Annotated in this window: 50 protein-coding genes, 3 tRNA genes and 1 pseudogene (1 of these 54 cut by a window edge); 19 read left to right on the top strand and 35 right to left on the bottom strand. The window is 71.7% G+C overall.

The annotated features are described in order from the left end of the window. Positions 1-359 precede the first annotated feature (359 nt). On the bottom strand, positions 360-956 hold the full coding sequence (locus IG86_RS0132710; protein WP_030818908.1) for a histidine phosphatase family protein: 597 nt from the start codon (positions 954-956) through the stop codon (positions 360-362). A 148-nt stretch (positions 957-1,104) separates the two neighbouring features. On the opposite strand from IG86_RS0132710, the gene IG86_RS0132715 reads away from it, so the two are divergent. From IG86_RS0132715 to IG86_RS0132725, 3 genes are read left to right on the top strand one after another with little or no spacing between them, the layout of a single operon-like run. Continuing rightward, entirely contained in the window at positions 1,105-2,274 is a 1,170-nt protein-coding gene (locus IG86_RS0132715) for a hypothetical protein (protein ID WP_107056310.1), read from the top strand. Beyond that, complete coding sequence (locus IG86_RS0132720; RefSeq protein WP_030901817.1) at positions 2,262-3,845, top strand: hypothetical protein; 1,584 nt, start codon at positions 2,262-2,264, stop codon at positions 3,843-3,845. Before IG86_RS0132715 ends, IG86_RS0132720 begins: the two co-directional genes overlap by 13 nt. Beyond that, entirely contained in the window at positions 3,842-5,191 is a 1,350-nt protein-coding gene (locus tag IG86_RS0132725; RefSeq protein WP_234316327.1) for an AAA domain-containing protein, read from the top strand. The genes IG86_RS0132720 and IG86_RS0132725 overlap by 4 nt, the downstream gene beginning before the upstream one ends. 14 nt (positions 5,192-5,205) lie before the next feature. On the opposite strand, the gene IG86_RS0132730 is transcribed toward IG86_RS0132725, so the two are convergent. After that, positions 5,206-5,688, bottom strand: a complete 483-nt coding sequence (locus IG86_RS0132730; protein ID WP_030901820.1) for a MarR family winged helix-turn-helix transcriptional regulator — start codon at positions 5,686-5,688, stop codon at positions 5,206-5,208. Positions 5,689-5,803: 115 nt separating this feature from the next. Here IG86_RS0132730 and IG86_RS0132735 point away from each other — a divergent pair, with 115 nt between their 5' ends. The 4 genes and pseudogenes from IG86_RS0132735 to IG86_RS0132750 all read left to right on the top strand — a co-directional run bounded on the left by IG86_RS0132735 (position 5,804) and on the right by IG86_RS0132750 (position 7,734). After that, on the top strand, positions 5,804-6,388 hold the full coding sequence (locus IG86_RS0132735; RefSeq protein ID WP_030818894.1) for an NADPH-dependent FMN reductase: 585 nt from the start codon (positions 5,804-5,806) through the stop codon (positions 6,386-6,388). 205 nt (positions 6,389-6,593) lie between these two features. After that, positions 6,594-6,938, top strand: coding sequence for a hypothetical protein (locus tag IG86_RS0132740; protein ID WP_030818893.1), 345 nt, complete (start codon positions 6,594-6,596; stop codon positions 6,936-6,938). 107 nt (positions 6,939-7,045) lie between these two features. After that, positions 7,046-7,670, top strand: a pseudogene (locus IG86_RS39330) (bifunctional DNA primase/polymerase). After that, positions 7,661-7,734 (top strand) — tRNA-Lys (locus IG86_RS0132750). Before IG86_RS39330 ends, IG86_RS0132750 begins: the two are co-directional and overlap by 10 nt. A gap of 67 nt (positions 7,735-7,801) precedes the next feature. Here the strand turns inward: IG86_RS0132750 and IG86_RS0132755 are convergent. Beyond that, entirely contained in the window at positions 7,802-9,037 is a 1,236-nt protein-coding gene (locus IG86_RS0132755; protein ID WP_030901823.1) for a M6 family metalloprotease domain-containing protein, read from the bottom strand. 345 nt (positions 9,038-9,382) lie between these two features. On the opposite strand from IG86_RS0132755, the gene IG86_RS0132760 reads away from it, so the two are divergent. Further along, positions 9,383-11,260 (top strand): putative bifunctional diguanylate cyclase/phosphodiesterase, encoded by a 1,878-nt coding sequence (locus IG86_RS0132760; RefSeq protein ID WP_045937353.1) that lies wholly within the window; start codon positions 9,383-9,385, stop codon positions 11,258-11,260. A 6-nt stretch (positions 11,261-11,266) separates the two neighbouring features. On the opposite strand, the gene IG86_RS0132765 is transcribed toward IG86_RS0132760, so the two are convergent. The 4 genes from IG86_RS0132765 to IG86_RS0132780 form a co-directional block, all read right to left on the bottom strand. Continuing rightward, positions 11,267-11,527, bottom strand: a complete 261-nt coding sequence (locus IG86_RS0132765) for a DUF397 domain-containing protein (RefSeq protein ID WP_030901827.1) — start codon at positions 11,525-11,527, stop codon at positions 11,267-11,269. Beyond that, entirely contained in the window at positions 11,487-12,335 is an 849-nt protein-coding gene (locus IG86_RS0132770) for a helix-turn-helix domain-containing protein (protein WP_030901829.1), read from the bottom strand. The genes IG86_RS0132765 and IG86_RS0132770 overlap by 41 nt, the downstream gene beginning before the upstream one ends. Before the next feature lie 155 nt (positions 12,336-12,490). Continuing rightward, on the bottom strand, positions 12,491-14,176 hold the full coding sequence (locus IG86_RS0132775) for a glycosyl hydrolase family 18 protein (RefSeq protein ID WP_030901832.1): 1,686 nt from the start codon (positions 14,174-14,176) through the stop codon (positions 12,491-12,493). A 256-nt stretch (positions 14,177-14,432) separates the two neighbouring features. Next, the gene (locus IG86_RS0132780; protein ID WP_078848613.1) at positions 14,433-15,608 is read right to left on the bottom strand and encodes an LLM class flavin-dependent oxidoreductase; all 1,176 of its coding nucleotides are present in this window, start codon (positions 15,606-15,608) and stop codon (positions 14,433-14,435) included. Between the two features lie 251 nt (positions 15,609-15,859). On the opposite strand from IG86_RS0132780, the gene IG86_RS0132785 reads away from it, so the two are divergent. After that, positions 15,860-16,618 carry an IclR family transcriptional regulator gene (locus IG86_RS0132785; protein ID WP_030665996.1) on the top strand — a complete coding sequence of 253 codons (759 nt, stop codon included), beginning with the start codon at positions 15,860-15,862 and terminating at the stop codon, positions 16,616-16,618. 82 nt (positions 16,619-16,700) lie between these two features. On the opposite strand, the gene IG86_RS0132790 is transcribed toward IG86_RS0132785, so the two are convergent. From IG86_RS0132790 to IG86_RS0132810, 5 genes are all read right to left on the bottom strand, one after another. Further along, a tRNA-Lys gene (locus IG86_RS0132790) sits at positions 16,701-16,774 on the bottom strand. 153 nt (positions 16,775-16,927) lie between these two features. Next, positions 16,928-18,610 carry an AMP-binding protein gene (locus IG86_RS0132795; protein WP_030901835.1) on the bottom strand — a complete coding sequence of 561 codons (1,683 nt, stop codon included), beginning with the start codon at positions 18,608-18,610 and terminating at the stop codon, positions 16,928-16,930. Positions 18,611-18,636: 26 nt separating this feature from the next. Further along, positions 18,637-19,230 (bottom strand): lytic polysaccharide monooxygenase auxiliary activity family 9 protein, encoded by a 594-nt coding sequence (locus IG86_RS0132800; protein WP_030818877.1) that lies wholly within the window; start codon positions 19,228-19,230, stop codon positions 18,637-18,639. Positions 19,231-19,413: 183 nt separating this feature from the next. After that, positions 19,414-21,072 carry an SPFH domain-containing protein gene (locus IG86_RS39335; protein WP_244306208.1) on the bottom strand — a complete coding sequence of 553 codons (1,659 nt, stop codon included), beginning with the start codon at positions 21,070-21,072 and terminating at the stop codon, positions 19,414-19,416. Between the two features lie 968 nt (positions 21,073-22,040). After that, entirely contained in the window at positions 22,041-23,408 is a 1,368-nt protein-coding gene (locus IG86_RS0132810; protein WP_030901839.1) for a peptidoglycan-binding protein, read from the bottom strand. A 215-nt stretch (positions 23,409-23,623) separates the two neighbouring features. On the opposite strand from IG86_RS0132810, the gene IG86_RS0132815 reads away from it, so the two are divergent. Beyond that, positions 23,624-23,697 (top strand) — tRNA-Lys (locus IG86_RS0132815). A gap of 64 nt (positions 23,698-23,761) precedes the next feature. On the opposite strand, the gene IG86_RS0132820 is transcribed toward IG86_RS0132815, so the two are convergent. The 13 genes from IG86_RS0132820 to IG86_RS0132885 form a co-directional block, all read right to left on the bottom strand. Continuing rightward, positions 23,762-24,436, bottom strand: coding sequence for a class F sortase (locus IG86_RS0132820; RefSeq protein ID WP_030901841.1), 675 nt, complete (start codon positions 24,434-24,436; stop codon positions 23,762-23,764). A gap of 15 nt (positions 24,437-24,451) precedes the next feature. After that, complete coding sequence (locus IG86_RS0132825) at positions 24,452-25,078, bottom strand: hypothetical protein (protein WP_051785545.1); 627 nt, start codon at positions 25,076-25,078, stop codon at positions 24,452-24,454. 130 nt (positions 25,079-25,208) lie between these two features. Then, entirely contained in the window at positions 25,209-25,988 is a 780-nt protein-coding gene (locus IG86_RS0132830; RefSeq protein WP_030818858.1) for an HAD-IIA family hydrolase, read from the bottom strand. Positions 25,989-26,113: 125 nt separating this feature from the next. Continuing rightward, positions 26,114-27,625 (bottom strand): alkaline phosphatase family protein, encoded by a 1,512-nt coding sequence (locus IG86_RS0132835; RefSeq protein WP_276329204.1) that lies wholly within the window; start codon positions 27,623-27,625, stop codon positions 26,114-26,116. Positions 27,626-27,770: 145 nt separating this feature from the next. Then, positions 27,771-28,853: a 2-aminoethylphosphonate ABC transporter substrate-binding protein gene (locus IG86_RS0132840; RefSeq protein ID WP_030901848.1), complete on the bottom strand. Its 1,083-nt coding sequence runs from the start codon at positions 28,851-28,853 to the stop codon at positions 27,771-27,773. A 62-nt stretch (positions 28,854-28,915) separates the two neighbouring features. Continuing rightward, a complete protein-coding gene (locus tag IG86_RS0132845) occupies positions 28,916-29,713 on the bottom strand; it encodes an ABC transporter permease (protein ID WP_030901851.1) in 798 nt (265 codons plus the stop codon). Further along, the gene (locus IG86_RS0132850) at positions 29,700-30,551 is read right to left on the bottom strand and encodes a 2-aminoethylphosphonate ABC transporter permease subunit (RefSeq protein ID WP_051785549.1); all 852 of its coding nucleotides are present in this window, start codon (positions 30,549-30,551) and stop codon (positions 29,700-29,702) included. Before IG86_RS0132850 ends, IG86_RS0132845 begins: the two co-directional genes overlap by 14 nt. Before the next feature lie 256 nt (positions 30,552-30,807). Then, positions 30,808-31,857: an ABC transporter ATP-binding protein gene (locus IG86_RS0132855; RefSeq protein ID WP_030818848.1), complete on the bottom strand. Its 1,050-nt coding sequence runs from the start codon at positions 31,855-31,857 to the stop codon at positions 30,808-30,810. Beyond that, positions 31,854-32,603 (bottom strand): phosphonatase-like hydrolase, encoded by a 750-nt coding sequence (locus tag IG86_RS0132860; RefSeq protein ID WP_030901854.1) that lies wholly within the window; start codon positions 32,601-32,603, stop codon positions 31,854-31,856. Before IG86_RS0132860 ends, IG86_RS0132855 begins: the two co-directional genes overlap by 4 nt. 5 nt (positions 32,604-32,608) lie before the next feature. Then, entirely contained in the window at positions 32,609-33,736 is a 1,128-nt protein-coding gene (locus IG86_RS0132865) for a TIGR03364 family FAD-dependent oxidoreductase (RefSeq protein ID WP_030901857.1), read from the bottom strand. A 149-nt stretch (positions 33,737-33,885) separates the two neighbouring features. Continuing rightward, positions 33,886-34,650 carry a GntR family transcriptional regulator gene (locus IG86_RS0132870; protein ID WP_030818842.1) on the bottom strand — a complete coding sequence of 255 codons (765 nt, stop codon included), beginning with the start codon at positions 34,648-34,650 and terminating at the stop codon, positions 33,886-33,888. A gap of 99 nt (positions 34,651-34,749) precedes the next feature. Then, the gene (locus tag IG86_RS39345; RefSeq protein ID WP_051785546.1) at positions 34,750-35,508 is read right to left on the bottom strand and encodes a hypothetical protein; all 759 of its coding nucleotides are present in this window, start codon (positions 35,506-35,508) and stop codon (positions 34,750-34,752) included. 426 nt (positions 35,509-35,934) lie between these two features. After that, positions 35,935-37,218 carry an ROK family transcriptional regulator gene (locus IG86_RS0132885; protein ID WP_385873566.1) on the bottom strand — a complete coding sequence of 428 codons (1,284 nt, stop codon included), beginning with the start codon at positions 37,216-37,218 and terminating at the stop codon, positions 35,935-35,937. 53 nt (positions 37,219-37,271) lie between these two features. Here IG86_RS0132885 and IG86_RS0132890 point away from each other — a divergent pair, with 53 nt between their 5' ends. Then, entirely contained in the window at positions 37,272-38,396 is a 1,125-nt protein-coding gene (locus IG86_RS0132890; protein ID WP_037943449.1) for a Gfo/Idh/MocA family protein, read from the top strand. Positions 38,397-38,549: 153 nt separating this feature from the next. Here IG86_RS0132890 and IG86_RS0132895 read toward each other — a convergent pair whose 3' ends face one another. The 4 genes from IG86_RS0132895 to IG86_RS0132910 all read right to left on the bottom strand — a co-directional run bounded on the left by IG86_RS0132895 (position 38,550) and on the right by IG86_RS0132910 (position 41,581). Further along, positions 38,550-39,407 (bottom strand): fumarylacetoacetate hydrolase family protein, encoded by an 858-nt coding sequence (locus tag IG86_RS0132895; RefSeq protein WP_030818834.1) that lies wholly within the window; start codon positions 39,405-39,407, stop codon positions 38,550-38,552. 122 nt (positions 39,408-39,529) lie between these two features. After that, complete coding sequence (locus IG86_RS0132900) at positions 39,530-40,225, bottom strand: YidC/Oxa1 family membrane protein insertase (protein ID WP_030818833.1); 696 nt, start codon at positions 40,223-40,225, stop codon at positions 39,530-39,532. 114 nt (positions 40,226-40,339) lie between these two features. Next, the gene (locus IG86_RS0132905; RefSeq protein WP_030901867.1) at positions 40,340-40,687 is read right to left on the bottom strand and encodes a DUF6412 domain-containing protein; all 348 of its coding nucleotides are present in this window, start codon (positions 40,685-40,687) and stop codon (positions 40,340-40,342) included. Between the two features lie 84 nt (positions 40,688-40,771). Next, a complete protein-coding gene (locus IG86_RS0132910) occupies positions 40,772-41,581 on the bottom strand; it encodes a class E sortase (RefSeq protein WP_385873563.1) in 810 nt (269 codons plus the stop codon). A 56-nt stretch (positions 41,582-41,637) separates the two neighbouring features. Between IG86_RS0132910 and IG86_RS0132915 the strand changes: the two genes are divergently transcribed. The 6 genes from IG86_RS0132915 (at position 41,638) to IG86_RS0132940 (ending at position 50,623) form a co-directional block, all read left to right on the top strand. Then, a complete protein-coding gene (locus tag IG86_RS0132915) occupies positions 41,638-42,633 on the top strand; it encodes an SEC-C domain-containing protein (protein ID WP_030901871.1) in 996 nt (331 codons plus the stop codon). Positions 42,634-42,743: 110 nt separating this feature from the next. Further along, complete coding sequence (locus IG86_RS0132920) at positions 42,744-44,276, top strand: ATP-binding protein (protein ID WP_030901872.1); 1,533 nt, start codon at positions 42,744-42,746, stop codon at positions 44,274-44,276. Continuing rightward, on the top strand, positions 44,269-45,249 hold the full coding sequence (locus IG86_RS39350) for a PD-(D/E)XK motif protein (RefSeq protein ID WP_037943452.1): 981 nt from the start codon (positions 44,269-44,271) through the stop codon (positions 45,247-45,249). The genes IG86_RS0132920 and IG86_RS39350 overlap by 8 nt, the downstream gene beginning before the upstream one ends. A gap of 16 nt (positions 45,250-45,265) precedes the next feature. Then, positions 45,266-48,223 carry a Z1 domain-containing protein gene (locus IG86_RS0132930; RefSeq protein ID WP_037943455.1) on the top strand — a complete coding sequence of 986 codons (2,958 nt, stop codon included), beginning with the start codon at positions 45,266-45,268 and terminating at the stop codon, positions 48,221-48,223. 82 nt (positions 48,224-48,305) lie between these two features. Then, positions 48,306-49,292 carry a DNA cytosine methyltransferase gene (locus IG86_RS0132935; RefSeq protein ID WP_030901878.1) on the top strand — a complete coding sequence of 329 codons (987 nt, stop codon included), beginning with the start codon at positions 48,306-48,308 and terminating at the stop codon, positions 49,290-49,292. A 53-nt stretch (positions 49,293-49,345) separates the two neighbouring features. Beyond that, on the top strand, positions 49,346-50,623 hold the full coding sequence (locus IG86_RS0132940; protein WP_234351328.1) for a DNA cytosine methyltransferase: 1,278 nt from the start codon (positions 49,346-49,348) through the stop codon (positions 50,621-50,623). 22 nt (positions 50,624-50,645) lie between these two features. Here IG86_RS0132940 and IG86_RS0132945 read toward each other — a convergent pair whose 3' ends face one another. From IG86_RS0132945 to IG86_RS43305, 6 genes are all read right to left on the bottom strand, one after another. Then, entirely contained in the window at positions 50,646-51,596 is a 951-nt protein-coding gene (locus IG86_RS0132945; RefSeq protein ID WP_030901882.1) for a DUF6339 family protein, read from the bottom strand. Beyond that, the gene (locus IG86_RS0132950) at positions 51,593-52,576 is read right to left on the bottom strand and encodes a hypothetical protein (RefSeq protein ID WP_030901885.1); all 984 of its coding nucleotides are present in this window, start codon (positions 52,574-52,576) and stop codon (positions 51,593-51,595) included. The genes IG86_RS0132945 and IG86_RS0132950 overlap by 4 nt, the downstream gene beginning before the upstream one ends. Further along, positions 52,573-54,666 (bottom strand): helix-turn-helix domain-containing protein, encoded by a 2,094-nt coding sequence (locus tag IG86_RS0132955; RefSeq protein ID WP_030901888.1) that lies wholly within the window; start codon positions 54,664-54,666, stop codon positions 52,573-52,575. Before IG86_RS0132955 ends, IG86_RS0132950 begins: the two co-directional genes overlap by 4 nt. Positions 54,667-54,746: 80 nt before the next feature. Beyond that, positions 54,747-55,169 carry a very short patch repair endonuclease gene (locus IG86_RS0132960; RefSeq protein WP_051785547.1) on the bottom strand — a complete coding sequence of 141 codons (423 nt, stop codon included), beginning with the start codon at positions 55,167-55,169 and terminating at the stop codon, positions 54,747-54,749. A gap of 103 nt (positions 55,170-55,272) precedes the next feature. After that, positions 55,273-55,569: a hypothetical protein gene (locus tag IG86_RS0132965; protein WP_030818823.1), complete on the bottom strand. Its 297-nt coding sequence runs from the start codon at positions 55,567-55,569 to the stop codon at positions 55,273-55,275. 39 nt (positions 55,570-55,608) lie between these two features. Beyond that, positions 55,609-55,800, bottom strand: a complete 192-nt coding sequence (locus IG86_RS43305; RefSeq protein ID WP_157854952.1) for a hypothetical protein — start codon at positions 55,798-55,800, stop codon at positions 55,609-55,611. Positions 55,801-55,985: 185 nt separating this feature from the next. Between IG86_RS43305 and IG86_RS0132975 the strand changes: the two genes are divergently transcribed. Both IG86_RS0132975 and IG86_RS0132980 read left to right on the top strand, forming a co-directional pair. Beyond that, positions 55,986-56,522 (top strand): GNAT family N-acetyltransferase, encoded by a 537-nt coding sequence (locus IG86_RS0132975; protein ID WP_234316334.1) that lies wholly within the window; start codon positions 55,986-55,988, stop codon positions 56,520-56,522. A gap of 34 nt (positions 56,523-56,556) precedes the next feature. Further along, a protein-coding gene (locus IG86_RS0132980; protein WP_051785548.1) for a hypothetical protein crosses the window boundary here: on the top strand, positions 56,557-56,668 show its beginning. 905 nt of this gene lie beyond the right edge of the window; only the first 112 of its 1,017 coding nucleotides appear in the window; it begins with the start codon at positions 56,557-56,559; the stop codon falls past the right edge of the window.

The raw sequence follows: 56,668 nt of genomic DNA on the forward strand, positions 1-56,668 counted from the left end.
CCCCCACCCCACGGCAGCGCTCCGACAGTGCCCCGAAGCCCGCCCGACGCGTGGGAGCGGGGACGGGGAGGGGTGTCCCCGCAGGACGAGCGCGCGACCGCTGGGTACTGCCGCGATGGCCCGCGCGCGCCGAGCCGAGGAGACACCCCTCCCCGGCCCCGCGACCGGCCCGCACCATCAAGCCCCGCCGGCGATTGAGGCGCGGGGTCTGGGGCAGAGCCCCAGCACACCGGCCGGGGGCCGCCCCGGACCGCTACCCCCGCGGGAGCGGACCGGGCAGGCGCAGCCGAACCCAGCCCCGCCGGCGATTGAGGCGCGGGGTCTGGGGCAGAGCCCCAGGACACCGGCCGGGCCGGCGCTTACGCGTCCAGGTGGCCCGTGTCGTTCCAGCGCTCCAGCGCCGGCGCACCGTAGGCCCACCCCAGGACCGACAGCGACGTCGGTTCCAGGCGGATGCGGGCGCCGAAGGACGCGTCGAAGCCCAGCCAGCGCGCGGCCAGCGTGCGCAGGATGTGCCCGTGGGCGAAGACCAGCACGTCCCGCTCCGCCGAGCGCGCCCACGCCACCACCTCGTCGGCGCGCGCCGAGACGTCGGCGACCGACTCGCCGCCCGGGACGCCGTCGCGCCAGATCAGCCAGCCCGGCCGGACCGCCTGGATCTCGGCCGGGGTCATGCCCTCGTAGTCGCCGTAGTCCCACTCCATCAGCGAGTCCCACGGCTCCGCCCGTACCCCGAAGCCCGCCAGCTCGCAGCTCTCGCTGGCGCGGACCAGCGGGCTGGTGCGCACCTCAAGGCCCGGCAGGCCCTTCCAGGGGTCGCGGGCGAGGCGTTCGCCGAGCAGTTTCGCGCCCTGTTTGCCCTCCTCCAGCAGCGGCACGTCCGTGCGTCCGGTGTGCTTGCCGAGCTGGGACCACGCCGTCTGGCCGTGGCGGGCCAGCAGGATGCGGGGGGCCATGCGAATCTCCCGATCGGTGCGAGATTGTGCGTTTTTACGATGGTTTCCTCGTCCGACCATCATCCATCACGCCCCCCGCCTGCTCTCCCACCGGCCCGTTTCCGCGCTCCGCACACGATTGTCAGTGGCGGATGGGACACTTCCGCGGGTGAGCTCTTACCCGCCCAGCAGCCCCACGCAGCCCACCACGCTGCGTCAGCGGCTCGCCGGCCTGCGAGGCCCCGCCGTGCAGCCCCGCCCGCTCGACGCCCGGGCGCTGGCGGCCCTCGCCGCCAACCCCGGCTGCGGCAGACGCGCACTGCTCGACGGCGCCGGTGTGGACAAGAACGCCCTCGCCACGGCCCTCGGCTCGCCCGCCGCCTTCGGGCAGTCGCAGTTCGCCATCGTCCGCGGGAACTCCTTCGAGGCGAAGGTCAAGGGCGACGGCGGGGCCGAGCTGCTGCGGCTGGTCCACGGGCACCTCGATCCGGCCGCCGAGCCGCCGGGGGCGGGCGCCCGCGTCCCCGACCTCACGGCCGCCGGGCCCGAGGGCCGCGCCGCCCGGACCGCGCTCGCCCTGCGCGAGGCCACCGCGACGAGGGACTGGACCCTGCTGGACCACCCGATGCTGGCCCTGGAGGTGGCCGGTTCGCCGGCCTATCTGGAGCCGGACGCCGTCGTCGTGCACCCCGACGGCCGCTGGACCGTGGTGGAGATCAAGTCGTTCCCCATGATCGACGCGGCCGCGGACGCCGCGAAGGTGGGCGCGGCGGCCCGCCAGGCCGCCGTCTACGTCCTGGCCCTGGAGCGGACCGCCGAGAAGCTGGCCGGCGCCGAGGTCGGGCACACCGTGCTGCTGGTCTGCCCCAAGGACTTCTCCAACCTGCCCACCGCCGCCCCCGTCGACGTCCGCCGCGAGCGCGCGGTGACCCGGCGCCAGCTGGAGCGGCTGACCCGGGTCGAGGAGCTGGCCGCCGCGCTGCCCGAGGGGCTGACCTTCGACCCGGAGCGGACCGCCGAGGAGCTGGCCGAAGCCGTGTCGGCGGTGGACGCCGCCTACGCCCCCGAGTGCCTGGCCGCCTGCGAGCTGGCCTTCCACTGCCGGGAGCGGGCCCGCGCCGCCGACGAGGTGACGGCGCTGGGCCGTTCCGTACGGGGCGAGCTGGGCGCGCTGACCACCGTCGAGGCGGCCCTCGCGGCTGCCTCCGGGGCCGGCTGCGCCGAGGACCCCACGGCCGCCGCCCTGCACCGCGCGGCCCGGCTGCGCGCCGAGGCGCTGGAGCTGGCCGCCGCCCGTCCCCGTCGCCACGTCCCGGAGTCCCCCGAATGCCCCTGCTGAGCACCCTGGCCCGGCTGGAGGCCGTCCGTGCGGGCCGCGCCCAGCCGCTCGCGACGGTGCGCCACCGCCACCTGAGCGAGAACCCGCTGGTCTTCGTACCGCTGACCACGGCCGGTGAGGCCGGGGCTCCGCTGGGAGCGATGGTCGGCACCGACCCGAACGAGCCCCGGGTCTTCGTGATACCCCAGCCCCGCGACCGGGACCTGCGCTGGGCGTTCCTCGCGGACCTCGCGGTCCACGTGCTGGCCCACATCGACGCGTACGCCGATGCCGTGGAGCCGGCCGAGCGCAGCGAGACCGACCCGGAGACGGGCAAGCGGGTCAAGGTCGAGACCGAGCTGTGCGTGGACGCCCCGCAGTTGATCGTGCCGAGCCGGGCGGGCATCGAGTACGTGCGGCTGCTCGGGCGGTCGATGAGGTTCCGGCGCACCGCGGAGGAGGATCCGGACAATCCCTATCCGGCGCCTTCGCGGGTGCCGCTGCTGGGCCGCTGGTTCACGCACCTCGGCGAACGGGCGCGGGTGCCCGGGTCTTCGATGCTGCTGTCGGCGACGGACCTGCTGGCGCGGCACTGGGCGACCGGGCAGAGCAATCTGGAGGACCAGCACCTGGGCGCGCTCCTGGCCTGGATCGCGCCGTCCGGCGGCGGGTCGGGGGCCGAGGCGGCCCTGCGTGCGGAGCTGGGCCGCGACGAGCACGGCCAGTTGCTGTGCCCGCCGGCCGGTCCGGCCACCGACCCGGCCTTCGACAACAAGCTGCTGGCTCCCGCGATCGCCCGCTACGACGCGGCGCGCGCGGCCCTGGCGGCCGGGCCCGGGGACGACGACCGCGAGGTCCGCACGGCGGAACGGGCCGTGCGCCGGCTGGTGGTGGACCAGATGTCGAGCACCTGGTGGGCGACGTGGGAGGCGATCGACCTGGTCCGCGCGCTGCCGCCGGGCGAGCGGGCGGAGGAGCGCTGGACACGCGACCGCTGGTCGTACACCGGGCACCGGGACCGCGTACGGGCGGGCGAGCCGCCGCAGCCGCGCCGTGACGACGCGGTGACGGCGGCGCAGAAGCTGGCCACGCGGGAGACCGAGCAGGTGCGCCTCGACGCCCAGGAGGCGCTGGACGACCCCCTGGTCATGGCGGGCCGGCGGCTGGCGGGCGAGGCCTTCGCAGGCGAGGTCACCGAGGTGGTGATGGAGTGGACGGAGTCGAAGCGGCCCAGTCCGCGGCCGCTGGTGACGGTGTCCACGGAGGACCGGCCGCAGCTCGCGGACGGCAGTGGCGCGAAGGTGTACCGCTCGCTGGACGGGCGGCCGCAGAGCGCGCAGTTCGTCCGGTTCGAGGAGGATGGGCAGGTGGTGCTGCGACTCCTCGACAAGATGGGGCGCGGCCGGGACCCGGAGCCGGGTTCCGTGCCGGAGAAGGGCGACCGCGTGTGCTGGACGCTCTTCGAGCACGACGCGCGCGGCGGTCCGAAGCTCCCGGACCCGGAGCAGACGCCGTGGACCCATGGCGGGCCGCCGGGGTCCGGGGCCGCAGTCCACCTTCCCGACGCCGTCACCGACGAGGACATCCTGTGACTCCTGTGACCGCACCGGCCGCCTTCGACCCGGGCGCCGCGGCCGCCCGGGCGACCGCGGCGATCCTGCACGACACCCTGCACGGGACGGAGCGGGGTGTCGTCGTCGACTCCCCGCCGGGGGCCGGCAAGTCCACGCTCGTCGTCCGCGCGTCGCGGGAGCTGGCCGCCGCGGGGCGCCGGCTGATGGTGGTGGCGCAGACGAACGCGCAGGTCGACGATCTGGTGCTGCGTCTGGCCGACAAGGATCCGGAGCTGAGGGTCGGCCGGCTGCACAGCAGCGACGGGGACGCCTACGACCCGGCGCTGCGGGAGTTGCCGTCGGTGACCCTGTCGGCCAGGCCGGGGGACCTCGCGGAGCTGCCGATCACGATCTCCACGGCGGCGAAGTGGGCGTTCGTCAAGGACGTCGAGCCGTGGCAGCACGCGATCGTCGACGAGGCGTACCAGATGCGCTCCGACGCACTGCTGGCCGTGGCCGGGCTGTTCGAGCGGGCGCTGTTCGTGGGCGACCCGGGGCAGCTGGACCCGTTCAGCGTGGTCGGGGCGGAGCAGTGGGCGGGTCTGTCCTACGACCCTTCGGCGTCGGCGGTGAGCACGCTGCTGGCGCACAATCCGCAGCTGCCGCAGCACCGGTTGCCGGTGTCGTGGCGGCTCCCGGCGACGGCGGCGCCGCTGGTGTCCCGCGCGTTCTACCCGTACACGCAGTTCCGCAGCGGTACGGGCCCGGGCGACCGGAAGCTGTCGTACGGGGTGCCCTCGGACGGGTCGGGCCCGGACCGGGTGCTGGACGAGGCCGCCGAGGCGGGCTGGGGCCTGCTGGAGCTGCCGGCGCGGCACACGCCGCGCACCGACCCGGAGGCGGTCGGCGCGGTGGCCCTGGTGGTGCGCCGGGCCCTGGACCGGGGGGCGGTGACGTCCGACGAGCAGTCCCCGGGGCCGGCCCCGCTGACGCCGGACCGGATCGCGGTCGGCACGGCCCACCGCGATCAGGCCGCCGCGGTCCGCGCGGCGCTGGCCTCGCTGGGGGTGGGCGGGGTCACGGTGGACACGGCGAACCGGCTGCAGGGCCGCGAGTACGACCTGACGGTGGTCCTGCACCCGCTGTCGGGGCGTCCGGACGCGACGGCCTTCCACCTGGAGACGGGCCGGCTGTGCGTGCTGGCTTCGCGGCACCGGCACGCGTGCGTGGTGGTGGCCCGGGCGGGCATAGCGGAGCTGCTGGACGATCATCCGTCGACGGAGCCGGTGCAGCTGGGCGTGACGGTGAAGTTCCCGGACGGCTGGGAGGCGAACCACTCGGTGCTGGCGCACCTGGCGGAGCACCGGGTGTCCTGGCGGCCCTGACGTGTTCGGGGCGTTCAGTCCCTGCCCTTGCGTGCGGCGCCGAAGCGGTGCCGGAGCACTTCGCCCACCTCGGCCAGGGCCTGGAGCTGCTCCGGGGTCAGGATGTCGATCAGGTGGCGGCGCACCGATTTCACGTGGAGCGGGGCGGCGTCCGTGATCGCGGCCACTCCGGTGTCGGTGAGGACCACCTCGGCGCCCCGGCCGTCGGTGGCGACTTCCTCGCGGCGGACGATGCCGCGCTGTTCCATGCGCGTGAGCTGGTGGGACAGCCGGCTGCGCGACCAGCGCATCAGCTCGGCCAGTGCGCTGATGCGCATGCGGTGGCCGTCCGTCTGGCCGAGCACGGACAGGACGTCGTAGTCGGCTTCGGAGAGCCCGCTGTCCTGACCCAGGTCGCGCGCGATCTCCGCGTTGACCAGCGGGAACATCCGCCGCCACGCGTACCAGGCGTCCTGCTCGGCCTCGGTGAGCCAGCGGGGCTCGGATGCGGGGGTCATGCCTTCCACTTTAGCCAGATCGGTGACACATCATCTACCTGGTTGACACGTCACTCACATAACGCTTTCATTAGGTGACACATCAACAACCACACCGACCGGGAGAGCCCACTCCATGACCCGCCTGCACGTCATCTCCGCCGCCACCCGTCCCACCTCCTCCGGCCGCCCGCTCGCCCAGTGGGTCGCGGGCGAGGCCCGCGCGCACGGCGGCTTCGACGTCACCCCCGTCGACCTCGCCGAGATCGCACTGCCCTTCCTGGACGAGCCCGAATACGCCTCCACCGGGAACTACGCCCACCAGCACACCCGCGACTGGAGCGCGCTGGTCGACTCCGCCGACGCCTTCCTCTTCGTCCTGCCGATGTACAACGGCGGCTTCACGGCGCCCTTCAAGAACGCCATCGACTTCCTCTACAACGAGTGGAAGGGCAAGCCGGTCGGCATCGTCAGCTACAGCGCCGGCCCCACCGGCGGCGCCCCGGCCGCCGACATGCTGCTGCCCGTCCTGACCCGCCTCGGCATGCTGCCCGCCGAGCACTCCGTCGCGATCCCGGGCATCCCGAAGCTGATCGGCGCCGAGGGCTTCGAGGCCCCCGAGGCCCTGTCCGGCGAGCTGGCCGCCGTACTGGCCGACGTGGCCGAGCTCGCGGCGAAGCGCGCGGCGGAGCTCGGGGCGGAGGCCGTCGTCACCGTCTGAGCCGGCCCCGGCCGGGTGGTCTTTTCCGCGGCGCGCGGCTGACGGCCGATCACCTGAGCGACTCCCCCGCCACTCGGTCCGCCCGTCTGCCCGTGCGCCCCGTCCGTCGTACGGGTGTTCCAACCCGTCGGGGCGCGCTCTTGCGGGGCGTTGGACAATGGACGGTGGCCCGGAAGGTTTTCGCACGCGCAGCAGGAGGACAGGGATGGCAGAGCCCGAGCGGACCGAGCGGCGGCTGCGGCCGGCGCCGCTGCTCTTCGAGCCCTCGGAGGCCGTGGCGGATCCGGAGCACTTCTTCGACCTGGAGTCGATCGAGGACCCGCAAGAACTGCTGGCCCGCGCGACCGAACTGACCCTGGCCTTCCGGGCGGCGCAGGAGCGGGCGGTGGAGTTCCAGGCCCTGGCGGCGGCCCAGCTGGCGGACCCGCGGCGCTTCGACCGGCTCACCCCGGCGGCCATCGCCGAGCAGGCGGAGTGGACCGAGGACTACGCCCGCAAGATGATCGAATTCGGCGAGACCCTCCAGCACGGCCGCGCCGACCTGGCGTAGCGGCCGACCGTCATATGCGGGGGCAATGTACTCCCGACCTACTCGCCCTGTCCTGATTTTCGGTAACTCCGGGAGTTCGGATCGCTACGGCGGGTAGACCTTGGCATATGACGACGCTGACGACGGCCCACGGATGCACCGCCCTCCACGCCCGCGGCGAGCGCACGCGCACCGCGCCCGCCACACACGTCACCCCGCAGGGCGCCGCCTGGCTCACCTCGGCCTCCGCGCACCCCCGCCGCACCCTCGCGCTGTGGGAGGCCCGCCCCGGCCTCCCGGCGACACTGCCCTGCGGGAACGCCTTCGACGTCGTCAACGTCCCGCTCGTCCTCGGGCGCCGGGTCCTGGACCTGTTGTGGGCGGAGGGCCCCGGCTCCGGCCCGGTGGCCGTGCACCGCGGCCGGATGCTGCTCTTCGCCGCCCCCGGCACCGCGCACCGGCTGCCGGCGCTGCTGGCGTGGGAGGAGTGGGGCGCCTCCCGGCCCGCCCCGGCGCCCCTGTGCCACGGCCGCGGGGACGCCGTCACCGTGCCGCCGCTCGCCGCCGGCCCGGGCCCGTCGCGGTGGCTGGTGGCCCCCGACACCCGGGAGCCCTGGCTCCCGGGGCCCGAGGCCCTGCTCTGGGCCTTCGTACGGGCGGCCCGCACCGCCGCACCGACCGGACCTGGGGATATCGATTTTTCGTTCCGCGGATCCTCCTGCTAATGTCTTCCTCGTCAGCAAGCGCCGCTAGCTCAGTTGGTTAGAGCAGCTGACTCTTAATCAGCGGGTCCGGGGTTCGAGTCCCTGGCGGCGCACAGACGGAGGAAGGCCCCCCACGCGAGTGGGGGGCCTTGTTCGTGTCCCCGTCACGGCATCACACCGTCATGTCGTGATCTTCACCGTGTATGCGCCGGACCTGGTGCGGTCGGCCACCTCGACGGTGATCCGCTCCCCCGGCACCGTGTACGTCTCGCCCACCTCCAGCGGGGCGTCCGCCAGCGGCGGGTACACCGAGCGGTCCCAGCAGGCCTCCGTCGCCGGATGGGCGTCCAGCACCTCGATGGGGCCGCCGCCGGAGGCCGCCTCGTTGCGCACCCGGTAGACGAGGACCCCTTCGGTGCAGGTGTCGCCGTCGTTGCCGGACGAGCCCCGCGCCTCGACGGCGATCGCGCTGCCGGGCCCCGTACGGACGACCGCGAGCCGGGTGCCGCCCGTGCCGCCGCTCGGCGGGGCCTGCCCCAGCGGCTGCAGGGTGTGCAGCGACGAGCCCGACTGCACGCAGTCCACCTGGGAGGGGTCCAGCCAGCCCAGCTTCCACTTGTGCCAGGCGAAGAGGTCGGGGGACATGCCGAACTGGCTGCCCATGACGTCCCAGTCGCCGACGTAGGTGTCCCAGTCGCCCTTGCCGTCGGTGGGCCGGTGGTAGAGGTCCGGCAGGTCGAAGACGTGTCCGGTCTCGTGGGCCAGCACGTTGCGGTCCGGCGGGTGGCGCTCGAAGACGGTGACGATCCGCCGCAGTTCCGTGCCGTCCGCGACGATCGGGTGGTCGAAGTTCACGACCTTCGTGGCGTCCGAGTCCACCCCGGGCGCGTCCGGGTCGGCGACGAAGTAGACGATGTCGTACTTGCCGAAGTCCACGCGCGCGTCGGCGGCGGCGACCGCGTCGCGCAGGTAGGCGGCCCGGTCGCCGGGGGCCCAGTCACGCTTTATCCCGTACGCGGTGGACGGCTTGGGCATCGGGATCCACTGCTTCTGCGGGTGCGGGACCAGGCGGAACCGCCCGTACGAGGCCTGCTCGAAGAAGTCGCTGGTGGCGGGGAAGTAGTCGCGGGTGAGCAGCTCGGGCGTCACGGCGCTGCGGTGGTCGGGGAAGGAGAGGAAGACCATGACCGCGTTGAGCGTGCGTTCGGGCTTGGGGTAGGCGCCGTTCCAGGTGTCCAGCCCCAGGGAGTGGTGCGCCCCCGTACGGGTCAGCGCGCAGGGCCCGGCGCCGGAATCGGCCACCGCGGGACCCGCGACGAGCGACATGGCGGCGAGCGCCGTCAGGGAAGTGAGTGCCGCGGCGGTACTTCGGACGCGAGAGCGGTCCACTCCCCCGGGTGTCTGCTGTCGCGTCACATCGACCTCCGGTGGTGGATTCGTACCTGTTTAGCCACCTTGAGGCGATTGTCTTACTAATGCCCTGTTCCGCTGCCCCACACGAGTGAGCAATGAGGCAAGACGGTGACCCCCGGACTTCACGCGGCTGCCTACAGAACGTCACGACCGATCACCCGAGATCAGCAGGGACCTTCTCCCGCTCATAGCCGCGCAGAAACGATCACGCGATCTTGGGCCGACGATCCGTCATCACGCCGAACTCCCGCGTCTCAACCGGTGACGCCGCTGGATAGGGCCTCCCGGCAGCCTCTATGATCGGCACACTTTCCTGCACGGACACTCACGAACACTGCGGGGCCAACGGTGAGCGGAACCTCAGAAGGAACCGGTTCGGCGGCCGACAGCATCCGATCGGCCATTACGGAGCGTCACCCGTCAGTGCCGGCAGTGCCGTCGGCATCCCATCGCGCCGATTCCGATCTGCGCGACTACCGGGCCGCGTTCAACGCGGCCCACCTCGCCATGGCGGTCGTGGACCGCGAGGGCTACGTCGTCACCGCCAACCAGGCCTTCGCCGGCCTGCTCGGCAGCGAGCCGCACGCGCTCGTCCACCGCTGCGCCGCCGAGCTGGTGGACCTGGCCGCGGAGGCCCGCACCTGGGCCGCGTACCAGGAGGTCCTGCGCGGCCGTCAGGCCAGGCTGCGCTGCACCCGCCGGCTCAAGCACCCCGACGGGCACTCGCTGTGGACCGAGGTCACGCTGGGGCCGGTGCCGGGCACCGGGAACGTCCTGCTGTCCGTCTCCGACATCAGCGACCGGCGCGACCTCCAGGCCCGGCTGCGCCACCTCCAGATGCACGACCCGGTCACACGACTGCCCAACCGGGCACTGTTCTTCGAGCGGCTCTCCGCCGCCCTGGAGGCGTCCTCCTACGACCACGGCGGCGGCACCGGCCGGATCGGCCTGTGCTATCTGGACCTGGACGGCTTCAAGGCCGTCAACGACACCCTCGGCCACCGCGTCGGGGACCGGCTGCTGACGGCCGTCGCCGCCCGGCTCACCCAGTGCGCCGACCAGTCCGGCTACGGGCGCACGGGCGGGCACCTGGTGGCACGGCTCGGCGGCGACGAGTTCGCCCTGCTCGTGGAGGACTCGACCGGGACCGAGCAGCTCGCGGACCTGGCGCGCAGCGTACTGACCGCCGTACAGGAGCCGTTCGACCTGGCCGGGCAGCGGCTGTCGGTCTCCGCGTCCATCGGCGTGGTGGAGCGGGCCACGGACGGCACTTCGGCGACCGGCCTGATGCAGGCCGCCGACACGACCCTGTACTGGGCCAAGGCGGACGGCAAGGCCCGCTGGACCCTCTTCGACCCGGAACGCAACGCGCACCGCATGACCCGGCAGGCGCTCTCCTCGACGCTGCGGCCGGCCGTGGAGCGGGGCGAGTTCGCGCTGGAGTACCAGCCGCTGGTGGACCTGGAGAGCGGCGCGCTGCGCGGGGTCGAGGCCCTGGTGCGCTGGCGGCACCCGCAGTTCGGCACGCTGACGCCGAATCGGTTCATCGGTATCGCCGAGGAGGACGGGTCGATCGTCCAGCTGGGTCAGTGGGTGCTGCGCACCGCGTGCCGGCAGGCACGGCGCTGGCAGATCGAACAGCCCAGCGACACCCCGGTCTTCGTGTCCGTCAACGTCGCCGTGCGGCAGGTGTGGGACTCGGACCTGGTGGGAGACGTCGCGGAGATCCTCGCGGAGACGGGCCTGGCACCGCAGCTGCTCCAGCTGGAGCTGACCGAGTCGGCGGTGATGGGCTCGGCCGGAAGGCCGCTCCAGGCCCTCCAGGCGCTGAGCGACATGGGCGTCCGCATCGCCATCGACGACTTCGGCACCGGCTACTCGAATCTGGCGTACCTGAGCCGGCTGCCGGTCTCGGTGCTGAAGCTGGACGGCTCCTTCGTGCGGGGCTTCCGCTACGACGAGGGCGCGCACCCGAACCCGGCCGACGAGACCATCGTCGAAGCCCTGGTCCAGCTCGCGCACCGGCTGGGCCTCACGGTGACCGCGGAATGCGTGGAGACCGCGGGCCAGGCGGCCCGGCTGCGGCGCGTCGGCTGCGACACGGGCCAGGGCTGGCTGTACTCCCGCGCGGTGGCCCCGGACGTCATCGCCCGCATGATCGGCCGCCGGGTGGAGGCCGCGGCCCCCACCCAGCCCGACGAACCGGCCGCGCGCCCCCGGGTCTGAGCGGCCTCAGAGACTCCGGACGAAGGCGGCGAACGCCGCCGCCCCGACGGTGAAGGCGGGCCCGTCGGGATCCTTGGAGTCCCGCACCGCGACCCGGCAGGGCTGCGCGGCCACCTCGACGCAGTCCCCGCCGTTGGTGCTGCTGTACGAGGCCTTGCGCCAGGCGGCGCCGCCGAGGGGGGCGCACTCGACGCACTCGCCGCCGGTCCCACCGCTGTAGCTGGACTTACGCCAGAGCGCGCCCGTCAGATTGGTTTGGATCCCCATATCGTTCCTCCCGTACGCGAGCGATCAGCGCCGCCGATTCCTCAACGGAGAGTGCCGCGGCCTGCAGGTGATCGTAGCGATGTGCGCAGTCCCTGGCCGTCTCGGGATTTGCCTTCACGTGCGCCGAACCGTAGCTCTCGGCATAAACGACATCCGGATCACCATCGAACCTCAAGACAGTGAACGCGCCTACTGTGGCCGGGTGTTGCCCAGCGCTGAACGGAAGGACCTGAATCCGCACTTCGCGCCTGTCCTGGAACTCCAGCAATCGGTCGAGTTGCCCGCGCATGATCTCGCGGCTCCCGAAAGGGCGGTGCAGAACCGCCTCGTCCAGCACCACCCACACAAGCGGTGGGCGCTCCCTGCTCAGGATGCGCTGACGCTCCAGCCTTGCGGCCACGGCCTCATCGAGGTTCTCGCCCCACCCTGCGTGGAGCACCGCCCTGGCGTACTCCTCCGTCTGCAGGAGCCCGTACACCAGCTGGGGCTGGAACGAGGAGATGTTGGTGGCCCGGACTTCCAGTTCGGCGAACGCCTGGAACCACGTCGGCAGCTGGCTCCGCAGGACGAGGCCCACCAGGCGGGAGAACACCCCGCCCGTCCCGAGGGCGGCGTCCAGGCGTTCGGAGAAGTCGCGGGTCGGGACCCGGCGGCCGTTTTCGACCATGCCGATCAGGGAGCCGGTGCAGAAGATGATCGCGCCCAGCTCGGCCTGTTTCAGGCCCGCCTCTTCTCTCAGCCGGCGCAGCTCGAAGCTGTAGTAGTCCAGCGGCGAGGCGCTGGGATCGATGTCGCGGGCCAGGACCATGAGACGGCACCCCCAAGCGGGAAACGGGCTTGTGGCCGAGAGTAGCGAGGCCACTACGGCCCGGTGTCCGGAATCCGGCAACCATGTCACACACCTCCGCCCCACCCCGGGGAGGGGCAGGGCGGAGGCGTCGCTCGGCGCGGGGTGGGGGGAGATCAGCAGGCGCCGAGGTCCTTCCAGACACCCCATTCACCGGTGGTGCCCGGCGTCTCGTTCTGCGTCCACCACTGGGCCTTGTACTTGCGGCCGTTGTGGGAGACCTCGTTGCCGGCGGTGTAGACCGTGCCCGCGACGTAGGCCGGGGTCGAGCCGCAGCCCGTGGTCGGCGGAGTCGTGGGAGGCGTCGTCGGCGGGGTGGTCGGCGGCGTCGTGGGAGGCGTGGTCGGCGGGACCGTGGTGCCGCCCAGCGCGTTGGAGATCTGGTTCAGCAGCGTGATGTTGTTGTCCAGGCCGAGCAGGGAGTACATCATCGCGCCGGCCAGGCCGCGCTGCTTGCCGTAGTCCACCCGGGCCTGGATGGACTTCTGGTTCAGGCCGGTGAAGAACTCGCCGTCCTTGTAGAAGTACGAGGACTTCGACTGGTCGTCCCAGAAGGTGGTCGCCGGGTTGTCGACGATGCCGCCGAGCTCCTTGTAGTGCGCGATGCCCGCCTGCTGACTGAGCGGTCGGGCGCCGGAGCCGCCGGTCGCGGTCTGGGCGAGGCCGTTGGTGGTGCCGGCCGGCACGCCCTTCCAGCCGCGGTAGTAGAACTCGTAGCCCAGCGTCAGCTTGTTGGCGGGGAAGCCGCCGGTGATGCCGTAGGCCGGGTTGCCGTCGATCCAGGAGTCGATGGCGTTGTCGATGCTGTACTTCTCGGTGCCCGGCGCGATCGGGTCGGTCGGGTCGGCCGCGGACGGGTACAGCGGGGACTGGTGGTAGGTGGGCCCGTCGCCGTCCCAGGCGCCGTGCATGTCGTACGTCATGATGTTGGCGTAGTCCAAGTACTGGCCGATCTTGTCGGTCTCGATGTACTTGATCTTGTCCTGGCCGGCCGGCAGGGCCGCCGTCAGCATGTACTTCTTGCCGCCGTTGGCCGCGCCCTCGGCGTCGAGCTGCTTGCGGAACTCCTGGAGCAGCAGGGTGAAGTTCTGCTTGTCCTCGGGGCCGTAGTGGTTGCCGAGGTGGCCGCCGGCGGAGCCGGGGTACTCCCAGTCGATGTCGATGCCGTCGAAGATGCCCGCCGCGGTGCCGGGGCCGCCGAAGCCGCCCTCCACCGGGAGGTCGCCCTTGATGTACTGCTTGATGCAGGAGGCGACGAGCTTCTTGCGGGAGGCGTCGGTCTTGGCCGCGTCGTGGAAGTACTTGGAGTAGGTCCAGCCGCCCAGCGAAATGTTGATCTTCAGGTGGGGGTACTTGGCCTTCAGTTCCTTGAACTGGTTGAAGACGCCCACGATCGGCTGGTTCCACGTGTCGGCGACGCCGTCCACGCTGTCGGCCGCACTGAAGGACTTCTGGTAGTCGGCGTAGGAGTCGCCCGCGCCGTCACCGGCGTTGGGGTTGTTGTCGTCGCCGGCCGCCTTGTTCGCCTCGAAACAGGTGAGGTCGGTGGGGTGGATGTTGCCGAACGAGTAGTTGATGACGTCCAGCTTGCCCGCTATGCCCCGCGTGTCGAGGTGCTTGGGGTAGAAGGCGTTCCCGTACACGCTCCACTGGTCGTAGTAGGCGATACGAACGCCGCCCGCCGCCGCTCCGGCCGCGGCGTCGGCGGCCTGGGCCGTGCCGAGTCCCGCGAAGGAGGCAAGCGCTCCGGCTGCCAGCGCGGCCGTGGCGGCGGCTGCGATGAGGGGTTTACGGATGGGCATGAACTGCCTCCGGGGGGGGTGGGAGGAGAGAGCAGGAAGTTCAGGTGAGAGCAGTGATAGCGATCACCGCAGCGCCCCGTCAATGGTTCGGACCAAAGAAGGACTAGACCACTCCCGGCACATTTCCCCAAGTCAGAGACCTGAGAGCACATCAGAAACCGCTCGCCACCCCGGGTGACGAGCGGTTTAAGGTTCCCTTGAGACACGCTCCCGCAAGGTTTTGGCAATGAACCAGCCAAACCCCGTTATTACAAGGTCAGTCGACGGCGGGCGCCTGCGCCGGCATGCCGTACGCATCCGCGACGAGCTCGTAGGAACGCAGTCGGGCCGCCCCGCTGTGGGCGTTGGCGGTCAGCATCAACTCGTCCGCGCCGGTGCGCTTCGCGAGGCCGTCGAGGCCGTCGGCGACCGCGTCGGGGGTGCCGTGGACGATGTTGGCGAGCCAGCCGTCCACGAACTCCCGCTCCAGCGGGGTGTAGGGGTAGGCCGCCGCCTCCTCGGGCGTGGGCACCAGCCCCGGGCGGCCGGTGCGCAGCCGCAGCATCGACAGCGCGCCCGTACGCACCTGGGCGCGGGCCTCCTCGTCGGTGTCGGCGGCGAGCGCCGAGACCCCGATGACGGCGTAGGGGGCGTCCAGGACCGCCGAGGGCCGGAAGCTGTGGCGGTAGAGGTCGAGCGCGGGCAGCGTGCCGGCCGCGGAGAAGTGGTGGGCGTAGGCGAAGGGCAGGCCGAGCTCGCCGGCGAGCTGCGCGCTGAAGCCGGAGGAGCCGAGCAGCCACAGCGGCGGCCGCCCGGTGGGGCCCTGCACCGGGCCGGGTACGGCGTGCACGCGGGCGTACGGGTGCCCGTCGGGGAAGTCGTCGTCGAGGAAGCGGGTGAGTTCCGCGAGCCGGCGCGGGAACTCGTCCGCGCCTTCCTCGACGCGTCCGGGCCCGCGCAGCGCGGCGGCCGTGCGGCCGTCGGTGCCGGGGGCGCGGCCGAGCCCGAGGTCTATCCGGCCCGGGGCGAGCGCCTCCAGGGTGCCGAACTGCTCGGCGACGGCGAGGGGGGCGTGGTTGGGCAGCATCACGCCGCCGGAGCCGAGCCGGATGCGGGAGGTGTGCGCGGCCAGGTGGGCCAGGATCACAGCCGGTGAGGAGCTGGCGACGCCGGGCATGGAGTGGTGCTCGGCGACCCAGTGGCGGTGGTAGCCGCGGGACTCGGCGAGGCGGGCGATGGCCACGCTGGTGCGCAGGGAGTCGTGCGCGGTGCTGCCGGCGCCGACGGTGACGAGGTCCAGGACGGAGAGCGGTACGGGCGCCCGGCCGAGGGCGGCGCCCCGGATGCCGCTGCGGTTCTCCCGCGCACCGCCGGCCCGGCCGTCCACCGGCTCCCCCGCCTGGCCGCTCGGTACGCCGCTCGGCACGCCGTTCACGTCCCCGGTGTCACTCATCGTCGCTCCCGTCCCGTTCTCCACGTCCGCACGACGTCCGTGCGACACCGTACGAAGAACTCGAACCGTGAGCGGCCGCCGGGCATTCCCGGCAGCGCGGGGTAGTGCGCGTGACAGTGGCATATGCCAGAGGCGTAGATCCAGGCAGACAGACGTGATCGAGCCATCAATCTCCCCAACAGGCGCTCCACATGGGCCTCTTGATGGCTATCGTGGTAGGGCAAGCGGTAACAACCTGCTAGGGGGAAACCGTGGCGCTGAAGCCCGAGCCGACCGCGCCGTTCCACTCGGTGCAGTACGCACTACGCGTACTCGAAACGATCGCACGTCACACCGGTGGCGTGACCGACGTGCAGATCGCGCGTGAGACCGGCCTGCCCGCAGTCCATCTCGCCCCGATGCTGCTCATGCTGCGCCGGGAGGGATATGTCCTGCAGGTGGCGGACGGCGCGTACGCCATAGGGGATTCCCTCGTCCTGCTCGGGTCCGGCACCGACCGCCAGCAGGCCCTGACCGACAAGCTCCAGGAGACCCTCGACAGGCTGCGCGACTCGGTCGGCGCGGCCGTCTACATCAGCCGGTACGTGGACGGCGAGGTCAGGATCACGCAGTTCGCGGACAGCCCGCGCACCCCGAAGGTCCACGAGTGGGTCGACTTCCGGTCGGCCGCGCACGCGAGCGCGGTCGGCAAGTGTCTGCTGACGCAGCTCGACCTGAACGGGCGGCGCGACCACCTGTCCCGGCACAAGATCGCCCGGCTCACGTCGAAGACGATCGTGAACGAGCGGATCCTCTTCTCCAAGCTGGACTCCCAGCCGGCCACCGTCCCCATGCTCGACCTGCAGGAATACGCCGTGGGCACGGTCTGCGCGGCGGTTCCGATCACGGCGGGCGCGTCGGTCGGCTGCCTGGCGCTGTCGATGCCGGTCGAGCACGCGCACCGGCTGCGGGCCGCGGCCGACACCCTGAACCGGAAGGCGGCCCCGCTACTGCTGTCGCTCACCCTCTAGCGGGGCGGCGGGGCGGCGGCGCCCGTGGCCGGAAAACACTTCGGGCGGTTCCCGGTGAACCGGAAACCGCCCGAAGGACAGGTGCGCCGCCAGGGACTCGAACCCCGGACCCGCTGATTAAGAGTCAGCTGCTCTAACCAACTGAGCTAGCGGCGCCTGCTGACAGAGAAAATACTACCTGGTCCGCGGGGGTGCTCCAAACCATTACCGGCGGGGGTGCGGGGGCCGCTGCGCGGAGCGCAGTTCCAGCCCCGCCGGCGTTTGAGGCGCGGGGGTTCGGGGGCGGGGCCCCGCAGCGGCGGCGCAGGCTCAGCGCTGCAGCAGGTCGAGGCGACCTTGGGTCTCGTACCGGGCCAGGAGGGCAGTGAGGGCGGGCCCGGACAGTCGCGTGTAGCCCCCCGCAGGGGACCGGTGCCAGACGGGGTCCGCGCAGCGGAAGCCGGTGCGGCGGAGCGCCACGCGGTGGATCTTGTTCGTCGCGGTGACCGGCATCTCCGGGACGATCCGGACGTAGCGCGGGGCCATCTTCGTACCCAGGTCCGGCTGACGGGAGAGGAAGGCCTCGAAGGCCTCCGGGGAGAACACCGCGCCGTCGCGGAGCGAGAGGGCCGCCATCACCTGGTCGCCGGCCACCTCGTCCGGGACGCCGTAGACGGCGACCGCCGCCGCGTCGGGCCAGCGGGCGAGGATGTTCTCGATCACCGCCGCGGCGAGGTTCTCGCTGTCGACGCGCAGCCGGTCGTCGGTGCGGCCCGCGAAGTAGAGGAAGCCCGCCGCGTCCCGGAAGAACAGGTCGCCCGTCCAGTACCAGCCGTCGCGTGTGCGGTCGGCTTCCGCGTCCGGGTTGCGCCAGTAGCCCTCGAACAGGCTGCGGCCCCGGTTGACGAGTTCGCCGATGGCGGCCGAGCCGTTGAGGAGGCGGCCGTCCCCGTCCAGGACGGCCGCCGGGCATTCCGCGCCCGTCTGCGGGTCGACGACCGCCAGGTCGTCCCCCGCGCCCGCCCGGCCCAGGGCGCCCGGCGGGGTGTCCGGGGTGCGCTGGACGGAGGCGCCGCCCTCGGTGGCGCCGTAGCCCTCCACCAGGCGGACGCCGAAGCGTTCGGCGAAGCGGGCGGCGTCCACGGCTCCGGCCTCGGTGCCGAAGCCGAGCCGCAGTCTGTGGGAGCGGTCGTCGGGGCGGGGCTCGGTGGCCAGGAGGTACTGGATCGCCCGGCCGACGTAGGTGAAGTAGGTGGCACCGTAGGCCTGCACGTCGTCCAGGAACGCCGAGGCGGAGAAGCGCCGGCGCAGCGCGACCGCGGCGCCGCCGACGAGGGCGGGGAGCCAGTCGGCGATGACGGCGTTGCCGTGGAAGAGCGGCATGCAGACGTAGTGGACGTCGTCCGGGCCGACGGAGAACTGGCGCGCCAGTGAGGCGCCGGCGGCCGCGAGCCGGCCCTGGCTGCAGACGGCGGCTTTGGGAGCGCCGGTGGAGCCGGAGGTGAAGTAGAGGAGGAGGCGGGAGCCGGGGGCGGGCGCGCGCAGGGCGGCCTCGCCGGGCTTGGCGGCGGCGTAGGGCGCGAGGAGGGCCTCGTACTCCTCGGTGCCGGTGACCAGGACGCGTACGCCGGGCAGGTCGAGACCCCGCAGCAGCGGCAGGTGGGCGGGCTCGGTGATCAGGAGCCGGCAGTCGGTGTGCAGGATGTCGCGGGCCAGCTCGGGGCCGCGCCGGGTGGGGTTGATCCCGGCGACGGCGGCCCCGGCGAGGGCCGCCGCGCCGAGCCAGCACGGGAACTCGGGGGTGTTGTCGAGCAGGACCCCGAGGTGCGGTTCGGCCCCGGCGGGCATGAGGTCGACGAGGAGCGCGGCGCGTGCGGCGGCTTCCCGGGCGTTCCGGTGACGGGTGAGGACGTGCCGTTCGCCGTCCTCGTACATCAGACCGGGCCGGTGGTCGCCCCATTGGCGCGCTATGAGCTCCGCGACGGTTTCGGGTGCTGTCGTCGTCGTCCGCATGCCGCCGGAGGATAGCTGACAGATCGTCAGAACTGAACGTCCGAGCAGGCGTAGAAGGCCATCGGGGTGTCGTTGACGGTCCAGACCGCCAGGATCAGGTGCCGGCCGGTCTTGCCGCTCGGCATGGCGCCCTGGTGGACGGTGGTCATGGCGGGGCGGGCGCCGTTGTAGGCGACGGTGAGGAAGGGCTGGGGTTCGAGGTCGGCGCGGGTGAGGGCCTTGGTGCCGGTCCAGCCGTTCTTGGTGACGTAGTACTTGAAGTCGGTGGTGGAGTGGTTGGCGGTGAATTGCCACCGGAAGGCGTAGCTCTGCCCGCTGGTCACCTTGGTCGTGGGCCAGGCGCCGCCGCGCGGGTTGTCGAGCTCGGCGAACTGCGAGAGTCCGCCGGAACATATCTTGCCGTCGGCGGGGCCGGCGGCCGGGAAGCCCTTGAAGCCCTCGACGCTCTGGGGCTCCCACTGGATCGCGCCGCAGTCGGAGACGGTCTTGTTGGCGCAGAGCTTCTGGCGGCTGATGGGGGTGTCGGTGTAGCCGTGGCTGCTGGCGGTGGGGGCGCCGATGAGGGTGATTCCGGCGACGAGGCCGAGGCCGAGCGCGGCGATGCCGGCCCTTCTGGGCATGCGGATGGGACGCATGATGCTCCTTGAACGTGGGGGGAGTTCGGCGAGAGCGCGCGCGTGTGGGGATTCAGGTCTAGACCAAGTTCCAGATTATTGACGAGAGTTGGCCATGTCCATACCAATGAGGAAACGGGTGGTCCGGTCACTTCCGGCCACCCGTTTCCTGTCGCCCCACGTGTTCCGCTATTCGGTGCGCCCCGTGTAGAAGGCGACCGTGAGGTCCTTCACCAGGGCCTTGCGCTCGTAGTCGTCGAGCTCGACGAGTCCGCGCGAGGTCAGCCGGTGGACGGTGTCGTCGACGGCGTCCACCACCGAGGTCAGCACGGTGTCCCGGTGCTTGGCGTCGATCGCGGCGACCCGGCGGCGGCGCATGGCCTCGGCGACCTCGGGCGCGTACTCGATCCGGGTCGGCTGGGCCGAGTACACCTCGATCCCGACCGCCTCGGTCTCGGCCGCCAGCATCCGGGTCAGCGCGTCCCCGACGGCTTCGGCGTCGCGCAGGGTCGGGGCGTCCTCGTGGAAGGCGTCCGCCGGGAGCTGGGACAGCACGCGGGCCATGGCCGACTCGACCTGCTCGGCGAGGTACTCGGTGTGGTCCGCGACGGCGAGCGTGGCCCGGGCGGTGTCCTTGACCTGCCAGACGACCTGGACGACGACCTGGAGGGCGAGCCCGCCGGAGTCGACGGCGGGCATCGGGTCGCTGCGCCAGTGGCGCAGGCGTACGTCGACGCGGCGGCGCAGCAGGAGGGGGCTGACCCAGGTCAGGCCGGTACGGCGGACCGTGCCGCGGTAGCGGCCGAAGAGGGTGAGCACCCAGGCGTGGCCGGTACGGGCCCGGCCGAGGCCGCCGAGCGCGACGAGCGCGACGATGCCGAGGAAGGCGAGCGGGGGCCAGTGGGTGGCGCGCAGGCCGTGGTAGGCGCGGGGGGCCGCACCGAAGGCGGCGACGAGGGGGGCGGGGACGACCCCGGCCCGCCAGAGCACGGCCGTGCAGCCGGCGAGGGCGAGGCCGCCGACGGCGACCCCGACCCAGCCGGGCAGCACGGGGCCGCGGTGCTCCCGGAGGCGGTCGTCACCACGGGGGACCCGGCGGCCGGGGGCGGGGCGCGCCGGGCGCGCCGGGCCCGGCGCGGGCCGGGGCGCGGGCTCCGGGAGGGGGGCCGATGTGGTGGCGCGGAACGGGAGGTGCACCGGCACCTCGGTGACGGCGGAACCGCGGTGCGGGGCGACGGCCATCGGCAGGTCCTGCGTGTCGTCGTCCTCCTCCATGCCGCGGGTCACCGCCTGGGCGACGATCTCGGCCACGCCGGGCCCCGGCACGGGGTTCCGGGGGCGCGGGGTCGCGGGCGCGTCGTGGCCGGCCCCGGCCCCGGCCACCTCGTGCACCGGCTCGGGCTCGGCCTGCCCCCGCGCGGCAGGCACGGCCACGTCCGCCTCGCCCTCCGCCCGGGGCGAAGCCTGCCCGGCCACGCCGTCGCCTTCCGCCTCCACCGAAGCGGACCCGCCCGCCGGAACGGACCCCGCGCCGAACGGCGCGGGGGCTGCACGCAGCGCGAAGCGGGACACCGGGCCGGACACGCCTTCACCTTCCGGCTCCGCCGAGACGGGCCCGCCCGCCGGACGGGAGCCCGTCCCGGCCTGCGGCTCCACCACCTGGGAGGGTGCCTGCGCGCCGAACGGCACGGGGGCGGCGCCCAGCGCGGAGTCGGGCACCGGCCCGGAGGCCCTATCGCCTTCCGGCTCCGCCGAGGCGGGCCCGCCCGCCGGACGGAGGCCCGTCCCGGCCTGCGGCTCCACCACCTGGGACGGCGCCTGCGTACCGAACGGCACGGGCGCGGACACGCCTGTGCCTTCCGGCTCCGCCGAGGCGGGCACGGCTGCCGGACGGAAGCCAGTCCCGGCCTGCGGCTCGGCCGCCCGGTGTGACGCCTGCGCGCCGAGCGGCGCGGGCGCGGCCGCCGGAAGCGACACCTCCCCGGCACGCGGCCCGGAGCCGGACACCGGCCCGGAAGCGGACGCCGTCGCCCGGGAGCCCGGCCAGGCTTGAGGCTCCGCCGAGGCGGGCCCGACCGCCGGACGGGAGCCCGTCCCGGCCTGCGGCTCCGCCGCACGGTGTGACGCCTGCGCGCCGGGCGGTGCGGGGGCAGCCGCCGGAAGCGGCGCATCCGCGGCACGCGGCGCAAAGCCGGACACCGGCCCGGAGGCCCGGCCGCCCTCCGCCGACGCCACCAGGCCCGACACGCCACCCGAACGGGAGCCCGGTCCGGCCTGTGGCTCCACCGCGCGGGACGGTGCCTGCGCACCGGGCGGCGCGGGCGCGCCCGCCGGAACGGTTCGCGGCTCCACCGCCCGGAGCGGCGCATCCGCGGTGCGGACAGCCGACGCCGGCTCCGGGTCGGCCTCTCGTTCCGCCGGTACGGGGTGGGGTACGGACACCACCGTCGGGTCGGGGGCCGGGTCGGAGGCCGGGGTGTCCTGCCCCGTCGGCAGGGTGCCCGGGGCCGCCGCCCGGGGGGCAGGGGGCGACGCGTCCCCGGCCGGGGCCGGTGACGGGACGGCGTACCCGGCGGGTGAAGCCGGCCCGGCCGACGCCGGTACCGACGCCGCGCTGGGCGTGCAGTGCCGTACCGGCCCGGCCGGCGGCTCCCCGGCCTGCGCCGGAACCGGGGCCGGCACCGGCGCCGGGGCAGGGGTCGGGGCGTGGGCGGTCGTCGCCCAGCCGAAGGTGGTGGGGGCTGTTGCGGCGGCGGGGGGAACGTGGAGGGTGCCCGTCGTCGAGGTGGTGCGCGTGGGGAACATCGTTACCTCCGTCATGCGAACAGCCGGCGCCAGGTTTCCGGGCCCGGGTAGCCGTTGGCCGCGGCCCCGCGCCAGCCCTGCGCGCGCTGGAAGGCCTCGACGTTGCGGCGGTCCGCCTCGCTCCAGCGGGCGCCCGGACCGGACGTGTAGTGCTTGCCGAAGCCCTTCTTCATCAGCTGCCGGCCGAGGGCCTCGACGGCCGGGTGGGACCGGCCCGGGCGGAACACCGCGGCCCCGGGGTAGGCCCGTACGCCGCCCGGTCCGGGCGCCGCGCCCACCGTCGGCGGGATGTTCTTGCCCTGCTTGTCGACGAGCAGGCGCCAGGTGTGCGCGCCCGGAACGCCGTCGGCGTCGGCGCCCGTCCAGCCCTGCGCGCGCTGGAAGGCCTGGGTGGCGAGCTTGTCGTGGTCGCTCCACGTCCGGTCGGCCACCCCTTTGGGGTAGAACCGGTACGCGCCGCGCTCGATCAGCATCCGGCCCAGCTGCGCCACGTGGTCGTTGGTGGCGCCCGGGGCGAACTTGTCCGCGCCGGGGAAGGTCTTGGCGGCGTCGCCCGGCTTCGGCCCCGCCGCCGGCGCTTCGGGGACGGGCGCGGGCACGGGGACGGCTCCCGGGACCTGCGGGACGATGCCGCCCGTCACCCCGTTGAACCGGTACGGGACGTACTTCGCCGAGTTGGTCCAGTACCCGTAGGGCGTGGCCAGCCTCCGCGTCGTGGGGCGCGTCTGCTCGTAGGCGACGTAGTGCGTGCGCGTCTGGTCGACCCAGCCGCCGAAGAGGACCACGTGCGAGCCGTTGTTGGGGTCCGCCGGGTTGTGGAAGAGCAGCATGTCCCCCGGCAGCAGCTCATCCTTCGTGATCTTGGTGGCGAATTTGTCGAGGCTGCCGGTCCACTCGTTCGAGCCGAGGTTCCAGGCCATGGAGACGTAGCCGGAGCAGTCCTGCCGGTACCCGTCCGTCCAGTACTCGGACATGCTGTACGGGACCTGCGCGTCCAGCCACAGCTTCGCCCGGTTGATGATCGTCGTGCGGTCGATCCGCTTCACGGCGCCGGGCCGGCCCGGGGCGCCGGGGTTGCCCGGCTTGCCCTTCGGGCCGTGCAGGGGGGTGCGGCCGCCCTGCGGGCTGCCGGGGTCGTCGAGGGACACCGGCCCGGTGGCCGGTGCGCTCAGGGCGACCGCCGTGGCGCCGCCACCGCCGAAGACCACTCCGGCGGCGGTGGCGAGGACCAGCGCCCGCCGCGCCCCGCGCGCGGCGGGGTGCCCCCCGTCCCGGAGCGGTATGGCGCGGTCCCGGGCGAGGGCACGGCGGCGCTGGGCGCATCCCCGGCACACGCAGTCGCCCGCGGGCTCGTACTCCTCGAAAGCGGGCATCGGCATCTGCACATGCGTCGGGGGCTGCATCGTCATGCGGTTCCGTCCACTCCCCTGCTGTTCCAGTGGTCGACCGGGGCCGCAGCTGATAAAGCATCAGATGCGGTCGGCGCAGACATATCGTGCACGATAAACCCCTCAAACATGGGTTAATCGGACAAGGCGGGCGTGGCTGGTCACGAGCACCCGCGGAGGTGGGGTAGAGTTTTCTCTGTCAGCAAGCGCCGCTAGCTCAGTTGGTTAGAGCAGCTGACTCTTAATCAGCGGGTCCGGGGTTCGAGTCCCTGGCGGCGCACAGACGGAGGAAGCCCCTCACAGCGAAAGCTGTGAGGGGCTTCTTCGTTCCTGGTCACCGATGGTCACGCCGACGTGCCCGGGCGGGCTCCCACGCCCGTCAGGTAGGCGGAGACCACCACGTTCGCCGTGTACTCCTTGGCCGCCTTGTCGTAGGTGCCACCGCAGGTCACCAGCCGCAGCTCCGCGCGGCCCGCGACCCGCGGACCGTACGCCTTGTGCGCGTCGAAGGCCGCGCGCTCGTAGACCCGTACGTCCTCGATCGTGAACTCGGCGACGGAACCGTCCGCCCGCACCACGCGCACCTTGTCACCCGCCTGCGCCGAACTCAGGCCGTAGAAGACCGCCGGCTTGGACCGCGTGTCCACGTGTCCCACCATCAGCGCCGTCCCCGCCGCCCCCGGCTGCACGCCCTGGCCCCACCAGCCCACCGTGCCCGGGCTGTCGTACGACGGCGGCTCGATCGCGCCGTCCTTGTCCAGGCCCCGGGACACCACCGGGGCCTGGATGCCTATGGACGGCACGTCGACGCGCTGCGGCAGGGACCCGGCGACGGGGGCGTGCGCGGCCGGCAGCCCCGCGCCCACCGCCCCGCCGGCCTGCCCGGGAAGCGGGGCCGGCGCCACGGTGAGCTCACGGCCCCACAGCCACAGGCCCAGCACCAGAACCGACCAGGCCGCGAAGGTCAGCAGCCGGCCCCCGGCGGAGGCCTTTGCCTCGTCCGTCCGCCACTCGCTCACGCGACGCCCGTCCCCTCACTCGCCGCTGCGGCGGCGGCGCAGGGTCAGCGCCCGGCCGGCGACGGCCAGCGTGGCCACCGCGGCGAGCACGGCACCGATCACGGTGTGCGGCGTCCCCGGACCGTCGCCCCCGTGCTCCTTCTTCGCCGCGGTGACCAGGCCGGGGGCCTGCGCCGGGCGGTCCGCCATGCCGCCGCCGCCCGCGTGGACGGGCCAGATCGGCGAGGCGTGGTGCGAGGGGTGCCGGTACTCGGAGATCTGGACCGAGCCGGTGAACTTCTCGTCGCCGTCGCAGTACACCCGGACGGCGTGCCATCCGGGCGAGGCGTGCGAGCTGATCATCGCGTCGCCGTAGAGCGGGCTGCGACGCCCGCCGTCCCGCCCGTAGAGGTCCGCGTCCGCCACGAAGACGGCGGACTTGGCCACTCCACGGTTGCCGTCACATCCCTGGACACGCAGCTTGACCTGCGCTCCGGGAGGGGCCGGGCTCGGGTCGACGGCGATGCTGCCGCGGTCTCCGCGGTCTCCGCGGTCTCCGCGGTCCTCCTCGCCCGCAAGGGCGGCGGGCGCGGCCACCGCGGAGCACGCCGCCAGTACGGCGGCCACGGCGGCGGTGCGGACAGCGATCGGAACACTGCGCATGGTGAACCTCCTCGACAAGGAGATTCACGCGCGGTACGCCGCTCCGCATCCGGAGCGGCGCCGTACGTGTCAGCCGTACGCCCCAAACGCGCTACGCCCGTACGGCCCTACGACGCGGGTGCGCACCCCGTCAGACCAGGTCGACCAGATCCGCGATCGAGGCGACCGTCTTGGTCGGGCGGTACGGGAACTTCTCGGTGTCCTGCTCGGTGGTCAGACCGGTCAGGACGAGGAAGGTCTGCATGCCCGCCTCCAGACCGGCCAGCACGTCGGTGTCCATCCGGTCGCCGATCATGGCGCTGGTCTCGGAGTGCGCGCCGATGGCGTTGAGGCCGGTCCGCATCATCAGCGGGTTCGGCTTGCCCGCGAAGTACGGCTGCTTGCCGGTCGCCTTGGTGATCAGGGCGGCGACGGCGCCGGTGGCCGGGAGCGGGCCCTCGGTGGAGGGGCCGGTCTCGTCGGGGTTGGTGCAGATGAAGCGGGCGCCGGCGTTGATCAGGCGGACCGCCTTGGTCATGGCCTCGAAGCTGTACGTCCGGGTCTCACCGAGCACCACGTAGTCGGGCTCGTGGTCGGTGAGGATGTAGCCGATGTCGTGCAGGGCGGTGGTCAGACCGGCCTCGCCGATGACGTACGCCGTGCCGCCCGGGCGCTGGTCGTCGAGGAACTTCGCCGTGGCCAGGGCGGAGGTCCAGATGTTCTCGACGGGGACGTCCAGGCCCATGCGCGACAGGCGGGCCTGGAGGTCGCGGGGGGTGTAGATGGAGTTGTTGGTCAGCACCAGGAAGGGCTTGCCGGACTCGCGCAGCCTCTTGATGAAGGCATCGGCGCCGGGGATCGGGGTGCCCTCGTGGATGAGGACCCCGTCCATGTCGGTGAGCCACGATTCGATCGGCTTGCGCTCTGCCACTGGACTGCTCTCCGCTCTCGCTGACCTGCGACCTCGACTGCTGGTCTGTACCACCTGTTCCCCACCCTATCCGGGCCGGGCTGTGGGCGTCCCTGCCGTCCACAGCCCGGACTCCGGGGGCCGGATCAGCCCAGTCGGACGTTGTCGACGGTCCAGAACCAGTTGTTGTCGCCGCTGTAGCGGAAGCGGACCTGGACGTCGGTGGCGCCGGCCGGGACCTGGAGCGCGAGGGACTCGGCCTTGGCGACGGCGTCGGCGGTGTAGGTCTTCACCACCGTCGGGGCGGCGCCGTCGTAGGAGACCAGGACCTGGGCGGTCTGGCCGGCCTCGTGGCGGTAGTGCGTCTGGAAGGTGAGGGTGCGCGTGCTGCCGCCCGCGACGGCCCACTTGGGGGTGACGAGGGTGGAGTCGAAGGTGCCGGTGTGGGCTTTGTCGTCCCACTCGTCGGAGTCGGCGACGGCGAAGACGTCACGGGAGCGGACGTTCAGCTCGCGCCACTGGTCGCGCTGCGACTGGGTCCAGAACTCGTCGGTCGCGAAGGCCCAGCCGGCCCATTCGGTGACACCGCCGGTACCCATCTTGGAGTTGTCGAGGGACCAGCCGGCGGGCGGGGTGTGCGTGAAGCCCTTCACCCCGGCGGGGATGCCCGTCTCGTCCACGCGGGCCTGCAGGCCCGGGCGTACGGTGTCGAAGGGGTCGGTGCCCGGTGCGCCGAGCGGGGCGCCGTCGAGGCCGGAGGTGCTGACGCCGACCTGGGCGAGGGCGGTCGCGGCCACGTCGGACAGCTTGACGTCGTCACGGACCGAACCGGCCGGGATCCCGGCGCCCTTGGCGATGACGAAGGTGCCGCGCTCGGCGGTGGTCGAGCCGCCGTGGCCGCCGGAGGGGGTGTGGCCGTGGTCGGTGGTGACCAGGACCTTCCAGTTCTCCTGGCCGTAGGTGGGGCGGTTCTGGACGGCGGTGAGGAGCTGGCCGACCAGGGCGTCGACGCGGGCGACGGCGTCGAGGTACTGCTGGCTGGCGGCGCCGTAGGAGTGTCCGGCGGCGTCGATCTCGCCGAGGTAGACGAAGGCGGCGTCCGGGTTCTGGCCGCGCAGTTCGGCGGCGGCCGCGGCGGCCACCTTCGGGTCCTCGCCCCGGTAGCCGTCACGGTCGCCCTTGAGGGAGAGGCGCTTGTCGACCTTGGCGGAGAAGATCGGACCGTTGTGGTCGGTGGAGGTGATGGGCTCCCAGTCGGCGGCCGCGTAGGTGTTGAGCGCCGGCTTGGCGTTCTCGATGCGGGTGAGGAAGTCCGGGTGGGCGGCGTAGTTCTTCCCGGTGAAGGAGTTGTCCTTCACCCCGTGCTTGTCGGGCCAGACCCCGGTGGCGATGGTGGACCAGCCGGGGCCCGAGGAGGTGGCGGCCATCGGGTTCGCGTAGAGGGGGCTGCGGGCGGTCAGCCCCTGGGCCATCAGGCCCTGCAGGTAGGGGGCGTTGGCGGCCTTGACGCGGTCCAGGACCGCACCGTCGACGCCGATGACGAGGACCTTGTCGGTGGTGGCGGCCGCGGCGGCGGGGTGGGCGGAGAGGGCGGCGAGCAGGGCGGTGGCGGTGGCGGCCGCGGCGAGGATGCGTCCGGCGGGGACGGCAGGGGACACGAACTCCTCCGGGAGTGATCGTGGGAAAGGCGCTGGGGACGTGCGCCGGGCCCGGACCGGAGGTGCGGTCTTCGGTCCAGACCCGTTATGTACGGGACACTCTGCCCGGCGTGGGTGACCGGGAGGGTGACCTGGAAGCAACCAGTCAGCTTCCGGTTGCCGACTTCCACGCGTCCACGTAGGCGGTGAAGTTCTTGTCGATGTCCGCCCAGTCCGGCTCGAAGATCTCGACACCCGTCATGAGCCTGGTGAGTTCGACGGCGTTGGCGTCGGTGGGCTTGACGTCGGTGCGGGCCGGGAAGCCGCCGCCGACCTCGCTGACCAGCTTCTGCGCCTCCTCGCCGAGCAGGTGGTCGAGGAGCTTCCTGCCGTTGTCGGAGTGCGGGGCCTTGGCGACCAGGCCCGCCGCGTAGGGCAGGGCGAAGGTGGTGGGCCTGCCGCCCTCCTTCGCGGGGAACCAGATGCCCAGGTTCGGCATGGACTTGGACTGTGCGAAGTTCATCTGGACGTCGCCGTTGGCCACGAGCAGCTCGCCCTTGTCGGTCTTGGGCGCGAGCTTGCTGGTGGAGGAGGACGGGCCGACGTTGTTGGCCTGGAGCTTCTTCAGGTACTCCATCGCCGGCTCCTTGCCGCCGAAGTCGTGCATCGACTTGATGAGGACGGCGGTGCCGTCGCCCGCGACGCCCGGGGTGGAGTACTGCAGCTTGCCCTTGTAGCGGCCGTCCAGCAGCTCTTCCCAGGTCCTGGGGGCCTCGGGGAGTTCCTTCTTGTTGTAGACGAAGCCGAAGTAGTTGTTGACGACCGAGGTCCACTTGCCGTCGGTGGACTTGTCCGCGCCGTTGACCTTGTCGGCGCCCTGGGGCACGTAGGGCTGGAGCAGGCCCTTGCCGTCGGCCTGCTGGATGAAGGGCGGCAGGGTGATCAGTACGTCGGCCTGGGTGTTGGTCTTCTCGCGGACGGCGCGCTGCACCATCTCGCCCGAGCCGCCCTCGACGTACTTGACCTCGATGCCGGTCTTCTTGGTGAAGTCGGCGAAGACCCGGTCGTACCAGCCGTCGCCCTTCTCGCTCTTGAGGCCGTCGGCGCTGTAGACGGTGACGACCTTCCCGGCGCCCTCGGAGTCGGCCGGGCCGGCCGGGGAGGATCCGCCGCAGGCGGTGAGGGACAGGGTGAGGGCGAGGCTGCCGGTGACGGCGGCGGCGCTGCGGAGCGCGAGCGTTCTGGGCATGGAACTTCCTTACGGGGAAGGGGAGTCGGCGGAGGTCGGTGCGCGGTGGGGTGCTGCGGGGGTCAGCGGTACGAGGCCCTGGTGCGGATGCGGGAGACGGCCAGCAGGACCAGCAGGGTGGTGGCCATCAGGACCACCGCGACGGCGGAGCCGCTGAAGAGCGAACCGCGGTCGGTGGCGGTGAAGATCCGGACCGGGAGGGGCGTCCAGTCCGGGGGGTAGAGCATCATCGTGGCGCTCAGCTCGCCCATGGACAGGGCGAAGCAGAGGCCGGCCGCGGCCGTGAGGGACGGCAGCAGGAGGGGGAGCCGGACCCGCCACAGCACGTACGCGGGGCGGGCGCCCAGGGAGGCGGCCGCCTGCTCGTAGGCGGGGTCGAGGCGGACGATCGCGGCCGACACCGACCGGTGGGCGAACGCGGTGACGAGGACGGTGTGCGCCAGGACGACGATCGAGCCGGTGCCGTTGAGCAGGACGGGCGGGCGGCTGAAGGCGACGAGCACGGCGAGGCCGACGACCACGGACGGCACGGCGACGGGCAGCATGAACAGCGCGTCCAGCAGTCGCTTGCCCCGCCGGCGCAGCGCGGCCCCGGCCAGCGCGGCCCAGGTGCCGACGGTGAGCGCGAGGAGGCTGGCGGCGACGGCGGTGATCAGGCTGGTGGTGAGGGCCTGGAGGGATTCGCCGCGTACGGCGGCCGCGTAGTTCGCGGTGGTCGGGCCGGAGGGGAGGGCGCCGGACCAGTAGGTGGCGAAGGACGCCGCGACCACGACGAGCAGGGGCAGGGCGAAGAGGGGCAGGAAGAGGAGGCCGAAGAGGCCCCAGGCGGCCCAGCGGCCGGCCCTGCTATGCACCAGCACGCTTGCTCACCACCCGGTAGAGGCCGAACAGGCCGACGGAGATCGCGATGTTGACGACGGCGACCACGCAGGCGGCCGGGTAGTCGGATTCGAGGATGGCCTTGCCGTAGATGAGCATCGGCAGGGTCGTGACGTCCTTGGCCCCGGTGAACAGGACGATCCCGAACTCGTTGAGGCACATGACGAGGACGAGGCTGCCGCCGGCGCCGAGGGCGGGGAGGGCCTCGGGAAGGATCACCCGGCGGACGATGCGGGCGGGGCGCGCGCCGAGTCCCGCGGCGACCTCCAGCTGGGCGGTTTCCAGCTGGGAGAAGGCGGCGAGGAGGGGACGGATCACGAAGGGCGTGAAGTACGTGATCTCCGCGAGCAGGACGCCCCAGGGGGTGGTCAGGAAGTGGAAGGGCCCCTCGGCGGCCCCGGTGAACTCGGTGACGAGGCCGTTGGCCATGCCGACGGTGCCGTAGACGAAGAGGAGGGCGAGGGTAATGAGGAAGGAGGGGAAGGAGAGGAACACGTCGATGAACTTCGCGACGGCGCGGGCGCCGGGGAAGGGTACGAAGGCGATGACCAGCGCGAGCGTGAACCCCAGGACCAGGCAGCCGAGGGTGGCTCCGACGGCCAGCCAGACGGTGGTCCCCAGGGCGTCGAGGAAGGCCCGCGACCCGAAGACCCGGGCATAGGCGTCGAAGGCGCCGCCGCCGTTGTCGGGGGTGAGGGACTGCTGCACGACCAGCGCGAGGGGATAGAGGAACAGCACCGCGAGCACGACGACGGGCGGCAGCGCCCACACGCTGCGCGGCACCGCCCACCCCTCCCCGTCCCCTTCCGGGGCCCCCAGCCCCGCCGGCGTTCGAGGCGCGGGGTTAGGGGCGGAGCCCCGCACTCCCAGCCCCGCCGACGTTTGAGGCGCGGGGTTAGGGGCGGAGCCCCGCACTCCCAGCCCCGCCGGCGCTTGAGGCGCGGGGTTAGGGGCGGAGCCCCGCACTCCCAGCCCCGCCGGCGTTTGAGGCGCGGGGTCCGGGGCGGAGCCCCGGGGGCGCGCGGCCGCAGGGGGCTGGTCCGACGGGTGGGGCGGCAGGGCTCGCCGCGAGGCGTCAGGCACGGGACACCCCCGCAGCCAGCAGGACGGCGTCCCGCGGCTCGAAGTGCAGCGTGACCCGGTCCCCCAGCGCGGGCGTCTCCCGCAGTTCGGGCAGGTCCGCCTTCAGCCGGTGCCCGTCGACGTCGACGTACAGCCGGTGCGTCGAGCCCCGCCACTGCACCTCGGCGATGGTGCCGCTCAGCGCGTTCGGTCCGGCGCCGAGGCCGAGCAGGTGCGGACGTACGCACAGGGTGGCCGCGGCGCCCGGCGCCGCGCGCCCCCGGTCGAGGGTCAGCGCCCGGCCCTCGAAGACCGCACCGCCGTCCGCCACCGTGACCGGCAGCAGGTTCGCGTTGCCGACGAACGACGCGGTGAACTCGGTGCGCGGGGCCCGGTACAGCTCCTGCGGTGTTCCGCAGTCCTGCAGCCGGGCCCGGTCCATGACGGCGATCCGGTCGGCCAGCGTGAGCGCCTCCACCTGGTCGTGGGTGACGTACAGGATGGACACGTCAGGCAGTTCGCGGTGCAGCCGGGCCAGTTCGGCGAGCATCCCTGAGCGCAGTTGCGCGTCGAGGGCGGAGAGCGGTTCGTCCAGCAGGAGGACGCCGGGGCGGATGGCGAGGGCGCGGGCGATGGCGACCCGCTGCTGCTGGCCGCCCGACAGCTCGCGCGGGTAGCGCCGGGCGTAGGCGGCCATGCCCGTCATCTCCAGGGCCTCGGCGACTCGTCCCGGGATCTCGGACTTCGGCGCCTTCTGGGCCTTGAGGCCGAAGGCGACGTTGTCCTCGACCCGCATGTGCGGGAAGAGCGCGTACTGCTGGACGACCATGCCGATGCCGCGCTTGTGCGGCGGGAGCGCGGTGACGTCCCGGCCGCCGATGAGGACCCGGCCCGCGACGGGCCGTACGAAGCCGGCGACTGCGCGCAGGGCGGTGGTCTTGCCCGACCCGGAGGGTCCGAGCAGTGCCATGACCTCGCCCGGTTCGACGGTGAGGTCCAGGCGGTCCAGGACGGTGTTGCCGTCGTAGGCGACGCAGACCCCGTCGAAGCGGATGCCGCTCACGCCGACTCCAGGAGGAGGGCGGGGAGTTCGGCGACGGAGTCGAGGACGTGGGTGGCGCCGCCCCGCGTCAGCGTCGGACGGTCGTGGGCGCCGGTGAGGACCCCGGCCACGGTCCCGGAGCCGGCGCGCCGCCCGCTGAGCATGTCGTAGGCGGTGTCGCCGACGACCACGACGTCGGTCACGTCGGCCACGGCGCCGGTGCGCAGGAACGCGGTCAGCACCATGTCGGGGTAGGGCCGGCCGCGGCCGCCCGCGTCGGCGGGGCAGAGGGTCAGGTCGGCGAGGTCCTGCCAGCCGAGTGCGTCGAGGATGGCGTCCTGGGTGACCCGGGCGAAGCCGGTGGTCAGGGCGACGGTCCGGCCGTCGGCACGGAGCTCCTCGATCGCGGCGCGGGCGCCGGGGAGGGCGGTGACGAGACCGCCGTCGACGAGCTCCCCGTACGCCTCCTCGAAGGCGGAGTTGGCCCGCCGGGCGAGTTCCTCCGTGCCGAAGAGGTGGCGGAAGACGGAGATCTTGGACTCGCCCATGGTGGCGAGGACGTACCGGAGCTTCTCGGTGTGGTCGGGGGTGCCGGGTTCGACGCCGAGGCGCTCGGCGGCCCGTTCGAAGGCGCGCTCGACGAGGCCGCCGTCGGCGACGGTGGTGCCGGCCATGTCGAGGACGACCAGCCGGCGCGCGTCGGTGGTGGTGGCGATGGCGGTGGTGTTGGTGGTGGTGGTGGTGGTGGTGTTGGTGGTGTCGGTCATCAGACTTACCAGCCCAGTTCGTTCGCGGTGGTCTCGGCCATGGCCGGCGAGCAGGTCATGCCGCGTCCGCCGGGTCCGGTCACCAGCCAGACGCCGTCGGCGACCTGCTGGCGGTGGACGACGCGGGTGGTGTCGGTGCACTGCGCGTACACGCCGGCCCAGCGGTGCCTGATCTTCGGCAGGGGGCGGCCGAGGAAGGACTCGACCACCTCGGTGAGGTGCTCGTAGGGGTCTTCGAGGGTGTCGAAGGCGAAGGGGTGCTCGTACTCGTGGGTGTCGCCGATGGTCAGGCCACCGTCCCGGCGCTGGACCATCAGCAGTTGCATCTTGTGCGCGGCGGCGATCGGCGACTGGGCCTGTGCGGCGTTCAGTTCGTCGAGGGCGGCGGAGCGGTAGGCGGGGTAGTAGCGGAAGCTGTCGGCGTCCGCGACGGAGGTGGTGAGCTCCTCGCCGAGCGGGGCGGTCTGCATCATCTGGAGCCGTACGCGGCGCACGGGCAGGTCGGGGGCGAGTTCGCGGACCAGGCCGGAGAGCCAGGCGCCGGTGGCGAGGACCACGGCGTCGCCGCGGTGGACGTCGCCGTGGTCGTCGCGGACCGCGCCGGGGCCGGTGACCTCGCGGACCTCGCGGCCGGGGAGGAAGGTGTAGCGGTCGCCCGCCCGGGCCTTCAGGGCCTCGCGCAGGTGCAGTTGGGCGGTGCGCGGTTCGACGGCCGCGTCCCGCTCGCACCACAGGGCGGCTTCGAACTCACCGCGCAGGGCCGGGTTGATCCTGCGCGCCTCCTCGGCGCCGACCAGCTCGTAGCCGCGGGCGGCGGCGTCCGGTCGGGCCAGGGCCGCCTCGGCGACGGCGTACTCGCGGGCGTTGCGGACGGGAGTGAGGGAGCCGATGGCGCGGAAGCCCAGTCCGGGCACCTCCGCGCCGATGCGCTCCCACAGCTCGCGGGCCCGCAGGGCGGTGTCGAGCTCCTCTCCCCCGGCCCGTCCACTGATCCAGATCTGGCCGAAATTGCGCAGTGACGCGCCGCGCGCCTCCGCCTCCCGCTCGATCTGGACGACCTCGTGGCCGCGTTCGACTGCTTGCCAGGCGTGCATGGTGCCGACCACGCCGCCTCCGACGACTATGACTCTCACGCCGCCAACGGTGGGCGCGGCCCGTGGCCCCGAAGGATCGGTCCGGCGACGCGCCGGTGAACAGCCCTCGACGCTTGGACTAGACCCGTTATCTGTTCGTGACCTCACTACGCCCCTTTTCAATGGATCAGGGGCGGTTTGTTGTGGGGCTATTCGGCGCGCAGCCGGGTCGTGAAGCTGAACCGGTCGCCACGGTAGAGCGAACGCACCCGTTCCAGGGGCCGGCCGTCCTGGTCCCGCGAGAAGCGGTGGATGAGCAGCATGGGCAGGGCCGGCGGGGTGCCGATCAGCAGCGCCTCGCGGGGAGTGGCGAGCACGGTCTCCAGCTTCTCGTCGGCCTCGCCGAAGGAGATGCCGAGGCTGTCGCGGAGGTATCCGTAGAAGGAGGAGTCCGGCTGGAAATCGGCGTCCAGGCGCGGGGCCCGCGCCACCCGGATGTAGGTGCTCTCCAGGCCGACGCGCTCGTCGTCGGCGAGCAGGACCCGCTCCAGGTGCCAGACGGGCTCGCCGGGTTCGGCGCCGATGCCGGGCGCCAGGTCGGGCGGGCAGGGGAACTGCTCCAGGCCGATCAGCTGCCGGCCCGGTCGGCGGCCCTGGCGGCGTACGCCCTCGGTGTAGCTGGCGAGGGAGAGCGGCTGTTCCAGCTTGGGTCCGGCGACGACGGTCCCGCGGCCGGAGCGCCGCAGGCGGCCCTCCAGCAGCAGTTCGCGCAGGGCCTGCCGGACGGTCTCGCGGGACACCTCGTACCGCTCGGCCAGATCCCGCTCGGTGGGCAGCGTCCCGCCCTCGCCCAGCTCGTCGAGGAGCGCGGCGATCCGGGCCTTGACGGCGTAGTACTTGGGGATGCGGCCGTGCTCGGGGATACCGGACCGCACGGGAGAGCCGGGGCGGTGACCCTGGAGGTTCTTTTCCACAACGGGACTCTATGCGGGGTGGCCGGGAGGGCCGTACGGGGTTCCGGCGCTCCGGGGCGGGAGGCGGGGTCGGACTCTGGGCGCGGGGGGCGGTCGAGGTCAGTGGCCGCGGGAGGAGGCACGGGTGCGGAGCCGGCGGGCACCGAGCAGGAGGCCGCCACCGGCGGCGAGGGCGGCCACGGCCCCCGCCCCGGACACCCACTCACGCAGACCGGTGTGGGCGAGGGAGCCCGCCTCGACCGGGTCCTCGGACTGCTCGACGGAGAAGCGGTAGCCGCCGGCCTCGCCGATCCAGTCCCCGTCGTCGCCCTTGCGCTGGACGAGCGCGGCGTCGGCGACGACCTCGCCGGTGGGGGCGTCGGGGGCGAAGGCGAGGTTGACCTTGACGGTCCGGGTGCCGCCCGGGCCGACGGTGAAGCCGGGGAAGGCGTCGCCGCCGTCGAAGACGGCGATGATCTCGTCCCGGTCGCTGCGTTCCAGGCCGGCGGGCAGGGTGCCGCCCGGGGCCTCGAACTCCATCCGCAGGTGGGCGGGGCGCAGGGCGCGGGCCTTGTCGGTGAGGACGACGACGGGGTGGATGGCCTTGCACTCGGAGTTCGTGGTGTTGGTCAGGTCCAGGAACCAGGTCTGCGGCTCGCCGCCGGTGCGGTACACGGCCGGACCGCCGCGGATGCGCGCCCCGATGGGGAACGCGGAACTCTTGCCGTCCCCGCAGGTGGCCTGGACGCGGGATGGAGCGGCGGGAGCGGGGCGGGCACCGCCACCGGTGCCGATGTCCGCACCGGCGGGGGACGCGGTGGTGGCGGCCAGGGCGGCGGAGACGAAGGCGGTGAGGGCAAGGGCTTTGCGCAGTCGCATGGAAGACCTTCGCTGCTCGCCGGACAGGACGATGGTCGGACGAGGTGACCATCACCCCGGCCTGCCCGCACCCTGCCACGCCCGCGCGAGCCCTCACCGCGCACCACGCCTGAGTCATCCCGGTTTACGCCCGAACAGCCCACGCGTCAACCCCCACCAGCCCGACCACCCACCCCCACCCCGGCCGCACCATCCAGCCCCGCCGGCGTTTGAGCCGCGGGGCCGGGGGCGGAGCCCCGCTCTCTCAGCCCCGCCGCACACTCCAGCCCCGCCGGCGTTTGAGGCGCGGGGGCGGGGGCGGAGCCCCGCTCTTTCAGCCCCGCCGCACACTCCAGCCCCGCCGGCGTTTGAGGCGCGGGGGCCCGGGGGCAGCGCCCCCGCAACGGCGCCGCACCCGGACACCGACCCCGCGGCGGAGCCGCATCCCTACCCGCGCCCGAACAGCGGCGCCAGCGCCATCTCCGCCGCCCCCTCCGCCACACCCGCCCCCGCCAGGGCGACCACCGGCCGAGCCGGATCCAGCGCGCGGGCCGCGAGTACGGCTCCGACACCGGCCACGAAGACGTCCGGCGCCGCCGCCACCACCCGCCCGCCGAGCAGCACACGGTCCACGTCCAGCAGCGCGACCAGGTTGGCCGCGGCCTCGCCCACGATCCGTGCCGCCGCGGGAAGATCACCTCGGGCCACCGCCTCCAGGCACAGCACCTCCACGCAGCCGCGCGCCCCGCACCGGCACGGCGGCCCGTCCAGCAGGAGCACCTGATGGCCGAACTCCCCCGCCGCCGAACGGGCACCCCGGTAGACCCCGCCGCCCAGCCACAGTCCCGCGCCGAGCCCGGTCCCGACGTGCAGGTACACGCACGTACGGGGTCCACCGCCGAGCAGGACGTCGCCACCCGCGCCCACACCCGGCCCGACATCCGCACCCGCACCCGGACCCACGCCCACGCCTGCACCCGCACCCGCACCCGCGCCACGCCCGGCATCGGCATAGGCATCGGCTCCCGCCCCCGCCTCCGGCCAGGTCGACCGGAGCCACGCCCCGGCGGCCGCGGCCGCACCGGCGTTGGTGTCCTTGTCCAGCAGCACCGGCAGGCCCAGCCGCCCCTCCAGCACCCCCTTCAGCGGGAAGCCCTTCCAGCTCGGGAATCCCGTCACCCGTCCCATCACCCCGGCCCGGTGGTCGAGCGGCCCCGGCGCGGCCACGCCGACGCCCACGAGCGGCGGTCCGGCATGGGCGCCGACCCGCCCGACCGCTCGTACGACCGCCTCCACCGCCGCCTCCGGTCCGGCCGCGAAGTCGAGCGGGCCGCCGCTCTCGGCGACGACGCGGCCCGCCAGATCCACCCGTACCGCCCTGAGCGCGTCGCGGTCCAGGTGCACTCCGACCGCGTGCCGCACGTCGGGCACCAGCCGGAGCAGCGTGCGCGGCTTGCCGCCGGTGGACGCGGCGCGGCCCGCCTCCGCGACCAGGCCGTCCGCGCCGAGCCGCGCCGTGATCTTGCTGACGGCCTGCGGGGTGAGTCCCGTACGGGCGGCGAGTTCCGTACGGCCCAGGCCCGCCGGGCCGGCGCCGCGCAGCAGCTCCAGCACCAGCGCCTCGTTGTGGCCGCGCAGCGCGGGCAGGTTCACCCCGCCACGCCGACCGTGCGCATCCTTGTGGCCGCCGTGACCACCGTGACCGCTGTTCCCGCTACCACTGTCCACCAGCCCATTGTCCACCCTCCTTGCACTTCGGCAACACTGTTGCCAAAGTGGTCTCCATGAGCACCCCCGCCCCCACCGCACCATCCTCACCGCTCCGCGTCGGTGTCATCGGCTACGGACTCGCCGGTTCCGTCTTCCACGCCCCCCTCGTGGCCGCCACGGACGGACTCGTCCTCGACACGGTCGTCACCTCCGACCCGGCCCGGCAGGCCCAGGCCCGCGCGGAGTTCCCCGACGTCCACACCGCCACCACCGCCGACGAACTGTGGCAGCGCGACCTCGACCTCGTCGTCATCGCCTCGCCCAACAAGACGCACGTCCCGCTCGCCACCACCGCCCTCGAAGCCGGCATCCCGGTGGTCGTGGACAAGCCGCTCGCCGCCACCGCCGCCGAGGCCCGGGCGCTCGCCGCCCTGGCGGACCGGCGCGGAACCTTCCTCTCCGTCTTCCAGAACCGCCGCTGGGACAACGACTTCCTCACCCTGCGCCGACTCCTCGCCGACGACGAACTCGGCGAGATCCAGCGCTTCGAGTCCCGCTTCGAGCGCTGGCGCCCGCAACTGAAGGGCGGCTGGCGCGAGTCGGGCGCGCCGGAGGAGATCGGCGGTCTGCTGTACGACCTCGGCAGCCACGTCGTCGACCAGGCCCTCGTGCTGTTCGGGCCCGCCGTACGGGTGTACGCGGAGACCGACGCGCGCCGCCCCGGTGCCGAGACCGACGACGACACCTTCATCGCCCTCACCCACGCGAACGGGGTCCGCTCCCACCTCTACGTCAGCGCGACCACCGCCCAGCTCGGGCCGCGGTTCCGCGTGCTCGGCTCGCGGGCCGGCTACGTCAAGTACGGCCTGGACCCGCAGGAGGGCGCCCTGCGCGAGGGGCTGCGGCCGGACGGGCGGCTGCCCTGGGGCGAGGAGCCCCCGCACCTGTGGGGGCGGGTGGGCTCGGGCGAGTCACCGCTGACCGGCGGCGGCGCCCCCGTGCCGACCGAGCTGGGGGACTACCCGGCGTACTACGCGGCGGTGGCGGCCGCCCTGCGCACGGGCGGGCCGGCCCCGGTCACGGCGCTCGACGCCGCGCACTGCCTCGACGTACTGGAGGCGGCCCGCATGTCGTCCCAGGAGGGCGTGGCGGTCGAGCTTCCCGTCACGACGGTCACCACGGAGCACGGGCCCGCGTGACGTCACGGGCACGTGTCTGCACCCGTTCCGCATGCGCCCGTTCAGCACGCGCCCGTTCAGCACGCGCCCGTTCAGCACGCGCCCGGGCATGCGGAACGGGCGGGGCCGCCATCGCGGCGGCCCCGCCCGCCCCCTGCTTCTCCCGTGGCGCGGCTACGCGCCCTTGAACTCCTGGCGCTGACGGCCGAGCCCCGCGATCTCCAGCTCCACGACGTCGCCGGCCCGCAGGTACGGCTTCGGCTCCGGCTGGCCCATCGCCACACCGGCCGGCGTACCGGTGACGATGACGTCGCCCGGGTACAGGGTCATGAACCGGCTCAGGTACCGCACGACCTCGCCGACCGGGAAGATCTGGTCGGCGGTGTTGCCGTCCTGCTTGAGCTCGCCGTTGACCCACAGCTTCACGTCCAGGACCTGCGGGTCCGGGATCTCGTCGGCGGTGACCAGCCACGGGCCGAGCGGGGTGAAGGTCTCGCAGTTCTTGCCCTTGTCCCAGGTGCCGCCGCGCTCGATCTGGAACTCGCGCTCGGAGACGTCGTTGACCAGCACGTAGCCGCCGACGTGCGCCAGGCCCTGCTCCGCGGAGTCGAGGTAGCGGGCGGTGCTGCCGATGACGACGCCGAGCTCGGCCTCCCAGTCGGTCTTCACGCTGCCGCGCGGGATCAGGACGGTGTCGTCGGGGCCGCCCGCGGTGTCCGCGGCCTTCAGGAAGAGGATCGGCTCGGCCGGCGGCTCCGCGCCGATCTCCGCCGCGTGCCCGAAGTAGTTCAGACCGATGCCCACGATCTTGCCGATGCGGCCGACCGGCGCGCCGATCCGCAGCCCTTCGGCGTCCAGGACCGGAAGCTCACCCGACTCGGCCGCGGCCCGTACCCGGGACAGCACGGAGTCGTCGGCGAGCACTGCGCCGTCCACATCCGTGATCAGGCCGGACAGGTCCCGCAGAGTCCCGTCCTGGTCGAGCAGCGCGGGGCGCTCCGACCCGACCGGTCCGACACGCAGCAGCTTCATGGGCATTCTCCCGTGGTCGTGGGTGGTCGACCCATGGGCATGCCCCGGGCCGGACGATGGGTTGCGGCCATCGGAGGATTGGTCGATCCTCCAAGATGTCCACCCAATCCGCAAGACCCTGTTCACAGGGTGGAACGCATCGCTCCGTCGGCCGGCTGCTCGGCGGCGCGCGTCTTGCGGTACTCCAGCCAGGCCCGCTCCGCCACCGCCCAGGCGGTGGTGGTGAGCAGGTAGAGCCCGGCGGCCAGCGGGACCACGGCGGCAGTGATCAGCGTCCCGAAGGACAGCAGGGGCAGTACGCCGCCCAGCTTGCGCATGGCCTCCTGCTGCTCGGCGGTCAGCTCGGGCAGAGCCGCACCCCCGGCGGGCTTCTTCTTCGGGGCGGACGCCGCTGCGGCCGCTGCGGCCTCCGCTGCAGCCGCAGCCGACCGGCGCCCACGCACGGCACTCCACGCGGCCACCACCGCGATCGCCCCGAACAGCGCGAGGAACACCGACCCCTGCGCCCCGAACGGGCCGCCCTCCCCGAGCGCCTCGGTCCACCGGGACCCCAGCGGCGCGGCGAACAGCCGGTGGCTCAGCAGCTCGCCCCCCGACGAGAACGCCTGGTACATGAGGAAGAACACCGGCAGCTGCAGCAGCAGGGGCAGGCAGCCTGCCACCGGGGTCGCACCGCGGAAGGCGGCCCGGCTCAGCGGGTGCAGGGCGAGCCGTACGAGCACGGTGAACAGCACGATCGCGGCAGCGGTCGCGGACTCGGCCAGCGCCGGCTCCAGAAGCCGGCCCAGCTCAGCAACAAGGTGGGTGAAAACGGACACGTGGGCCCTCCGGGGGTCTCGTCGAACGTCGAAAAGAGGTGCATTTCGGCGTGACGACCCGCGAGGGGCGACAACAGTGATCAGTCAGCAGAAGGCGAGAGGTACTGCGCGCCCCTACGCGGCCGTCGGGACGAGACGGCCGGGCGCCCTGGGCCGCGACCGGCCCGAGGCATCGGGATCACGCTGCGGCAGGAACGCCGTGCGCTGCTCGCGATCACGGATCGCGGTGCGTATTCGGTGCGGCGGCACGGGTCGTACGAGCCGTGCGGCGGCGGCCAGCGCCTCGGCGCCGACGGAGACGGCGGCGACGGTCGCCGCGAGGGCGACCACCACGGCGCCCAGCCCGCCCTCCCCGGCGAACAGGCCGAGGGCTCCCCCGGCCAGCACCAGGAGCGGGAGCAGCACGGAGAGGGCCCGGGCGATCCGGGCGAACGGGACGACGTCGCGTCGCGGCCTGGCCATCGAACCTCCCCCTCTCCGCTCGGCGTTCTCGAAACCCTGTTCCCGATCGATGGTAACCGGGCCCGCCGACAACAGGGGGCGGGGTCAGGGTCCGGGCCGGAGGGTCCCCCAGACCACCAGCCGGTACTTCGAGCTGTACTCGGGCGTGCAGGTGGTCAGCGTGATGTACGCGCCCGGCTCGCTGTATCCGTACCCCGGCTTCACCACGCTCCGCGGCACCGGCGCGATCACCCCGGTGTCCCGCTCCGTCGTCTCGCTCAGGGTCCTGCCCACCACGTACGTGTACCTGCGCCCCCGCATGTCGACGATCAGCTCGTCGCCCGCCCGCAGCCGGTTGACGTACCGGAACGGCTCGCCGTGGGTGTTGCGGTGCCCGGCCAGCGCGAAGTTCCCCTGCGCGCCGGGCCCGGCGGTCCCGGGGTACTGCCCGACGTAGCCCTTGTCGAGGACCGCCCGCTTGTCGATGCCCTGCGCGACGGGCACGACCAGGCCGAGACGCGGAATGCGCAGCACGGCGTACGCCCGCTCCCGCACCGCCGACGGCCCGGCGGCGGGCCGGGCCGCAGGCGACGAAGGGGAGGAGGAAGAAGCCGACGCGGACGAAAACGGAGACGGAGAGGGAGACAGGGACGGACGCGAATCGAGCGGCGGCTCGGACGGGGAAGGACCGGAGCCGGGATCGTCCCCCCAGGCCCGCTCCAGTGCCCGTACCTCCTCCCGCGCAGCGGCCACGGCCTGCCGGTTGGTCCACCACACCTGGTGCACCACCAGCAACAACACCACCACGCCCACGGTGACGGTCAGCTCGGCGGCCGCCCACAGGACCCCCACGAGACCGGCCCGACGCGCCCGCCGGCCCCTCCCCTGAACCACCACAGGTATGTGATCCCGCACGGGCGGCACCCTAAGTCCTCCCCCGTCAACTGACCAGCGGCAGTACGGTGTGAACCATGCGCCCCGACACGCCTGCCGAGCACATCGCCGAAGCCGAGCGCCTCATCCGCACGGCGACCCGCTACCCCGAGGACCAGGAGCCCTTGCTCCTCCAGGCCGCGGCCCACCTCGAACTGGCCGACGAACGGGACCGGGCGAGCGCCCTGTACGACCAACTCCTCTCCTCCTCCCCGTCCGACCCCCACCTGATCAAGGCCCTCCAGGCGGCGAACCTCTGGGAGTACGGCCACGAGGCCGAGGCACGCGCCCTCATCTCGGGCATCCGCGACGCCTCCCCCAAGGACCCGGCCCCGTGGGAGGTCATCGCGGAAGCCCTGGAGGCGCACGACGAGTTGGAGGCCTCGGAGGACTGCTTCACCCAGGCCGCCACGCTGCTGATCGCGGATTCGACCCCGCTCACCCCGGCCACCACCGCCCTCCTGACGGGCCGCCACCGGGTACGCCGCCTCCTCGGGCGTCCGCACGACGACTGGGACATGGTGGCCGACACCCGCCACATCGGCCCGATCCCGCTCGACGAGCTCCACGACCCCAAGCGCATCTGGGCCCTGGGCTCCGACGACCCCGCCGAACTGCGCGCCGAGATCGCCCGCCTGCGCGCCGAACTGGGCGACCGCCGCGCGGCCCTGTCCCGCCCGTTCCCGGTGGCGATCCTCCACTGGCCGCAGCGCGAACTGTCCGAGCTGCTGACCAGCTACCCGACGCTCGGCTCGGAGTACGCGTCGCACGAGGCCCACCTGCGCGACATCGAGACCTCCCTGCGCGCCCTCGCCGCCTCGGGCACCACCAACCTCGGCATCGTGACGGCGAGCGTCCCCTCGTACGAGGCCTTCGCGGCCTCCGAGAAGACCTCCCCGGCCTCCCCCAGCCTCCTGGCCGAATACGCCACGACCCTGGCGGCCCGAGGCAAAGCCACCCCCTGGCCCCCCACCCCCACCTCCCCCTGCTGGTGCACCTCGGGCAAGCCCTACTCGGAGTGCCACGGGGGGTAGGGGCTCCGGACTCGGAGATCCACGCTTCCGGCCGTACACACCCAGACCTGCCACAGGGGACAGTCGCGGATTAGGCTCGTCCCCGATTCGACGATCCCCCTAGGCAGGCCATGAGCGACGACTGGCAGTTCGAAGTTCCCACCACTGGCAGCAAGCACCTTCCTCCCGACGCCCGGTACATGGAGGCCCTCAGCAGCCAGGGATACGGGTTCGAGGTGGCCATCGCCGACCTCGTCGACAACTCCATCGACGCCGGGGCCCGGGACGTGGTGATCCACTTCCTGCGCGACGAGGACCGGCTCGTCAGCCTCCTCGTCATCGACGACGGGAAGGGCATGACCGAGGAGGAACTCGACGTCGCCATGACCGTTGGGGGTCGCCGCGACTATGCCTCCGAGGCTCTGGGAATGTTCGGCACCGGGTTGAAGTCGGCATCACTCAGTCATGCGTCAGCGGTGACGGTCGTGAGCAAGACGCGCAGGACCAGGGCCGTGGGTCGGCGCTGGCTGATGGAGCGGGCGGTCAACGGATACCAGTGCGACATCGTGGCCGCCGACTACGCACAGACGCTGATCGACCGGTACGCCCAGCGGCCGATCACCTGGCAGGGAACCGTCATCCGCTGGGACGGGGTCAAGAACTTCCCCCGGAACGGCGGAGGTGGCCAAACCGACCGCTACCTGCACCGGACCATCAACCGCCTCGGTCTCCAGCTCGGGCTGTACCTGCACAGGTTCCTCGCCAAAGACGACTTCAACATCACGATCGCGGTGGAGGACGTGAACACGGGCACCGAGTACATGAACTTCGGCGTCGAGCCTCTCGACCCGTTCGGATATCCGGTTCCGGGTCACGCCGACTATCCACGGCGCTTCACCGTGGACCTCGCTTCGACGCTCCCCGTGTCCCTGGACGCCCATGTATGGCCGGCGAAGTCGACCCTGGACGGCTACAAGGCGGTCGGCTCCGTCCTGGACCGCCAGGGCTTCTACTTCTACCGACACAACCGCCTCGTACAGGCCGGCGGCTGGAACAACTTCCGCCAGCCGGATCAGCACCTCTCGCTTTCCCGCATCGCCGTCGACCTTCCGCCGCATGAAAGCGACGTGTTCCGGCTGACCGTGAAAAAGGAGGGCGTGGAAGTCTCCCCCGAGTTCGTCTCCGCTCTGGAGGGAGCTCGAGATGCCGAGGGGCGGCGCTTCCTCGACTACGTCACCGATGCCGAGTCGGTGTACCGCGAGGCACGCAAGCGGGCGGGAACGACCCGGAAGGCCGTCATAGGGCCGGGCAAGGGGTTCGACCCCGCAGTCCGAGAGGCCATCGAGGACGAGCTGCCTCTGTTGCCCGGTGAGGAGCCCATCGCCATCCGGTGGCACTCGTTGGACAACAGCCTGTTCTTCGATGTCGACCGGGAGAACCGAACCATCGTCCTGAATCACCACTATCGGTCGGCGATTCTCGGCGGAAGGCGCGGCGGCCTCAACGACGCCCCCACGTTGAAATCCCTCATGTACCTCCTGCTCCATCAGGTATTCGAGAAGGAGTACAGCGGGAGCAGGGAAAAGGACAACCTTCAATTGTGGCAGTCGATCCTCGTGGCCGCCGCACGCACGGAACTGGAACGCATGGGCGACGATGACTGACGCAGGCGCCTGCCCGGAACTCCCCTGGTCGACAGTCGAGCATTACCTCGGGGAACGTCAGGCAGCCAGCTACCTGCTCTCCGCACCGGCATCGGAACGCGCGGTCTGGTATGAGATCGGCGACGGCGGGCAGGACATCTCGCTGCAGGTGGAACTCGACCGGCACCAGCAGCCACCCCGCTCGTCGCTGCCTGCGGTCACCATCGACCAGGTGCGTCGCGAAGGGAGGCGGATGGCACGCATCCACACCACGCAGGTGGCGTTGATGCGCGATTTCCACGACCTCCTCATTGCCGTCGCCGACCGGATCGTCACAGGCGACCGCGATCTCGGGCAGGCTTTCGAGGAGACGGTGCACGCCTGGGGTCGGCTGCTCGACCAGCCGCGCGGCCTCGGTGCGGAGCGTCGCATCGGGCTGCACGGCGAACTGGCGGTCCTACATGCCGTTGCCCGCTCCCACGGGTGGGCACAGGCGATCGACGCGTGGACCGGGCCCAAGGCAGAACAGCACGACTTCGGGCTGCCCGAGTCCGATCTCGAGGTGAAGACCACTGCCGCGGAACGCCGACGGCACACCATCCACGGAATACACCAGCTCACGGAGAGTCCTGGTCGCCCCTTGTGGTTCGCCTCTCTCCAGCTGACGCGTGGCGGCCTTGGCGGCCGCTCCCTGCGCGACTCGGTGACCACGGTGATTCGGGACGCCCGCGCCGCGGACCGCATCGCGTCGGTGAGGCTGGAGACCGCCTTGGCGACGGGTGGATGGAGCGAGAGCGACCCGGACGACGAACGCTGGGCTCTGCGCGCGGCACCCTTGCTCGTTCCGGCCGAGCAGCTGCCGAGATTGACCGAGTCGATGATTCCCCTCTCCGTCAGGGAGCACGTTTCGTCGATCGACTACCGCATGGACATAACCCATTTGAGCTCGGCACCCGGCTCGCCGGTCGACCTCACCGACTTCCGTCTTCCGTGACCGACGAGGATCTCAATTGACAACCATCGAAACCCTCCGGATGGCGTTGCACAGTGCCGTGCTTTCCGATCTCGACGGCAGCAAGCCGAAGAGCCTGGCTCGTGCACTGGCGTACCAGGCCGAGGACATGGTCCCGGAGGCCGCAGCCTGTGCCGACGAAGCCGATTTCCAGACAGCGCTGAAGGGCGCCCGTTCGACACATCAGCTGGTAGAGCTCTGGCGGAAGCAGCTCACGCGCTGGGACTACGCCGACCAGCCCGCCTGGACCGACGCGCCTCCGCGCACGAGCGAGCGCAGGGCAGCGATCCACGATCTGCTGAAGCTCGAGGAGACCACCCGCACGCTGCTCGACGGGTTGATTCCCGTGTCGAAGGCGGCTGTCTCCGTGGTGATCAGCCCGGAACACAAGCCCTGGTACACGCCTCAGTCCCAACTCAGCCGACCGCACTACTGGCCCGCGTACCGGAACCTGCTCGCCGCCAAGGGATGGCCGGCCGATGCCGTGGCCGCGTTGGACGTGGCAACCGACCAGGTGGTCGAGCGACTGGCCGATCCCACCGACCCTGCGGTGTACCAGTCCAAGGGGCTCGTCGTCGGCTACGTGCAGTCCGGGAAGACCGCGAACTTCACGGGCGTCATGGCCAAGGCCGTGGACGCCGGCTATCGGCTGGTGATCGTTCTCGGTGGAACGCTCAACATGCTGCGCGCCCAGACCCAGCGACGCCTGGACATGGAGCTCGTCGGGCGGGAGAACATCCTGCGCGGTGCCGACGAGATGGAATCGGACTACGCCGACGACCCGGCCTGGGCGGCCGGAAAGTTCGTGTCCTTCGGAAGCCTCCCATCCACGCTGGGGGCGTTCGACATCGTGCGCATGACCACACGGGACGACGACTACAAAAGTCTGCTGCAGGGCATCACCGCTCTGGAATTCGAGAAGCGGGAACCGGCCCTTCCGCTGTACGACCGGGAGAACCTGCACCGCTCGTCGGCCCGCCTGATGGTGGTGAAGAAGAACAAGACGGTACTGGCCAAGCTCGTCAAGGACCTGGGGAAGATCAAGACCCCACTGGCAGAGATCCCCGTCCTGATCATCGACGACGAGTCGGACGAGGCCTCGGTCAACACGTCCAGGCCGGACGTCCAGCGCAGTGCGATCAACGAGCAGATCTCGAAGCTGCTGAACATGCTGCCGCGCGCCCAGTACGTGGGCTACACGGCGACACCCTTCGCGAATGTCTTCGTGGACCCGAGCGACACCGAGGACATCTTCCCGAAGGACTTCCTCATCTCCCTGCCCCGCCCGGAGGGGTACATGGGGGCACGCGATTTCCACGACCTGGACGGCGAGGTTGAGGAGCACGAGCGCACCGTCGCCAACTCCAACGAGATGGCTCACGTCCGCGACATCGTCGACGACGCGGAGAACGACACCTGCCTCCGGCAGGCCATGGACATGTTCGTGCTGACGGCCGCCATGAAGTTGTACAGGGAAGAGGTGGGCGGGCTCGGCGACGGCTACTTCGAGCATCACACGATGCTCGTCCACGAGTCGGTGCGCACCGGAGTCCACCGTGAGCTGCACGACAGGGTCCGGGCTCTGTGGGACAACGCCGGATACGCCGGTCCTCGTGGGCACGAGAGACTGCGCAGACTCTTCGAGAGCGACATCGCCCCGGTGTCGGAGGTGCGGGCCGACGGCCAGGCCGTTCCAGCCTCCTACGACGAGTTGATGCGATTCGTCGGGCCGGCGAGCGTGCGAATCGGCGGTGACGAGCAGCCGATCATCGTCGTGAACGGCGACAAGGACCTGGAAACGGGCGAGGCCGACTTCGACAAGCGCCCGATCTGGAAGATCCTCATCGGAGGCCAGAAGCTGGCCCGCGGCTTCACGGTCGAGGGGTTGACCGTGTCGTTCTTCCGCCGCCGGGCCGGAAACGCCTCCACGCTCATGCAGATGGGACGTTGGTTCGGGTTCCGCAAGGGGTATCGCGATCTGGTACGCCTCTACCTCGGCCGCAGGGAGACCATGGGGCGTACGGAGGTGGACCTGTACGACGCATTCCAGGCCATCTGCCTCGACGAGGAGGCATTCCGTTCGGAACTGCAACGCTATTCCGTGATGGTGGACGGTCGGCCACAGATCACGCCGGCGCAGATCCCCCCGTTGGTCTCCCAGCACCTGCCGTGGCTGAAGCCGACCAGTCCGAACAAGATGTACAACGCCAGACTGGAACTCGTACGGTCTGCCGGACGCTGGGAAGAGCCCACCGCGTACCCGCAGAAGGGTGACGCCATTCGGCGCAATACCGAGCTGTGGCTTCCGTACCTCGAATCCCTCGGATCACAGGCCCGCACGTACGGGCACCACTTCCAGGACAAGGGCGTCGTCCACCGCTTCAGCGCGCTGACGGGCATCTTCCCGGCAGCCACCGTCCTGGACACGCTCTGCAAACTGCGTTGGGAGGTGGCAGAGCAGTTCTCCCCGCACCTTCGGTACATCTCGGAGATCACCGAGGCGGGCATGGTGGACGACTGGGTCGTGCTCGCTCCCCAGCACGCCTCGGCCTCGGCCGGCAAGTGCGTCACCCTCGGCTCGGCGGGACGGCAGTACTCGTGGTTCTCCCGTGACCGCCGCGCAGACCGGGGGCCCCTTTTCGGCGCAATCAGCGACAAGAAGCACCGCGGAGTGGCCCACCGGATCGCCGGTGCCCTGAAAACCTCGGGGGACGTGCCCACGGAGGAGCTGGTGGCCGAACGCCGTGGTGCAATCGTTCTGTACCCGGTCGTGGAGACGACGCATCAGGGATCCATCGACGCAACCGGACGCATCGATTCGGACAAACTCGTCATGGCGTTCACCTTCGTGGCACCGGCCTCCGCCAACAGTGCCAACGGCCAGGTCGTCCAATTCACGACGATCTCTTCCAAGCCCAATGCGATCATCGACGTCACGGAGATCGACAGGAGTTGATCTCCGGGGAGGTCGACGGAGGCGGTGAGGCGGGTCTGTCCACCTCACCGCCTCCTCGCACACGGCGATTTCGGGGGACGGCATGAACGCAGGTACGACGGGACGGCTTCGATCTCTGGACATCTGCTCGGGCGCCGGTGGACTGGCCCTGGGCCTCGAGCAAGCAGGATTCGACCCCGTCCTCCTGCTCGACAACCGTGACGTCGCATGCCGAACCCTGCGCACCAACCGACCCACCTGGAAAGTCCTCGAGACCAACCTGCTCGACTTCGACCCCTCCGAGCACACCGAGACCTACGACGTGGACCTGCTGTCGGCCGGACTGCCGCGAGTAAAGGCCACGGCCACCGTGGCGCGCCGGGACAGCGAGGCCGAAATCGAACTGCTCCGAGCCACGATGTTGCTCCTCCACGGCGTGCAGCCCCGGGCGCTGCTCGTCGAGAACGTGCCCGACCTGGCGACGAAGCCGGACTACGAGGCGATTCGCTCATATGTCGCAGACGAACTGGCACACCTCGGATATCGACACACCTGGTTCGTCGTGAACGCGGCGGATTTCGGTGTCCCCCAAACTCGCCGCCAGGGAATTCTGGTTGCCTTCAAGGGCGACGTGCTGGACGCCTTCGTCCAGCCGACTCCGACCACCGATCCACACGTAACAGTGGGCGAGGCTCTGTTGGAAACGATGGCCGCCGGCGGCTGGGCGGGGGCACATGTGTGGGCGGAGCAAGCCGATCAACCCGCTCCCACTCTGGTCGGCGGTTCATGGGAACGCGGTGGCGCGGACCTTGGACCGACGGGGTCCAAACGCGCATGGGCCCGCATGGGGGTGGACGGAGGGACGGTGGCGGACGCCGTACCGGACGCCGACTTCCATTGGGATCCGGAACTCGGTCGGGCTGGGATGATGCCGTTGACCGTGACCCAGGCCGCACTACTCCAGGGGTTCCCTCAGTCGTGGCGGATCGAGGGTCGCAAGACCGCGATGTACCGGCAGGTGGGGCACGCGTCACCGCCTCCCGTCGGACGGGCGCTGGGCACCGCCATCGCTGCCGCACTGCGATCCTGAGGGCCGGGGAAGGGCGCGATGGGACTGCGGCTCGGTGACTACACTTGACCCCCATGACCAGAAAGCAGCCTCAGCCGTCTCAACCTGGGCAGATCCGTGTCATGGATCTGTTCGCCGGGGCTGGGGGGTTTTCCTCCGGATTCAGTCGGTACACCCTCGGGGGGACGACCAGCCCGTTCACCTCGATCGCCGCCGTCGAATTCGACCGTGCCGCGGCGGCGACGTACGCAGCCAATTTCGGCGGTTCACATGTCTTCGCGGGGGACATCGCGAACTTCGATCCCACTCCCTTCAAGGGCCAGGTCGACGTGATCATGGGTGGCCCGCCTTGTCAGGGCTTCTCCGGGCTCGGCAAGGAGGATCCGACGGACCCTCGCAACGAACTCTGGCAGGAGTACGTGCGGGTGGTGGCCAAGGTCCACCCCAAGGTGTTCGTGATCGAGAACGTCGACCGCTTCCTGAAGTCCGCGCAGTACGCGGAACTCCTTTCGGCTTCCGAGACCCCCGGACACCCGCTGCACGACTACACGGTGGTGCCCGCCATGATGAACGCGGCCGACTACGGAGTGCCCCAGGCGCGACGGCGCGTGATCGTGATCTGCACCCACAAGGACTTCGCCGAGCCGCTGCGGCACCCTGCACCGACCCACGCCAAGAACGGCTACGAGCCGAACGGCACCCACGACGTGCTCTTCGACCCCCTTCCCGGCCGGCAGGGTCTACCGCGCTGGGTTCCGGTTTCGCAGGTCTTCGAGATCTCTGCCAAGCTTCCGGTGCTGAAGCGCATGCCCGATCCCCGTGACGACGGACACTCCACCGGCTCCGTCCCCGGCCACTACCTCACGACGGATCTCCATTTCGGGCGAAACCCTGAGAACCTGTCCCGCGCGAGGTACATGGCCATTCCCGAGAACGGAAACCGGAAGGACCTCCGCGGGGTCAGCTATCGTCTCGACCGAACAGGCCGGATTCGCCTCTCCACCGAAAAAGACTACGGTCGACTGAAGAGCCAGGAGTTCTACCTCTCGACGGAGAGCTGGGACAAGCACAATTCCGGCTCCGGCGACGTCATGGGCCGCATGCGGAAAAACGCTCCTTCGGTGACCATCCGAACGGAGTTCTACAAGCCCGAGAAGGGGCGCTACCTCCACCCGACCGAGGACCGACCGATCACCCACTACGAGGCCGCTCTCATCCAGGGGTTCCCCGAGACGTTCAAGTGGCATGGAACCAAGATCGAGATCGCTCGTCAGATCGGCAACGCAGTGCCCGTGGGCCTCGGCAGGGCTTTGGCAGAGGCCATCCACACCTTCCTGGCGCGCCACAGCTGACCCAGCCCGTCAGGCCACCCGGTCACAGGTGGTCCGACGGCTTGGTCAGGCTCACGCCCTCCGGCAGTCGAGGGTCGGGAACGCCCCCCTTGCGGGCCGAGCGGTCCCGAATCGGCGCCTCGGCCAAGAGCTGCTCGAAAATCGGGATCAGGGCATCGATCGAGGCACGGCTCACTTCGCCGTCCTGCGGGCCCTCCGGAAGGCGGTCCCAAGGCGCCGCGGCAGCGTCCTCCGCGTCGTCGATCCAGTCCTGGAGCGCATCGGTGTCAGCCGGCCGATCCGGCGCCAGCACGTCGTAGACCAAGGTGCTACCGGCCGCGTTCACCGCGGCCGAGAGCGCGTTGGCCTGATCTCCCGGGCGGGACACGCCTGCCGCGAGTCGCCTTTCGAGAACTCTCAGAATCGCCTGCGCCGTCGGGCGGTGATCGATCACGTCCAGGCGCATCGTGGTCTGCAACACGTCCTGCACCTGGCAGGCGGTCTCGGTCGGACGGTAGTCGGATCCATCGCGGAACAACTCGGCGGCCCACCAGAGTCTTGAGAAGGCCTGCGTGTAATGCGGGCCACAGAAGCGGGCCGCCGTCGCGGCGCCCGGTGCGCCGTCCGTATCCGAGCCCCGATGCCGCCACACGACATAGTCGGGGGCGACCACCATTGCGATGAAGTTCCACAGGCGCCCGTCAGCGGCCTCCGCCCGTGTCATGCGCAACGTGGCGTGTAGCCGAGGTGCGAACCAGCCGTCCGCAGCCGTGCGCCGACCCTCGAATCTGCGCATCGCCTCGTCCACCAGCACACGCACCGGCTCTGTCCGCCAACGCTGAGCGGCGCCCAGCGTTTCGGCCGCCCTCCGCAGCGCCACCTGAGGCGGCCGCTCTTGCCCCGTCTGCACCGCCCTACCGATGTGCTTGGCCACCGACGCATCCGTCAACATCCCCAGGATCGGCGGGAGTTCGCTGCCATCCGAACGGTTCATCGTGCACCACCGGCCCCTTCGAGGTTCTGCACGGAGCGCACGGCGTTGGTCAGGTTCCTCGTCGCGCGGCTTCGTCGCCCTGCTGCAAACTGCACGCCGGTCTGGATTTCCGCCCAGCCGTAGCCCTTCGTGCGTCGCTCGACGATCTCGTAGAGTGCGTCGGTCGGTTGACGTCCCGGCAGCACGTCCGGGAGCATCGATCGCAGTACCGACTCCCGCCACCCCTTCGGCAGCATCGGGGTTCCGTCCTCGTCCGTGTCCAAGTCGCTCACAGCCGTGTGGAACATCGCGGTCCAGGCGTCTTGGGCAATCTGCGTGGCCGCGAGATCCCGCAGCATCCGCTCTGCCGGGCTGCCACCGGAACCCCGTAGCGCCACCATCAAACCCTCGATGGCTCCGGTGTTGAGGTACACGGTCGGAACGTCACCCGTGGTCTCGACGATCCAGGCGGACTCCTTGTAGGGCCGAAGCCACTCGTGCTCCCCCTCCTTGAAGTCCACCTCGACGATATCGATCTCGCGTTGCCGGGCAGGGGTCGAAGCCTTCAGATCGACGTACCAGTCCTGTGTGGCGGACCCGACCAGCCGGCCCGCCACACCCTCCACCGTCGCCACCACCGAGACTCCGAGTGTGGCCCGTCGCAGGTGCGCCACACTGTCCAGCTCGATGGTTCCCTGCATCGTCCCGTCCGCCGACCTCGACAGAACGGCAGTCGTACGGGCGTTGGTCGCCTTTTCCGAGAGCACGGCCAGGAACACCACATCGGACCACGGTCCCGAGCTGATCTCCGCCTCCGGGAAGGTGACCGAGAGCCGTAGCCGTGCCCGCTCCCAAGCACCTCGCCCCGCCTGATGCAGGGCAACCGCCCGGTCCGTGGCCGAGATCATCGCGTAGGGCAGTTCCCGGTTGTCCACCGAGACGGACATGACCCTCAGCTCCACGTCCCCGAAGATGGTCGGATAGGGGAACACCGCCGTCACACCGAACCTCCGCGAGCCTTCTGAACCTCAACCACGAGTCGCGCGTACCCGCTGCGCACCGGGTGGGTGGCGGGATTCGTGACGCCTCGGAACACCGCCTTGCGCACTCCGGCCTCCACCACGAGGTCACCGTTCTCCACTCGGCAGTCCTCGTCGGCTTCCAGAGCCGCCCATCCGACCACCGGACGGCCGCCCGACCGAACATCGAACTTCGCCACAGGCGTCAGCCGCCACGGGTCGTCGGCCGCAGGGAGCTTGACTTCCACGGTCACACTCCAGGCGCCCGATTCCACCACATGCGCCGACACTCCACGGACGGTCGGGAACGCCTGGGTCCGCCGCGTCGGAGCGTTGGGGGCGTCCCAGGTCAACAGCTCACGCAGCGCGGCAGGACCGCCTGCACGCTTCGTCTCACGCCGTCCCACCAGAGCACGCACGGCCTTGTCGACATCACTGCGGAACTCTTTCAGACGGCTGACGGCACCACGCTCGTAGAGCGAAGTGAGTTCCTCCGTCCGGTCCCAGCGGTCATGCTCGGGCGGTTCCGAGGCGCGGAGGAACTCCTCGGCCAAGGCCACGTCCTCGCCGTCCCGGTCGGTCGCGTAGCCGGCCAGCAACACGGCCTGGAACGGCATCGTGCCCAAAGGTAGTTCGCGGGGACGATGCTCCGTGATGGTCATGCGGTTCCCCCGCATGCACACGACCCGGCTGTGCCGCTCGTCCGCGTCCGCAGCAGGAGTGAGCAGGAGGACCGCCAGGTGCTCGCGGCCCTTGTCCCGCGCCCTTCCACGCCCCTTCAAGGGCGTCACGATCAACGGAACCTCGGCCCGTGCCACCTGGTCCTCCGACGTGAGGCAGTCGACCGTGTGGCCGTCCAAGTGGGCTTGCAGCGCGCGGCTCAGGGCAGGATGGCGGGTGTACGGATCGACCCGTTCTTCGGGGACGACCACCTGCCCGTCGCGCAAGGTGGAAACGCGTGCCTCCAACAACGGGCCGGCAGCGACACCACCGACCATCGCCGCCCAGAAGCCGTCGCCCAGCGATCGCACCAGCTTGTCGTGGAGGTCACGCAAGTCCTCGGCGTCCCCAGACGCGTCATGGGCGCCGACCACCAGGAAGGACGTCCCCGGCTCACTCGTTCGCCGATCGAGGTGCAGGCTCCGCACCGTCTCCTCGTCGGCCCACCACGAGCGCGACACGTCCTTGTGCGCCGGGTCCGTGTCGGGCTCGCCGAACCAGGCCGGTCCCGCGAAGGCCTCGCCGTCGACCTGCCGCCACGGCAGGTCGAGCCGTCCGATGACACGACGCTCGGTCCTGCCCTCGTGCGGCTCGGAGAGTGTGGAGTTGATGAGGACGAGACCGAACCGGCTGGCAGCCCACAGGGTCGCCTTGCCCAGCCCGTACGAGCCGCCGGCACGACCTCCGGACTGCTTGTGACTGTCGAGCTGGCGTCTTACGACGGCGGCGAATCGACCGTCGTGGTACTCCGGCCCGGTAAGCCCGTTGGCGTTGAAGTCGTCCACCCGCAGGAGCACCAGCGAGTTCCTCGACTCCAGTTCGTTCAACGCCGCCCGCAGGCTCCTCGACACCTTCTGCTCCGCCGAGGCCGCGCGATCATAGTGGGGGCGCAACTCGTCCCACTGGAGTGCGGCCAGGAACGAGGAGAGGTGTTCACCTGTCAACTCGTGCAGCGTGTAGTGCACGCGAACCGGCGCTCCGACATCGCATCGTTCGTCAAGCGCGTTCTGGGTGGCCTCCCTGGCCAGCACAGACATGTCCGCGTCGAAGGCGAAGGCGGCGGCGTTGCCGTACTCACGCCCGCCGTCGGCATGAGCCGTGCGATGGTGCCACCGCAACGGACGGCCGGACGCCACGTCGCTGGTACGGCTGTCGACCAATGCAGGGTTGGTGCCGAACACCTCCGCGAGCGCCCTTTTGGTCTCCTCCCTAGGCTCCGCCCGGCCGTTCACCCAAGCGGAAACGGCCGCACGGGTCAGCCCGAGTCGGACAGCAAGGTCGGACTGGGACATGTCCATACGGTTCAACTGCCTTGCGAGCCAAGGGCCGAATTCCTCACCAGGGTGCTCCATGCATCGCCCTCCGCTGTCCGGCTCGCCACGGCCTACGTCTTGATCACCTTAACAGGAGCCATTTGACATGGAGGTCGTTGTCAAATATCCGAGACGGATCCCTGCATCCGGGTCCTGGGCCGCAAGTCGGCCCGACGGCTCGCGACCACGGCGAGCACTCGGGCCGCCGCCTCTTCCACCTGCTCGTGCTCCCAGACGCGCACCGAGAGCCATCCCGCCTCGGCCAGACGGCCGTCCGTATCGCGATCTCTACGCTGGTTGCCCTCGATCTTCGCTCGCCAAAAATCGGCGTTGTTCTTCGGCCACGTGGCATGCAGCGGGCAGCCGTGCCAGAAGCAACCGTCGACGAACACCGCCACACGCGTCGGCCCGAACACGATGTCGGCCTCGCGCCTCACACCCTTCACCGGCCTCCGATGGATCCGGTATCGAGCTCCCTTGGCGTGCAGTGCCTTGCGCAATGCGATTTCCACGCCCGTGTCGCGCCTCTTCTGGCGGCTCATTCGAGCACGGACGGTCGTCGTCGTAGCCAATTTCTCCACGCCCCATTGTGAACCGGACGGGTCGGTGGCTTCAGGCGCCGCTCGGTGAGGGCGAGCCTGCGGACTAGCGGTCGGCCGTGGCGTAGGTTGTGGCGGCCATGGCGGCTGCTGAGGTGAAGACCGCCGGCCAGGCACCGATCTTTTTGGCCAGGGGGTGTGAGGCCGCGAACGCGGCGACGTAGGCCGCGCCCAGGAGGGCCGTCGTCGTCGGCGACGTGCGGCGGTGCCATTCGCGGGCCGCGAGGGTGCCCGCCGCCGCGAGGACCACACCGCCGAGCGGCCGCTTGCCGGTCCAGCGGGCGGCGGCGTACCCGCCGACCAGGCCGCCCGCGGCTACGAGCGAGGTGGGGAACTGCGCCATGGTGGGGGCCTCCAGCCGTTCGAGCGTCACCGAACGAGGCTAACGCGCCCGGCGGGCGAAGCGGCGCGCGGCCGCCACCGCCAGCACGACGGCGGCCCCGCCCAGGACGTTGTCCGGGAGCGCGTCCTGGAGGGCCCGCGGGAGCACGGCCATGACCCCCAGGACCACGAAGAACGCCACCGCGCAGGCGGCCAGACCCATCAGGGCTCGGCTCAAGAGGTTGTTGCGCACGCTGGCTCAACGCCGGGCCGGGCGGGTCGATACGGGTGGTCCGCGTCACCGTACGGAAGTCGGATTTGTCGCACACCCTCCGGATCTGCGGACCTCCCCTCCCGGGAACGTCCCGGGCGTAGATTCGGTCTTCGATAGGGGCGATCCGACCCAAGCCACCCAAGCCGGCCCAAGGAGCTGCAAACGTGATCTGTTACGGACCGGCCGTCCTCGACCTGACGGACGAGCTCGCCGACACCTACGGCGAGGTCTTCTCCGCCCCACCGTGGAACGAAGATGAAGAAACCATTCGCCAGTTCGCTGTCCGGCTGCAGGCCGACAGCCGGCGCGCCGGCTTCCGCACCGCATTCGCACAGTCGACCCACGGCGTCGACGGATTCGCCACCGCCTGGCTGACGCCCCGCACCTTCCCCACGGACCGCGCCTACGGACAGGTCGCCGCGCAGCTCGGCCGGCAGCGCGTGCGCGAACTCCTCGTCGGCGCCCTGGAGATCGACGAGCTCGCCGTACGCCCGCACGCGCGCGGGCACGGCACCGGCCGCGCCCTGCTGGCGGAGATCACCGCCGACGCCCCGGACGACCGGGCCTGGCTGCTGACCGCCCGCGTGGCCACCGACACCGTGGCCACCTACCACCGGCTCGGCTGGCACGAGGTCAAACCGCTGCCCGGCACTGAGAACGGCGTCGTCGTCTTCCTCGCCCCGAACCACCCTTCGGCCTGAGCGTCGGCCGTTCGCCACCGGGCATACCGGGGGCATGATCACTCGTACCGCCCAACGCCAGCTGAACATGGCCACCCACCACCAGCTCCGCCAGGCCGGCATCCCGGCCGCCACCATCAGCGGCCGCAGCCGCCGGGGAGGACCCT

Source organism: Streptomyces virginiae, assembly GCF_000720455.1.
Classification (GTDB): Bacteria; Actinomycetota; Actinomycetes; order Streptomycetales; family Streptomycetaceae; genus Streptomyces; species Streptomyces virginiae.

Excerpts from the sequence above, each read along its gene's own strand:
- IG86_RS0132710 (WP_030818908.1), bottom strand. The coding sequence starts at position 956 with ATGGCCCCCCGCATCCTGCTGGCCCGCCACGGCCAGACGGCGTGGTCC.
- IG86_RS0132720 (WP_030901817.1), top strand. The coding sequence starts at position 2,262 with ATGCCCCTGCTGAGCACCCTGGCCCGGCTGGAGGCCGTCCGTGCGGGC.
- IG86_RS0132730 (WP_030901820.1), bottom strand. The coding sequence starts at position 5,688 with ATGACCCCCGCATCCGAGCCCCGCTGGCTCACCGAGGCCGAGCAGGAC.
- IG86_RS0132735 (WP_030818894.1), top strand. The coding sequence starts at position 5,804 with ATGACCCGCCTGCACGTCATCTCCGCCGCCACCCGTCCCACCTCCTCC.
- IG86_RS0132740 (WP_030818893.1), top strand. The coding sequence starts at position 6,594 with ATGGCAGAGCCCGAGCGGACCGAGCGGCGGCTGCGGCCGGCGCCGCTG.
- IG86_RS0132765 (WP_030901827.1), bottom strand. The coding sequence starts at position 11,527 with ATGGGGATCCAAACCAATCTGACGGGCGCGCTCTGGCGTAAGTCCAGC.
- IG86_RS0132770 (WP_030901829.1), bottom strand. The coding sequence starts at position 12,335 with ATGGTCCTGGCCCGCGACATCGATCCCAGCGCCTCGCCGCTGGACTAC.
- IG86_RS0132775 (WP_030901832.1), bottom strand. The coding sequence starts at position 14,176 with ATGCCCATCCGTAAACCCCTCATCGCAGCCGCCGCCACGGCCGCGCTG.
- IG86_RS0132780 (WP_078848613.1), bottom strand. The coding sequence starts at position 15,608 with ATGAGTGACACCGGGGACGTGAACGGCGTGCCGAGCGGCGTACCGAGC.
- IG86_RS0132795 (WP_030901835.1), bottom strand. The coding sequence starts at position 18,610 with ATGCGGACGACGACGACAGCACCCGAAACCGTCGCGGAGCTCATAGCG.
- IG86_RS0132800 (WP_030818877.1), bottom strand. The coding sequence starts at position 19,230 with ATGCCCAGAAGGGCCGGCATCGCCGCGCTCGGCCTCGGCCTCGTCGCC.
- IG86_RS0132810 (WP_030901839.1), bottom strand. The coding sequence starts at position 23,408 with ATGCCGATGCCCGCTTTCGAGGAGTACGAGCCCGCGGGCGACTGCGTG.
- IG86_RS0132825 (WP_051785545.1), bottom strand. The coding sequence starts at position 25,078 with ATGCGCAGTGTTCCGATCGCTGTCCGCACCGCCGCCGTGGCCGCCGTA.
- IG86_RS0132840 (WP_030901848.1), bottom strand. The coding sequence starts at position 28,853 with ATGCCCAGAACGCTCGCGCTCCGCAGCGCCGCCGCCGTCACCGGCAGC.
- IG86_RS0132860 (WP_030901854.1), bottom strand. The coding sequence starts at position 32,603 with ATGACCGACACCACCAACACCACCACCACCACCACCACCAACACCACC.
- IG86_RS39345 (WP_051785546.1), bottom strand. The coding sequence starts at position 35,508 with ATGCGACTGCGCAAAGCCCTTGCCCTCACCGCCTTCGTCTCCGCCGCC.
- IG86_RS0132890 (WP_037943449.1), top strand. The coding sequence starts at position 37,272 with ATGAGCACCCCCGCCCCCACCGCACCATCCTCACCGCTCCGCGTCGGT.
- IG86_RS0132895 (WP_030818834.1), bottom strand. The coding sequence starts at position 39,407 with ATGAAGCTGCTGCGTGTCGGACCGGTCGGGTCGGAGCGCCCCGCGCTG.
- IG86_RS0132905 (WP_030901867.1), bottom strand. The coding sequence starts at position 40,687 with ATGGCCAGGCCGCGACGCGACGTCGTCCCGTTCGCCCGGATCGCCCGG.
- IG86_RS0132915 (WP_030901871.1), top strand. The coding sequence starts at position 41,638 with ATGCGCCCCGACACGCCTGCCGAGCACATCGCCGAAGCCGAGCGCCTC.
- IG86_RS0132920 (WP_030901872.1), top strand. The coding sequence starts at position 42,744 with ATGAGCGACGACTGGCAGTTCGAAGTTCCCACCACTGGCAGCAAGCAC.
- IG86_RS39350 (WP_037943452.1), top strand. The coding sequence starts at position 44,269 with ATGACTGACGCAGGCGCCTGCCCGGAACTCCCCTGGTCGACAGTCGAG.
- IG86_RS0132935 (WP_030901878.1), top strand. The coding sequence starts at position 48,306 with ATGAACGCAGGTACGACGGGACGGCTTCGATCTCTGGACATCTGCTCG.
- IG86_RS0132940 (WP_234351328.1), top strand. The coding sequence starts at position 49,346 with ATGACCAGAAAGCAGCCTCAGCCGTCTCAACCTGGGCAGATCCGTGTC.
- IG86_RS0132945 (WP_030901882.1), bottom strand. The coding sequence starts at position 51,596 with ATGAACCGTTCGGATGGCAGCGAACTCCCGCCGATCCTGGGGATGTTG.
- IG86_RS0132955 (WP_030901888.1), bottom strand. The coding sequence starts at position 54,666 with ATGGAGCACCCTGGTGAGGAATTCGGCCCTTGGCTCGCAAGGCAGTTG.
- IG86_RS0132960 (WP_051785547.1), bottom strand. The coding sequence starts at position 55,169 with ATGAGCCGCCAGAAGAGGCGCGACACGGGCGTGGAAATCGCATTGCGC.
- IG86_RS0132965 (WP_030818823.1), bottom strand. The coding sequence starts at position 55,569 with ATGGCGCAGTTCCCCACCTCGCTCGTAGCCGCGGGCGGCCTGGTCGGC.